Raw genomic sequence first — 53833 nt, 5'->3', positions numbered from 1 at the left:
ATGGTCAAGCGGGATCCGCTAGGGGACGATCGCCCCTTCCATTATATAATCATCCGATCACAATAAATCCACCCTGGCTCTCCAACTGAACGACGGGGTCAGTTATGCCATCGGGTAAGTTAGCCAGATAGTCGGCAATCAATTGCTGAACTGTGTTTTTTTCAAAAAAATAATCGCCATTATCAAAAGTAATACCAGCCACAAAAGCAAGTAAATGTTGCTTGTGGCAAAAATTCAAATTACGATAAACTTCATCCCGTTGAATGCCTCGGCTTTCATCCCATTTTCTGAGCATAATTTCCAGTCCTTCCTCATACAACTTGGCTCGGTTGGATGGAAAATCTGCTTTGGATTGGAATACTAAACAAGTCAGATTCAACAAGATAGGCGTTACTGCCAGTTCTCGGATTTGCTGATTTTTCTTCATTTTTAGCTGCTCACAAAATTGAGATGCTAAAGCTTTCCCGGTCTCCATATTCTGGGAAAAAGCCACAAACCAATTGCAAGCAAAGGCAGCGATTTGCTTGTTATTAAAATCGGCTACCTCAACACAGGTAAATCCTGCTTCGTGAAATCTGTACTTAGAAGCGGCAATTCGACAGGTAATAATAAACTGATTGTTGTAATACTTCTGGACAAACTGACGAATCTGTCTGACGACTGCATCGCTATCTGATTCTGGCACTTCATCTAAGCCGTCCAATAGAATCAAACCTCTGCCTTGACTGAGTGCGAATTCAGTTTGCGATCGCGCCTCAACTCCGCAACTGGCAAATTCATCGCTGATATATTCTAATAAGTCAAAATTAGTGATTTCAGCAAAGTTTTTCAGAGAGATAAAAATCGGTATTTTGTGTGCTTCAAATTTTGCGCGATCGCATTGAATGGCGATGTGTTTCAAAAAAGTAGTTTTACCGGAACCAGGTTTGCCGAGTACCATCAATTTAGAGTGAGATTTCACCGCATCCAATCCTGATACTCGTTTCTGGCGTACTTTACCTAAACCTAAGCGGTTAAAGTTATCCGCATCTGGATTGAAGTCTCTCAGTAAGTCGCTAATTTCTCCCGGCTGCCAACTGGTAATTTCCTCCAAAATGTTGACTTCAACGTAGAGGTTGCTGACATCAACGGGCTGTGCAATATCTAACAGTTGCATTTTGCTGTAAAGCTGTTGGATTTTGCTGTGGCATTTTTGCCGGATCTCTTCCACTACCGAATCAATGTCTAAATTCGATGGCTGCGTACTTTCTGGTGGAGGACGATCGACAATTTCTTCCCAATTCAACTGCAAAACCGTGCAGAAAGCCTTGAAAGCATTGGCTTTAATGGGTTCTTGTCCTCGTAAAAAACGCCTCCAAGTTGGCAGCGACAGACCATCGGCATAAGGGCCTGCCTCTGTCCAAGTTCGATCGGGTTCTAATTTTTGACTAGCTTCTACTAACCATTTGGGGTCTTCTATTGTCGAGCCCCTTTCTCTTCTAGCTTGCTTAATTTTTACTAATCCCTCCTCAGAGGCTTTGAGGGTCGTCATTATATAATTTACTTCTCTAATTGTCAATGTCAATTTTAGATCAGTTTAGCGATCGCAAACTGAGTTTGTCAAGACCCCAGCAACAAAGAGAAAATGATCCTGACAACAACTGCACGGCATACGGGAAAAGTCAGGCATAAATCAGGCCAAATTAACCCTTCAGAATGCCATTCTGTTGTGTCTCTAAAAATTACCTATTAAATAATGAGAAAGGATAGCAACATGAAAAATAGTATAAATGACATTCCCTCCCGGGGAATAGGCATAAAACTTATTAGCAAAATTGCCGATAAGCTAAGCTATACACGCACTTCTGACGAGCGAAACTGTCTATTAATTGTGAAATATTTTCATCCAGGTATAATACCACCCCAACCTCCGCCTCAATCTGGTTATTTAAAGCGGGTACTTGACTTGTGGAATGCCTTTATTTTGGGGTGGAAAAAGCAACGAAATTACCAACCTTGTCAAACTTATAACCAGCCAATTAAAACAATTCACCTTCAACTCAATAGTGACCTCAAGAGTGTTGTTCAAGTTTTATGGTGGGTCGAGCAGTTAGAGTATCTACCCATTCCCGAAGCAGTTTTGCAGCAGTGCAAACTTGCTACGATAGAAGGGTTTACAAATGCTGTTCGCCACGCTCATAAAAATCTGCCCTTGGCAACTCCGATCAACCTTGAAATAACCGTATTTAACGAACGCCTAGAATTCAAAATTTGGGATATGGGAGAGCCTTTTGACCTCCAAGCTAAGTTAATTGAAGAATTACCAGTTATTTGGAGCGAGCTGGGGTTTATCCTTGACTAAAGCTGTTCTGTAATTCCCAGCTTTAAATTGACAACAAAAAGAAACTTTTTTGTTATGACTACTGATACTACTCCCAAGATTCTCGTGGTGGATGATGACGCTTCCATCCGCACTCTAGTTCATCGTTTTTTAACTCAGAAATATCAAGTAGATTCGGCAGCAGATGGCGAGACCGCTTTAGAATTGTTTGAGAAATTAAAGCCACTGCTAGTAGTTCTCGATTGGAATTTGCCGGATACTACAGGCTATCACCTCTGCCAAGAAATGCAGCGCCGTACTAATGTTTTTGTGATCATGCTAAGCAGTCGCACAGACGAAGCTGATAAACTTAAAGTCCTGTCCGCCGATGCTGATGATTATATCTGTAAACCCTTTGGTTTGGCAGAGTTGGCAATTCGTATAGAAGTTGTGTTGATACGGATGAGACCTGTGACTCCATCACGTATTGTATTCGATCAATTCGCGATCGATTCAGCGCGCCGGGAAGCAACACTCCACGATCGCATTATCAAGTTAACAGCCTTGGAATTTAATATCCTGTATTTTTTGGCAAGTCATTCCCGTCAATCTTGGAGTCGCCAACAGCTAATTGAAAAAATTTGGGGGTGGAACTGCAACGACACAGGAGAAGAGAAAGTTGTTAGCGTACATATCGGTCAGATTCGCAAGAAAATGATTGAAGTTGATGCTACTGGATCGCAGTTTATTAAAACTATTCGGGGTTACGGTTACAGGTTCGAGCCGCCTTCGCCCACTGCAATGGCACTTTCCTAAGCTCATCGGCATTAACCACCTTATTTGGTGAAAAACCGATTTTCCCACCTGCCGTCGGGCAGCCAGATGCCTCCTAGGGAACGAACGCGATCGGGTAACATGAAGTAAGCCCAAGCCGTGCCTAAAGGTTTGAGGTGTGGATCGAAGATTTCGATTTCCTGTCGCTGATATTCGTTTTGTGTCGGTTCCCGCAGCGGATGATAGTCTTCCAATCGGTCTAAATCGTCCAAAATAGCCGAGTTTGCGAAACTGAGGAGAAAGCCGCAGACTGTACCATCTCCGGCCATCATCGCAGGATAGCCGATCGGCAGCGCAAAAAGTTGACCGCGGGCTATCGCGGGGCAAGCATCCACAACTTTTCCTTCGCAGTAGCGGAGGTAGTTGGACTCCCCCGGTTTGAGTGTGCCGTATACAAAGACTTTCATCGGGTAGGGCTTAACCGCTAGTTTTTGCTAACATAGATGGCTAAGCTAATAGTTTAAGTCTCGCGGGCGATCGCGACTGCAATCTTGATAAATTTCGTTGTTTACCCTTTCTTATAATTCATGACTCTAGCAGTTAGTTTTATTGCTTTTGGACTTCACCCTTTACACCTGAGTTCTTTCTTGCCATCCCTGCCCCTTGACAGCTTGTTTTCGACTCAAGGGATTATGGTAATGCTGCTGGCCGCCTATGCGGGGGCGATGTGGATGTTTCTCACCAGTGCTCCGAAGGTACACACGGTGATGGTATCCGATCTCGGGCAAGCGAGGGAGTTCTATGAAGGTATGCTAAACCTGCCCGTAGCAGAAGTGCCGCTGCACTACTACTACAATTACGAGCAAACTTTGGGGACCACTGGTATCGATCCGCTGTATTTGTCGCCGAATGTCGGGAGGGCAACGAGCTCTCAAACGATGGGGAGTCCGGATGGTTTGTGGTATCAGTTGATGAAAAATACCCAACTGCACATTATTAGCGGGGCCGGTGTAGGGGAAAAAAATCGCCCGCGTCACGTTTGTTTCGATCGCGAATGTTTGGATCAGCTATTGATGAGGGTACAAACTCGCGGCATTAGTTATAAAATTCGCCGGGAAAAGCCACTGAATTTTTTGGTCAAGGATTATGACGGCCGGGTAATTGAAATGGCTGAGGTTAGTAATTAGATAAGACTCGGCTGTTGAAACCGATCCTAAACAAAATTTAGTCTCCCCAGAGAGGGACAAAAGAATCAAAGGGGTATTACATCCCAAGTTAGAAACCCGGTTTATGTAAAAAACCGGGTTTCTTGTTCATTAATTAATCTTAGATTCAACGCTAGATTTTTCCGAAACCGCCGCTGCTTTAATCTCTGAAATCGCTTTCCGGCTGAAGATTTGGAAGTAGAGAGAAACAAAAAACTCTTTGACTGGAAAAACGATAAAAGTCAAAGGATTAATTGTCACGATGATGTTGCGCGCATCGGCTTTAGCTTGTTTGACAACTTGCTGCGCTACCCAATCTGGAGACAGAATGCCGATCGGGTTTAAGTTGCTTTTAAACGGCCCTAAAATCAGTTTGCGAACGATGCAGGGCGCGTCTAGCCGCCGCAGGGTGACTAAATCTCCCAGGGCGCGTTTGCTGAGTTCGTACAGGGGACTGACAGCGGGAATTATTTCTGCTTCGGAAGTGTTGATCCAGACTTCTTTGCAAGCGATGTTTTCGTTAGTGCGGACTGTTAAGAAAAAGAGTTCCATCAGCCGCCACGCCGAAAAAGTGTTAATTTCGTAGGAGTTTGCGATCGCCTCTCCTGTTCTTTCTCCGTGTACATTAATCCCGTGATTGATGACGAGAATATCAATTTTTTCTAAAAATAGGGCTAAGTCTGCCTCTTGGCCAGCTTGCCAAGTTATGGTTTTTATAGGTAAACTTTCGCCGTCTAAATTCAAAGTAATTTCCTCATTTCCAGAGGTGAGGGCGATGACTTTTGCACCAGCTTTGTGCAGGTGTTTGAGTAGCGAACGACCTAAAGTTCCCGATGCACCGGTGACGGCTACAGTTTTGCCTTTGAGAGAAAGTGCTGTACCCATAAGTTTATCTATTAAGGTGAAAGTACCGCAATAGTAAGCATTTTGATTGTCGAAGTGGTGCCGCCAGTGATAAGGTTTATTAACTAACCACTTGCCAGGGGGAGTCAGGAAGTCTCCCGGTTGGTGGGTGATGTCGGTTAATTCGTCTGCGCCTTTGATGCCGCACCCGCGGGCGATCGCGCTCAACAAAAAGCCTAAAGTATAAATACAGCCTGCTGCTGCGCCCCAGTGATATTCCGGCAGCCCAAAATAAGCTACACCCCACAGCAACAAGCCCAAAACCATCATCGCCGCAGCTTCGGGCACGTCGTGACGCCAGTGTGCTTGCTTGTAAATTGTCTCGCTGACGGGGGTCAAATTAGGGCGGAAAACGCGGTGATGCCAAGTGTGCAGCTTTTGCAGGGGTGTCCAATAATGGGACACGACGTGATAAAAGTCTCGTATTATTTCTGCCCAGCAGACAGAAGCTATTGCCACAGCGCCGACTATCGAGTAATTTACCATGCTCGCACCAGTTTGAAATTTGAGATATTAGATATTGTCTGCTTTGAAAGATAACTCAAAATGGCTTTTATTGCTAGTCGGGAAGTTGACTCAGGCGTTTTAAAATCTGCAAAACCCGGTACAATTCATTGCCGGGATTGGAAATAACAAATTCCGCCGATCGCGCATACTGGGGAGTTTCCCCTCTAACTAACTTGACAAAATTGAAGTTAGCGCCTGTGGTAATCATTCCAAAAGTAGGAGTTTCAGGATTGGGATCGGCCAGCATATATACCAGGAGTTGGGCAAGTGCTTTGTCAGTTGAAAACGAAAGTTGTTTGGATTCAATTACTGTCACCCACAAGTTTGCTTTCATATTTAGGATATCTATTGTGCCTTCGATGATTCTGCCTTCGTCTTCCTGTTGAATGGATATCGACTTTTCGGCTTTGACTGGAAAAGGGGACTCATACAGACCGGCAATAAATAAAATAGGGCTGATGATTGTTAGCTTGACTGCATTGTCCAATACAGGCGGGTTGTCTACCAAGTTGAAGTATATGTCTTGGACGCGATCGAGCAATTGTTTTTCTGAGTCTGTTACTTCGGGCAAGTTTTCTTGCCATTCTCGGAAAAATTCACTGTTACGAACTCGCTGCAAGCCGAAGTTATCGATTAGATAGCGGAGGTTGATATCTCTTGCTTGTAGTTTTTGTATTTTTATAATTAATAAAGGGTTTTATTGTTATTAATAAGTTTAGCCGATTAGGGATTTTTAACTGCCGATGAACGCTTCGGAACCCAGATGAAATTTCGAGTAAGTTAATTTTGGTGAGATGTCTGTTTATGGGGATTTGCGAGCACAATTCGCTGTAAATTATTCTATTTTGGGGCCAATATACCCAATGATTATCTTTCCGGGGCCTAATTCTGTGCAGAAATGGAGTCGCCAAGCTCCCGGTGTCATGCGGATGTGCAAGCTGAAAATACGCTTTTTCCCGTCAAGACACTGAATATTTAGTTGCTCTCTAAGCTGCTTAAGTCTTGACTCACTCTCTGGAGATGCCTTACTAGGAAGATTATCCAAATTTAGCGCTCCGTCTGTCCAGCTTTTAGATAATTCATCAAGCTCAAATAACTTTCTGACAACTTGTCGTAACATTTTCGGATCGACAAGGCTTTCTATCTGTTGGCTGACGCGATCGCAAAATTCCAGGCTGGAGAATAACTCAGCTCGACGTTTCCAAAGCTCCAAACCATCAACCACCGCTGTTTGCTGACGTTTCTTAATCCAATCACCGTGTTCGAGAACGTGGTTTTTCTGACTAGCATGAAGAACCTCTACACTTTCTTCTATCAGCTCCCCATTGTCGTCAATTTGTATTAGTTCTAAATTGAGGCGACTGCTATTCCACAATGACTCTGAATTCAGACTAATTGCCAATGTTTCAAGGTAATAAGAAACTTTAAATCCTTCTGCTTGAGTCCCCTGCAAACTAAACTCACAATCGGGAGCTTCTACTTTTATTTTAATACTTACATCAGAAATATCAACAGATAAAGGAGTTTTAGTTGCCAGCGTTTTTAGAAAAGTCCGCTCTTCTCTATTAACTTTATCATCATTACGCCAAAGAGAAAGAGGATAGCTTTCAGCAAGAATCATAGCATGAAAATCTGCTTGAATGCGAATTCCCTTCAGCCCACAGCGTTGAGCTGCAACCATCGTCCTAATCAATTCTGACATCCATTGTCGTGCTGTAGAAATATCAGGAGCAAGAGTTCGCGCCGACAGTTCATTAAACACCATCTCCAAATCCATCGCTTATTCTCCTTCCACCGCAGGTTCCAACAAAATCTCCAAGCTGTTGTCCCACTCATCAAAAAAACCCTTCGGCCAGCGATCAATTCGTCCGTTGCGATCGATTTTTGGCGATATTACCTCAGTCACAGCTTGTCTTTCCTTTTCTTTATTGTCACGGTGGAAGTAGTGCAACTGAACATCTTTCGGGTCAATTTTGCCCCCGTGAACCGCAAGGCGAATCCCATTTAAAACATGATCGCTGTGAGTTTCTATCACAACTTGAACGCCACCGCTAGCCGCCAAAGCTAATAATTGACCCATTTTAACTTGTCCTTTTGGATGGAGATGCGCTTCAGGATTTTCAATTAAAATGATTGTACCAGGTGTTGATGCAAGTGCCGCTACAATAATCGGTAAAGTGTAGCTAATTCCAAATCCCACATTAGTTGCACGGTAAGGATTGCTATCTCCATAGGAATATTGAAAACTCATCAAATCGACATCGGATTTGGCGTCTATTTTGAGGCGCGTACCCGGACTAATTTCTCCCATCCATGCTTCAACTTGGTCGATTAAATCCATTGATTTATTACGGGTTTGTTCCAGGTTTTGCCTTTTGAATTTTACCTCTAGATGGCTGAGGTTACTATTAGGGATAACCTCACGCCCATTAATAGCAAGAAAATGAGCAGCATATTCGCCTTTGATACCCAGTTGACCGAGCTGTCGTACTTGGTAATCTGACATTTCATTAAATGGGCGCGGTCCGAGCCGTTCTGCCTGAAGGTAATGAAAATTATTGCCAAAAAGATTCGATTTATACACTTCCGAAGTAACTGGTTTCGAGACAATGTTCAACACATCTACCTCTTGGTCATATTTGAAACGCCATAGCCCTTCGCTGTTGTTTTCCCAAACAATGTCAAAACCAATTAAGTCCTCTTTTGCTCCCTCAAAAAGTGCGTCTCTAGCAGTACCCACATTCACGAAATCGCCATTAAGCGCCAACCCTTTTTCTGGCAATAAACCCTGTTGATAAGATTGACGCAGGAGCAACAGAGATTGCATAACAGAAGATTTACCAGTGCTGTTTAAACCAGAAAATAGCGTGAGCTTTTTAAATTCCAATAACTGATTTGCAAAAGGTTTAAAATTGAGCAATTGCAGCGAAGTAATCATGCCAGAACCTCCTGAATTATTTTTTCAATTATCTTAAATCTGTACTCAATTTTTTCCGCTGCCTGAGAGATAGAAGTCAGAAACTCTCGATCGCTATCTACATATTTTCTAAATTTTTCAATCAATTGCTCCTTGTGCTGCTTCAATATATTAAGTTGCTCGTCGCTAAGTAAACTGAGATTAACAGACCAAACTTCAAACAATGCTTTATTTATTGGAAACATTTTTGTTTGGTGTTGGGAGATTTTACGAAAGGCATTTTTCCCAAAAATTTGCCATGCTGCAATCATAGCTTTTGTAAAATTATTTTCTATTACTTGTAAGTCCTGTTCAGACATATTATTAACCTTAGATAATGCTTTACTTAAAAATAAATTTCTCTTTTCAGATTGAGAATTTTTATAAGATGTAAGCGTAAAGGCTAAAAAACCGAGTATAAATTCCCGATCGTCCATCCGCATTTTACGCAACTTACTCAGCTTAGTAACTTGCTGGAATTCATTAGATGTAGCAAGTTTAGCTAAAAACTTTGTTGCCTTACCGGGGTTGAGAGCATGGCGAAGCTCTTGGGGAGTCATTGGCAATCCTCCTGTATTAATCCGTTTAAAAATGTTATATTTAACTTCAGGAGGTGTACCTTTTTCAATTAAATAAACTGTAACCTGAGTTTCCTCTATTCGACGCTGGTATCTGCGTTCAATTTCATCATAAGTTTTACCTTCTAAATTGGTTAAGTATTCTAGTCCGCATAACCTAAGTGTTTTATCGCTCATAAATTGCTTGAGAGCAGATAGCCGTTGCAATCCATCCACAACTAACCATTTATCTTCATCAGTTGCATCTATATAAAAAGCTGGTAATGGAATCCGAATTAGGAGCGACTCAATCAGTCTACTTTTAGCGTCATCTTTCCAGATGTTTGCATGGCGCTGAAAGTCCGGTGCTAAGTCAAGAGCTTCCTCATTGATTCTTCTTAGAAGTTGCTCGATGGTTGGTTCTCTGGTGAAAATATTAATTTCATCAGGATCGTATATCAATTTGTCTGTTTGATAAAGTTCAGCATCGTTATCTTCTTCCTCTTGCATAAAATTTAGTTCATCAAACGTCGTATCTTCGTTAGATACTTGGTTGTAGGCTTCAGGCTGAGCTACCATAAGGAATACTCCTTTGTATTAATATTTATTATGATTCGGTATTGTCCTATTAAAACTTGGATGTCGCTCCTAGCAGATAAGAACCTTTTCAAATATTATCGCACAAATTCTTTCTTGTAGAGACGCCACGAGCTGCATCTCTACAAATAATCTCCTTACAACCGGCAAGTTTGCCGTGCCCTTTCATCCTCCGGTTCTTGCCACCCAAAAGCAAAATGACTCACCGCATTAATTTGCGGCGTCGCCGAGCGAATTGCTGCCATTTGAATCTCCAAAGACGGCCGATTTTTCAGAGGTTTTCCCCAATCTCCAGCAATGGCAGGAATAATTTTTGCTCCCGCAGGCGCTAAACTTACTGTCCGCTGCACCTGTGGCACAATGCAGCTTACATCACCGCAATTTCCGTAAGACATGGCGTGGAATTCTACAGCAGCCGGAAAGCTGTCCCAAGGCTGCAATCTCGAATCATATCCCCCTTGATTTATCGCTTGATTTGCAGTGGGAAAAAACACTGCTCCTACAGGAATTCCCATCCTTTGAGCTGGTTGAATTGCTACCCCCAAAAAATCTAAAATCCCTTGGACTGCGTGAGCAACGCTTAGTTTCCACAAATCTTTTTGCAGAATGCCGGTATCGGGAAGCCGCGGTGTCGGTTTTGATGTGGCAGTTGCAGGGTTTGGCTTGTTAGTGGCGGGAGTTGTTGAGGCTGTTCTTGATGCGGCATTTTCCCTTCTAGAAGGTGGAGTTGCTACTGACATCACCTGCGGAATTCGGCCCTGCCAAAGAGGTTCTCGCTCAGTTGGATACTGTTTGACTACTGCTTGAACGTCATTAGTATTGATAAATCCTCTAGTCAAATATCGCTGAATTAAATCTCGCCCTTGCTGATTGCTAGCCCGCTGCAAAAGAACTTGCTGCGATGCTGGGCCGTAAATCCACAAGTCTTGAACTTTGGTAGCAACTGAAGCGGGTCCGATGCCCCGTAGATAGCGAATGTAGTCGAACAACATTCCTTGGGGCTTGCGCTTGACTATTTGATTTACTAACAAAGTATAGTCTTGCCGTGCTTGCGGGTTGTAGGGGTCAATAAAGGCTTGATTGCCCGGAACTTCTCCGAAGTCCTCGTTAATTGCTGCGTATTCACTTACTGTTAAACTTGTCTGATTTTTACCGTTGATAGCGAGGGTTTGCTGTCTGTCGGGACGCTGAGCATAGCTATAGCCAAAGTTCATGGCAAATAACCAGGCGTATACTTTTAAACCTCGCTGTTTGCCTTTGGCGATCGCCTTTTCTAACAAATCGTATTTCTCGTAACCGCGATTTCTCAAAACAGAAGGCCAAGCCGTAGGATTGTCTGCGACTGGGAGCAGCACTTGACCATCGTAAAACACTTCAACATAGACTTGGTTGTAGCCTTTATTCACAACTTTGTCCAATACTCGATCGAGTTCTCCGGGTCTGACATCGCAGGGATACAAACGCAGCCAAACTGCTTGGGTTTCCGGCCAAGTCTTTTGGCGACATTCTGCTATTTCCCGCGCGTGTTTGTTCAAAACAGCAAAATATGCTTGCTGAGATTCCCGTTTTCCCGACAGCGCGGCGCGGCGCAAGTCTTCTTTTTGATTGACCTGTTCTTGGGATAATTGACAATAGGCTGATGTTTGGGCAAAAGCTGGTTGATTTCCGATAAACGGCCAAACAAGCTGGCTGATGAAGCTACTGGTTAAAACAGCAGTTACCGCACTTAAAAAGCGTCGCTGGTGTTGAAAATTCGCGATGCGAGTTGGTGCAATTTTCATGGGAGAATCGAATGGGGTTTTCTGGTTTAAATTGGGTGGCGATCGCATTTTTGCGATCGCGCTCAACAAGCAGCTACAAATTTTCTACTTTTTTCGGTTGACTTAGTTATGGCACAAGTCGATCGCACAATGCAAATTCTATCTGGCGGCTATTTAAATTCAATAAGGGCGATCGGGCAAGATAGGACTCGGTGATTAAACCGCTGCTATGTTATACAAACTTTCCTCTGCCTAAGTGTTTGCACGCAGGCACGCGCCTTCGCGGACTCAAAAATAAAAGGGGTAAAAAGCCCAGATTTGATATCATATCCAGTTCGATTTCTCAGGACTTTTTCCCTAAATCGTGCATAAAAAAGCGCCTGGTACAGTGGGCGCTAAAAGCAGTTGATATTTCTACTAAAAATTGTTAACACTCAAATATCAAGGATGAAAGATGAATTATTAAAATTTATCCTTGCTCCTAAATTTTGAGATTAAGCTCCTCTGTTAAGAGCAGCTTCAATCTGCTGAAATTCTGACTCAAGACGCTTTTTCAATTTTTCAGGAACGGGACGGTTTGGATAGGAACTGTAATGTCCGGCCAAAGAGTTTAATGCCGTCCGCATTGTTGTGAAAGAGGCCAGCTTGGTAAGAGCGGGATCGCGGCGGTAGGCAGCAAAAAAATCGTTGATACTTGTGCGAGCCTCGGCTTGAGCGGCTGCTTTTTCCGGCGTGCCCTCTGGCAAAGTGAGCGCTGTTCTCAAGCTCTTCACTAATGCTAATGTGTCTTGGCCATAATCTCCACTCAGAGTGGCCGGAACATTGGTACAGCCCGCTACGCCGATGACAACAACTAATACCAGGGCTAACAGACGGGAAATGTAATGCTTCATAAGGTTTAGAAAAATGGAAGCGAAAGCGGTAATCAAAATTAACCTTTATCCTATCTCGAATTGAGCTAATAATGCCAATTTTTCAATTTTTTTCTAGCTTTACCATGAAACAGAAAATTTGTCAATCTAAAATCTAAAATCTAAAATCTAAAATCGATTGATTTGTCCAGCAACGACGGAGAGAATTTGGGTTTGTCGCAGCCACTGAGCATCAAAAGCGCCTAGGTGAGTTGTAGTAATCAGAGTTTGAAATCTTTCTTGAATTGTTTCTAAAAGTTGATTTTGGCGGCTCAGATCGAGTTCTGCAAGTACGTCGTCGAGCAACAGTAAAGGCGCTTCGCCGACGACTTCTTCAATAAGCTGCAATTCGGCTAATTTTAATGCTAATACCAGAGTTCGCTGCTGACCTTGGGATGCGTATTGACGAGCTGGGGTATTGTTAATGGTAAATGTAATGTCGTCGCGGTGGGGGCCGACTAAAGTTGTTCCTTGAAACTGTTCTGCGATCGCCCTTTTTTGAATTTTCTCTAAAAATGCTTGTCGCACTCCTTCGAGATTATCTTTAGCGATTAATTCCGAACTTACTTCAATATTAGCATCGTATTTCACATCTAAAACTTCTGCTGAACCGCTAATTGAACGGTGCCAATTTCGAGCTAAAGGCATCAAACGCTCCAAAATTCGATCGCGCCTGCGGATGACGCGAGCGCCCGCTGTCGCCAACTGCGCGTCCCACAAAGCTAATTCTGAACTGGGAATTGGGAATGGGGCATTGGGCATTGGGCATTGGGCATTGGGCATTGGGCATTCTGCAATATTTTGGTCTTCGGGAGTTTCAGATCCGATAAATTGCATCTTGTCAAAACTGTCGGAAAATTCCGCTTTCCTGATTTCTTTAGAACGTTTCAATAGAGCGTTTCGCTGGCGCAAAATTTGGTTATACTGCTGCAAAATGTGAGCGTAAATCGGTTCTAACTGGATGACGAGGCGATCGATCCAATTGCGCCTTCCTTCGGGCCCGCCGCGCACTAAGTCCAAATCCAAACAAGAAAATTGCACTACATTTAAGACGCTCAAAAAGTCTAAATGGCGGCGCAGCGGTTCACCATTGAGCTTCAGTGTTCGACGAGCCCCAGAGCGAAGAGTTAAAGCTAAGTCGATCGCTCCGGTTTGGCGTTCGAGTGTAGCATCAATTTGCCCGATCGGCTTTGAGTCGAGTATTAAATCACGATCGCGCCCTACCCGGTGGCTTTTTAATGTAGAAAGCAACTCTACCGCTTCTAACAAGTTAGATTTTCCTTGAGCGTTATTTCCTACTAAAATGGTTTTGGGAGCGTCAAACGCTACCTTTTGATCGAAGTAGTTCCGAAACTGCCGTAGGTGCAGCGTTTTCAAATACATAATATTAGTAATTGGTAATCGGTAATTGGTAATCGGTAATTGGTAATTCGTAATTCGTAATTGGTAATACACTCATCGTAGGGCGCACCTTACGGGTTGGTAGCCACGAGCCTTTACGATTGCGATTTTCGCCGACCGTTGCGCTCGCAATGACATTATAACGAACTAATAAATGCTTAATCGTGACACAATCTATTTAGTCTTCGTAGGAATGAGTTTCGCTGTGAGCCAGGGGTTTCAACCCTGGCGGATCTTTTTGAAAATAGTACCCTATCGAGCGCTCTAGCTAATAATCAAACTTAGCTCACTATCCGTCAGCCGTTAACACTATTTCCTAAATTTGTAAAAGCGCACAAACAGTTTTTCCATTTCAATCCAGACAAACATCAGGGCGCTGAAACCGAAGCAAACCATCAATTCAAAAGGCGACAAATAGTGAGTGCCGAAAAATGCTCTCAGTGGCGGAACGTAAATCAGCATTAATTGCAAAGCAGTAGTAACAATCACAGCTCCCCAAACAAAAACATTAGTCAAGGGATTTAACTCGATAGTTAGCTGAGTGTTAGACCGAATTGCGATCGCGTGACCCATTTGTGCCAAACAAAGAGTTGTAAACACCATTGTTTTCCAAGCATCTGGATTGCCGTGTCCGGGAGCGTGAGTATATCCATAAGCCCAGGACATCATCGCGATCGTCAAAATTGCAAAAATAATCCCGATGCGAATTATGTAAGAACCCAAACCCCGCGCAAAAATATTTTCTCGCGGACTAAAAGGAGGCTTTTTCATCACGTTCGGTTCCGCCGGTTCCACGGCCAAGGCCAAAGCGGGAACGCCGTCTGTTACTAAGTTCATCCACAAAATTTGGAGCGGCGTCAGCGGCACTCCTCCCAAACCGATTAAAGGTGCGGCGGCAATTGTCAAAACTTCGCCGATGTTGCTGCCCAAAATGTACTTAATAAAGCGGCGAATATTGCTATAAACCACTCGCCCTTCTTCAGCGGCGGCGACAATAGTTGCGAAGTTGTCGTCGAGGAGTACCATATCGCTAGCTTCTTTGCTGACATCGGTGCCGGTAATCCCCATTGCGATGCCGATATCGGCTTGTTTCAAGGCGGGGGCGTCGTTAACGCCGTCGCCGGTCATTGCGACAAATTTGCCCCAACTTTGCAAAGCTTGGACTATTCGCAATTTGTGTTCGGGGGAGACGCGGGCGTAAACGCTAACCTGTTCGACTTGCTGTTTGAGTTCTTCTTGGCTGAGCTTTTCTAATTCTTGACCGGTGAGAACTCGATCGCCCTCTGTTGCAATACCTAAATCGTAAGCGATCGCTTTTGCTGTCAACTGGTGGTCTCCTGTAATCATCACCACCCGGATGCCTGCATTGCGGCACTTCACCACTGCTTCCCGCACTTCCGGACGCGGGGCGTCCAGCATACTGACGAGTCCCAGCCAAATCATGTCTTGTTCGCTGGTTTCCTCAGAACCTTCGGGCGGTATGTTTTCCCAGAGTTTGTACGCAAACCCGAGAACTCGCAAACCGCCGCTTGCCATGTTGTTGTTTTCCACGAGGATGCGATCGCGCATTTCCTGGGTTAAAGGTTGTACTCGAGCGCCGACTATAATGCCTTTGCAGCGCTCCAAAGTCAACTCTGGAGAGCCTTTGGTCAGCATCAAATAATTCGGCTGCTGTCCTTTTTCTGCGGGAAATGCCGAATTTCCTGATCGGCCCGGCACTTCGCAAATCACGCTCATCCGCTTGCGTTCCGAAGAAAAAGGAAATTCCGCCGTCCGTGGCAGCAATTGAGACTGTTTTTCCTTATAAATGCCTGCTTTTCCCGCTACACAAAGCAGAGCTCCTTCTGTGGGGTCGCCTAAAATCTGCCATTGTTGCTGTTCTTGTTGCAATACTGCGTCGTTGCAAACTGCACAGGCAATTAATAAAGATTCGAGTTCTGGATATTCCTCTAAATTATTAATTTTTGTCGATGTCAGGCGATCGGTAAAATCTCCGATCGGGGCATAGCCAGATCCTGCGACGGCGACTGTGCAGTCGCCCGTAGACACTAGCTGAACTACCATTTTATTTTGAGTCAGAGTACCTGTTTTGTCAGAACAAATGGTAGTTACCGAACCCAAAGTTTCTACTGCAGGCAGTTTGCGAATCAGGGCGTTTCGCTTCACCATCCGCCTAGTTCCGAGTGCCAGAGTAACTGTCACGACTGCTGCGAGTCCTTCGGGAACCACAGCCACAGCCATGCTTAGAGAAACTTCTAACAAATCTTCAAACCTGCTAGTATCGAACCCGATGCCGCCGTTTTGGAAGGTAATCATGCCGCCGATGACGACAATTGCGACTAAGGTTAGGGCTCCGGAGACTAGAACATTTCCCAACTGGCTCATCCGCTGTTGCAGGGGAGTCGGTTCGGTTTCTACTGACTGAAGCATGGTGGCAATTTTGCCCAGTTCAGTTTTCATTCCGGTGTTGGTGACGATCGCCTTTGCTCGTCCCTGAACAACTTCTGTGCCCTGAAAAATCAGGTTGAGTCGATCGCCCAAGGAAGCATCTTCTGGAAGTTCGAGCTCGGCTTGCTTGGTTACTGCTAGAGCTTCCCCTGTCAAAGCAGATTCTCTGACTTGCAGATTTGATGTTTCGATCAAGCGTGCGTCTGCTGCTATTTTTACCCCAGCCTCCAACAGCATTACATCTCCGGGTACGAGTTCCTTGGCTGCTATTTCCGAAGTTTTGCCGTCCCGCAGGACTCTGACTAGGGGGGAAGCGAGGTTTTTGAGGGCTGCGAGGGCTTTTTCAGCACTTTGCTCTTGGAAATAGCCGAGAATGCCGTTGAGTATGACGATCGCAAAAATGGCGATCGCATCTTTGGGAAAAGTATTCGACCGAATGTCCAAAAAACCCGAAATCACGGCCACACCCATCAGCATCAACAACATGATGTTGGTGAACTGATCGACAAAAATCGACCACGGACTGCGGCCTCCTGTTTCTTCGAGTTCGTTGGGGCCGTATTGCTGCAAGCGTTCTGACACCTGTTGGCTGCTCAAGCCAGCGTCTTTGTTGCTGCTTAGCTGCTTGAGAGTTTGGTCAATTGCTACGGTGTGCCAAGAAGAGGGAGAAGTTGAAGACATAAATTACGATCGAGCATGGGGTATAAAGGTAGTTGCGGCCGGACAGCTACAGCCGATCCATCTGGCTGATTACAGTAAGAGAGTTTTAAGTTTTGAGTTCTGAATAAAAAACTGTTTAACTTGGACGGGTTTTGGACGGTTCGATGCCGGGGAAGCAAAAAGCTTTTAACTTCAATGCGTCTGGCGGCTCGATCGCGCCGTTTGTAGACCTACCGCTGATAGCACCTATCCACCTTACCAAAAATAATCGGTTTAAAGCCCCGTCCTTCTAGGACAAAAGCCCAAGCAGTGATTCTTGGAATCCCCGCGCGTTCACGCCCGGGAGGATGTCAATACTAAAAATTAGCAATTCTTTCGGCTATTACACACAAAAGAAGCTGAAAGCAAAAGTGACTTTAGTCCGGGGGTGCAAGCGTGCGCCGCAGGTTAAAACCTACCTTAAAAAAAACGTCATAAAACGCTCGTATCCGAACTCATCTATTCTCGTTGTTAAAAGAAAAATGGCGCTGCGGTAACAGGTGTCGATCGCCTCTGTTGGTTTTCTCACCCTCCACAATGCTCAGCTTGCCACACGCTTGCGTAGGACTAGCCTGTGGGAAGCCGAACATAGAACACATATATAGATGAAGAAAGTTTTTTGGCAACCGCTGCAGGGTACATAGTAGATGCTTGGTCTGGGGTCAAGTCCAAGGACTCCTCATGATACAAGAATCCCCGCGTTATGAAAGACCGGGCCCGGTCTTTCAACTTCCAACGGCTGAGTTTTGTCGCTAAATGCTGATTTTCCGGCAAAAGCTGAGACTGTGGCGAGCTGGTTCACAATCTTTGGGATTTTCCCCACACCGAATTCTGCAACCCTCCTGACATTGGGCAGAATTTTTGGTTTTTTCCCTATTCCCCCAGCCTTCTTTTACGAAAACTTTAATTTACTTAACACTTCTTAACAATTCCGTTTTTCCAGAGAAAGCCAACAAAGGCGATCGGTCCACGGGACGGTTCCGGGCGGTTCTACCCCCACTGCACGGCGATCGAAGCAAACTCTGCGTTTATTGTGGTCATCTCGCATCTACCCGAAGAAGGAGATTTGCCTGTACTTTCCCCCCCGATATTTACCTTCTTAGAGAGATAAGTTTCTGTAATAATTTGTAATAAACAAACGCAAGCGAGCATTGTATAAAGATTATCAGAGGGTTGAAACGACAGGCCAAAGTTAACAAAAACCCTGATTGACAAGGTTTGTCGCATCTCATAAAAGGTGTAAAATTTTCTAAGGTTTCTTAAACCTCCGTTGCAATGTAACAATAGTGCAGGTAGCGGAAAGGGAGAGATCGATGGGACCAGCAGATTAGCTGGCATCAAATTTCAACCCTTGCAGGCTCTCGTAGTCTGAACAAATTTAACTTAACGGTTTTATACCGCAACCAAACTCAATTAACTCAAATAGGAGAGTTCTTTCATGTTTGACGCATTTACAAAAGTGGTTTCCCAATCTGACGCTCGGGGCGAATTTCTAGCTCAGGGTCAACTAGATGCTCTCAGCAGCATGGTTTCCGACGCCAACAAGCGGATTGACGCAGTAAACCGCATCACCGGCAACGCATCCAGCATCGTAGCCAATGCAGCTCGCACCCTGTTCGCCGAACAGCCCCAACTGATCGCTCCTGGTGGCAATGCTTACACCAACCGCCGCATGGCAGCTTGCTTGCGCGATATGGAAATCATCTTGCGCTACGTCACCTATGCAACATTTGCAGGCGACGCCAGCGTTTTGGACGACCGCTGCTTGAACGGTCTGCGTGAAACATACCAAGCTCTGGGAGTTCCCGGTGGCTCAGTTGCAGCCGGCGTGCAAAAAATGAAGGAAGCAGCAATCGCGATCGCTAACGACCCCAACGGTGTTACCCGTGGTGATTGCAGCTCGCTGATGTCTGAAATCGGCAGCTACTTCGACCGCGCAGCCAATGCAGTCGGCTAAAAATAGCCAAGCGAACCTTTCTTGTAAAGAAGCGAGCATCGCATTTTTGCAAACAATCATTTTTGTACAAAAACAACACAACATTAGGGAGAAACCAGAACAATGAAAACCCCTTTGACTGAAGCAGTAACCGCAGCCGATTCTCAAGGCCGTTTCCTGAGCAGCACAGAACTACAAGTCGCCTTCGGCCGTTTCCGCCAAGCAGCAGCAGGTTTGGAAGCAGCTAAAGCTTTGACCGCCAACTCTCAGCGCTTGATCGACGGTGCAGCTCAAGCTGTGTACAACAAATTCCCGTACACCCAACAAATGCAAGGCCCGAACTACGCTTCTACCCCAACCGGTAAAGCCAAGTGCTCTCGCGACATCGGCTACTACCTGCGGATGGTAACCTACTGCTTAGTTGCAGGTGGCACCGGTCCTATGGACGAGTACCTGATTGCAGGTGTTGACGAAATCAACCGGACATTTGAATTGTCTCCTAGCTGGTACGTTGAAGCTCTCAAGTACATCAAAGGCAACCACGGTCTGAGTGGCGACGCTGCAACTGAAGCGAATTCCTACATCGACTACGCAATCAACGCTCTGAGCTAGATTTGCGTGATGCCCGGAATTGTAAGCTGCTGTTAGCTTAAGTGTTAGCGGTTGTTTAGAATTCCGGGCATCTGCGATCAAAGCCTAGTTTTGCAAATACTTTTTTTAAGCAGTTTTCAGTTTTTAAAGCAAAAAAGGGAGAAGCGAAGATGGCGGGATTAGGTGCAGCAGAACGGTTGGGAATAAAAGCATTTGAAGAAGCGGGACGAGTAGAACTCCGCCCCCACTGGACGCAAGACGATGCGAAAGCAGTAATTCGCGCTGCTTACAGCCAAGTTTTCGGCAACGAGTATTTAATGTCGAGCGAACGACTTACCAGTGCTGAATCTCTGCTACTGCAAGGGCAGATTTCAGTGAAAGATTTTGTGCGGTCAATTGCACATTCCGAAACCTATCGGAAAAAGTTTTTTTATCCGAACTCGCAAACGCGGTTAATTGAGCTTAATTACAAGCATTTGTTGGGCCGCGCTCCTTACGACGAGTCGGAAATTGCTTTCCACGTTGATTTGTACAATGCAGAAGGCTACGAAGCTGAAATCAATTCTTACATTGACTCAGTTGAGTATGAAGAAAATTTTGGCGACAGTATAGTGCCTTACTATCGCGGTTTCGCGACTCAAAGAGGTCAAAAAACCGTCGGTTTTAACCGGATGTTTCAATTGTACCGGGGTTTTGCTTCTAGCGATCGATCGCAAAACCAAACCCAAGCCCGGCTGACTTGGGAAGTAGCGAGAAATATGGCTTCGCCGATACACACAGCCTCCACCGGAAAAGCCCTTGGCGGTACTTCCGGCGGTTCTCGCGACCAACTCTACCGAGTCACCGCAATGCAAGGTGCGGCTAAGTTTTCGCCTCAAGTGCGGCGGACAACTACCGAATATCTCGTGCCTTACGAGCAACTTTCGAGCCGCTTGCAGCAAATCAACAAACGTGGCGGCAAAGTGGTAAGTATTACCACAGCTTAAAGTTTGTGTATTGACGTTTTTTTGAAACGTCTTTAGCAAATTAGGACTAAGGCTAAAAAATTCTTCAATTTTATGTGGATATGTAAGGTGTGCAGTGTACACCCTAATTTGAGGCATATTATCCTTAGTCCTAAAAATTTCAAGTGCAACCAAGCATTAAACTTTTGTCATTAATAATTTAGGAGAAAATCTGGTGGCGATTACAACAGCAGCGTCCAGACTAGGAACATCCGCATTGAGCGATGCGCCGAAGGTAGAACTGCGCCCAAACTACACCAAAGACGACGTTGAAACTGTGATTCGTGCGGTTTACCGTCAGGTGCTAGGCAACGACTATTTAATGAAATCCGAGCGACTTATAAGTTCCGAGTCTTTGCTGCGGGACGGCAGTTTGACGGTACGAGAATTTGTACGCGCTGTAGCTAAGTCAGAACTGTACAAAACCAAGTTTTTCTACAACAGCTTCCAAACTCGGACGATCGAACTAAACTACAAACACTTGCTCGGTCGCGCTCCCTACGACGAATCTGAAGTAGTTGAACACTTAGATTTGTACCAAACACAAGGCTACGACGCTGATATTGATTCTTACATCGATTCAGTAGAGTATCAAGAAAACTTTGGCGAAAGTATCGTGCCTTACTACCGCGGCTTTAACACGCAGCGCGGTCAAAAAACCGTCGGTTTTACCCGGATGTTCCGGTTGTATCGCGGCTATGCAAACAGCGATACATCTCAACTAGAAGGCAATAACTCTCGCTTAGCTGTCGAACTCGGCACTAACACCGCTACGCCTGTAGTCGGTCCCTCCGGCGGTAACGAAGGTTGGGCATATCGGCCTTCTGCCAGAAACGTAACTCCCAGCAGCACTTTCGGCGGCGCGGCAGCTTACGGCAAAGAAGGGCGACTGTTGCGCGTGGAAGTTTCGGGAATTCGCACGGGCGGCTATCCCAGCGTGCGCCGCAGCAGCAAGGCTTTCATCGTACCTGTTGAGGATTTGTCCTCGCAAATTCAGAAATTTCAACGCCTGGGCGGAAAAATCGCCAGCATTACTCCAATTTAGTCAGTTGGCAGTTGGCAGTTGGCAGTTGGCAGTTAGTAGCTTTTAGTCAACAGTCAACAGTCAACAGTCAACAGTCAACAGTCAACAGTCAGAATTACCAATTACCAAGAAGCTTATGTTGGGTCAAATTGTAGCTGGAAAAAGTGGCAATACAGCTTCGGCTGGTCGCTGCTTTCGGTATGAAGTTGTCGGCTTGCGCCAAAGCGATGAAACAGATAATGTGGATTATTCGATTCGATCGAGCGCGAGTACATTTATCACCGTGCCTTACAATCGGATGAATCAAGAAATGCAGCGGATTACTCGCATGGGCGGGAAAATTGTCAGCATTCATCCTTTAAACGCGGGTGCAGAATCATCCCATGAGTCATCCCATGAGTCATCCCATGAATCATCGGGCGATCACCAATAGTTTGGTGGGAGGGGCGATGAAAATCGCTTCTTGTCAAGCTAGAAGGGGCGATGAAAATCGCTCCTGCACAAGCTAGAAGGGGCGATGAAAATCGCTTCTTGTCAAACCAAGTCCGCCTGCGCGGAATAAGAGTTAATGCAACCCGCGCAGGCGGGTTTTGTCTGTTTAGCAGCCATTTCAATCGCCGAATAACTAATAACTAATAACTAATAACTAATGACTATGGATTATTACGAATCCGACTCACCGCCGGCAGGTTTAGCTGAGGGCGAGTCTTTAACTGTTGAACAGGCGATCGCAAATTTGCACTCCCAAGATTACAGTCTCCGGTATTATGCTGCTTGGTGGGTTGGCAGATTTCGAGTCAAGGAACCGGCAGCTATTGCAGCTTTAATTGCCGCATTGGAAGAAGAGTCAGAACAAACAAAAATCGGCGACTATTCCCTATTACGAAATGCGGCGCGGGCTCTGGGTAAATTGGGTGACAAACAAGCCTTACCGGCTCTGATTCGCTGTTTGGAATGCGCCGATTATTACGTGCGAGAAGCGGCGGCTCAAGCTCTAGAAATGCTGGGCGACCGCGATTCTATTGGGCAGCTAATGAAGCTATTGGATGGGGGCGTAGCTGTGGCTGTGCGAGTGCCAGGAAAATCGCACCTCGTGCAACCTTACGACTCGGTAATTGAAGCTTTGGGAACGCTGAAAGCCACAGAAGCAATACCCCTAATTTCACCTTTTTTGGAACATTCTGTGGAGCGGGTGCAGTACGCTGCGGCGCGGGCGATGTATCAGTTAACTGGAGAGCGGGTTTACGGAGATCGGTTGGTAAGTGCTTTGAATGGGGATAATTTGCAGTTGAGGCGATCGGCTTTGATGGACTTGGGGGCGATCGGCTATTTGCCGGGAGCGCAAGCTATTTCTGAAACTTTAGCAGAAAATAGCCTGAAATTGATTGCGCTCAAAGGAGTTTTGGAGCATCACCTCAATCAACAAGAATCTCTATCTTTGTCCGATGAAGCTATCCAAGTTATGAACTTAATGGATAGTTTACTGTAAACAATTAGTTCACCACTAAAATAGGATTGCTGTAGAGATTCTAAATTGTCTGCCCTATATTGAGGACACAGTATATGATGACACAGCAGTGCTGTTTCCCTACGGCATATCTGTATTTTAGGCAGGACACAGCAGTGCTGTTTCCCTACTCATTTTGATGAGAATGTTGGTGGGTGAGGTGGCAAAAAGTTCGATCGCGCGATCGACCCAACCTAGAATTACAATAGTCACGGTAAAGCTTACAAATAAATGGCATTAGAACTAATTCAGGCTGTCGAACAAGCAGATTCTTCCGAAGGCTTGTTAAACGCAGTCAAAGCACTGGCTGCAGCTTCCTCAAAACAAGCAATTCCTACCTTAATTACAGTGCTCGGTTACAACAACCCAGGCGCCGCTGTTGCCGCCGTTGATGGGCTAATTCAGCTCGGAGAACCTGCGGTGCAACCGCTTCTAGAACAGCTTGACGGCTACAATTACGGGGCGAGAGCTTGGGCTGTTCGGGCTTTGGCGGGAATTGGCGACCCCAGGGGTTTGGAGATTTTGCTCGATGCAGCGGCGAATGACTTTGCTTTGAGCGTGCGGCGGGCCGCGGCGAGGGGTTTGGGGACGATTTGTTGGGAACTGATGGCGGCAGAACAAATTGCAGATGCTCAACTTCGCGCTGTGAAAACGCTACTGCAAGCGTCCCGAGATCCAGAATGGGTGGTTCGCTACGCAGCAGCGGGGGGTTTGCAAGCTTTGGCGGGTGCTGCGACTGTTAAACCGGATTGGTTAGCGGAAGTTTCGGCCAGACTTGAGGAAATCACCCAAAGCGATGAAACTACTTCAGTTAGGGCTCGGGCTTTGCTTGCTAAGAAAATATTGTCACTTGGCTAGGGTTTGGGCGATCGTCTCTTCCAAGTCCCCTTGACTGAGAGTGGTTAATATAAAGACTTCTTGTACGGTTTTGCCCTGTCTGGCGATGATTTTAAATCCCCCGCGGATGGGTACTGACACTCTTAATGTCATGCGGGGGATGTGTCCTTTAACTTTGTTGATGACGCCCGGAGTGACAGTTTGAATTCCCATTTTTAGGGTGAGGCGCTCTAAAATTGGTATCAAACCGGGAAGGTGGGTAGAGTGATTCCAAACTAGGCGGCCTTTGGGTTGTGCGTGCATAAATATTTAACCAAATTCAACATACCCAGTCTAAGCCACCCCTGGCTGGAACCAATTTGAAATTCCCTCAACTTGTGTATCAATAACGTTACTGTGAGCGTCATTGCCAGCAAACCGAGGCAATCTCAAACCGAGATTTTTGATTCCTGGCGCGCAAGCTAAGATTTGATGGCGCAGAATTGTCCTGTACTTTTTGATATTTTGGGTTGGCAACTGTCGGTTTTTCTAGTTGAGCGGCGATCGCCGCGAGCATTTCTGCGAGGCTGCAAGGTTTCTTGAGATAGCCGTCTGCTTTGAGTTCCAAGACTTTTTCCATTTCGGAGGCTGTCATAAAAATAAACGGAATGCTGGCGGTTGCAGGCTGCGATCGCACGGCTGCGAATACTTCAAAACCGTCGAGTTCCGGCATCATGACATCAGATAAAATTAAATCGGGAATTTGGGCAGCTAACTGGATACCAACTTTTCCATTTTCAGCGCCGATAGCTTCAAAACCGCGCGATTGCAGAAGTTCTAATACAGTTTCTCGGATTAAGCGATCGTCTTCAATTACTAATATTTTTTTCATTGGTTTGAGGTGGCTCTTTACTTTGTTTGTATGTCTGTGTTATAATTGTTACAGGTAAGTTTTAAATAATTCAATAGGGTTATTGCAAAAAACCGCTTTTGACTGGTTACTTTTTACGGCTTTGTGTATGCTTGCAGTTACACACAAGACTTGAGTTATCAGCAGCTTTACCTTGTTTACTAGCGCTAGAAGTCGCTCCGGCGTACCTAGGATTGTAAACGTATAAAATCAGCCCTTCAATAGTTTATTTAATAAAGATTCCAGCCGCCTGACTCAAAAAGTTTCTATTTGAGTGGCGATCGCAGTTACGTGTAATTAATAAATCCGCCGATGAGCTAAGCGCGAAACTCCAACCTGTGAAGTTCACAAATTTCTGGCGATCGGGTAAAATATAACTTGGTGTATCGCTATTGAGTGAGGAAAAAAATATGTCAGAATTTCTAGACTTTCTCAGACATCAGTTTGCCTACGTTGCCATTGGCGAATTTAAACCAGGAAAATTTAAAGAAGCAGAAGAACTTTTTGAAAAAGCCGTTGCAACTTATACTACAGGTTTTAAGGGAGCGTATTTGCTGCAATTGCCCAATACAGACAAAGGTATTGCCATCATTTTTTGGGAAAGCGTAGAAGAGATGGCCGCCAATCAAAGCGAAGCTTATCAGGCAATATTAAAGCAGATGACGCCTTTGTTTGCGAAACTTCCCGACACTGATGTTTATGAAATCGTCAGTGAAATTCAGCCCAAAAGTGAATGATTAAAAATCCTGCAACCGGCGAGTCATTCCCATACCCATCGGCGTCTTTCGCCCGACTCCGCTGTAAAGCGCAAAATCTGCTAAAGTGTTAATTTGCTTGATAGTAGCAGGAGCTATATCTCCCATAATTCGGTAACTAATATCGCCGACGCAGCCAATAAATTTACTGCGAGAATCCGTACTAACTTCTGTTCGGATATCGAAGAAACTGGGGAAAATAGCTTCTGTGAAAGTAGGTTCGATCGCAATCTTGCTGTATTTGTTCCAGCGATTAGCTAAACTGCCGAAAATACTTTCTCTAGTTGGCATAGCACTATCGTATACCCCTTGCCGAAAATTAGTAGGAGTGCAAAAAGTAAAAGCAATTTGGCGCTCAGTTTCGGAAGCTCTATCGAACAATTCGGCGTAAGTACAAAAGTTTACCCAAGGCTGGTTTGATTGCGGTTGGCTCAAAATATTAGTAATGTATATATTTGTCGGCCCGAGATGCCAAGGGCTCTCGAAATTAAGTTGCTGCCAAAGTTGAGTTAGGCGATCGAACAAACCATCATCCAGCAGAGAAATTCGCCACCAAATCGGCGTATTTTCCTGAATAGCTTGCTTGTGTTCCCATTGTACAGCCTGTGAAATTGTGCGCGAAGCAGGAGGCAAAACTCTCTTTTGCGGCTGCGGCGTACTGCTTTTGTAAGGCTCTTTTCTCCTTACTTGGAAAGGGCTTAAAGTGAAAGCTTTTTCCTGAGACTGGTCGTGCAGGTACGCGCTCAAATCGGTGTCTACAGCACTCACAAGGTTCAAAAATAAAGCGTGGAGATGCCGTCCCGTTAAAAACTGGGATGGAATTGGCGCAACTGGTCGCAGGTTTAAAACAAGGCTGTAGGGCATTTTACAATTTATATACGGTGTTTGTATAGACGTTCAGCTAGTATTAATACTACAGCTAACTTGCAACTTAAATTAAGGAATTTAAATCACATAAGGTGCACAGTGTGCACCCTACGTTTACGACGATTTGTGGGTCGTGTCCACATACGTTTAGGTTGTAATATTGAGGCAAACCTCTGTCGGGTAAGTTTTTAGGCGATCGAGATTTCTGGCGACAAATAAACATCTTGAATGGCGTTGAACAATTTTACGCCTTCTTCAAAAGGACGCTGAAAAGTTTTGCGGCCGGAAATTAAGCCGCAGCCGCCAGCGCGCTTGTTGATTACCGCTGTGCGAATTGCTTCTGCAAAATCGCTTTTTCCGGAAGCACCGCCGGAGTTAATTAAACCCATCCTTCCCGCATAACAGTTGAGCACTTGATAGCGAGTTAGATCGATCGGGTGATCCGTTGTCAAATCCGAATAAACGCGCTTGTCTGTTTTGCCGTAACTCTGGCCGCTAGCTTTAGCCACAGCTTCATAACCGTTATTGCACTCGGGCAATTTCTGCTTGATAATGTCAGCTTGAATTGTTACTCCCAAGTGATTTGCTTGCCCCGTCAAATCTGCTGCAACATGATAATCTTTGTCTTGTTTAAAGATATCGTTGCGGAGATAGCACCACAAAATTGTCGCCATTCCGTATTCGTGAGCGTGGGCAAAAGCCTGACTGACTTCTTGGATTTGTCGCGTCGATTCCGGCGAACCGAAATAAATTGTTGCTCCCACTGCAACCGCTCCCAAATTCCAAGCTTGCTCGACGGTCGCAAACATTACTTGGTCGAATTGATTGGGATAAGTTAGCAACTCGTTGTGATTGAGCTTGACAATAAAAGGGATTTTATGCGCGTATTTGCGAGATACGCTTCCCAAAACTCCCAGCGTTGTCGCGACCGCATTGCAGCCAGCCGAAATTGCTAATTTAATGATGTTTTCGCTGTCAAAATAGATGGGATTTGGTGCAAAAGAAGCGGCGGCCGAGTGTTCGATTCCTTGGTCTACCGGCAGGATGGATAAATAGCCGGTATTTGCCAAGCGTCCGCTAGAATAGAGTTGCTGAAGCGATCGCAAAACTTGGGGAGATCGATCGGTTTGAGCAAAAATGCGATCGACCCAATCCGGGCCAGGCAGGTGCAACAAATCTTTAGAAACTTTCGCTTGATGGGTGAGCAAGTCTTCGGCTTCGTCGCCAAGCCAAGATTCGATCGAACTGGGAACTGATAGTGTAGCTGTCATACAGATTTCCCTCTCAATTTCAATTGCAGGCTGATGATTCCAGACATTAGCCTTGCTGATATTGTAGCGAAAAAATCATATTTTCCATCCCTTCAACGCTAGACCCAGTTTTTAACAAGTTAGCGACAACAGCAGCTAGGACGCGCTACTCTATAATAAGCTGGCAGTTCAGCCGGATCTGCGCTGCCAGCGATCGCCGATCGACTCACAACTTTGCCATCACAATGTCACACACTTACTTTGATTCTGAAAACAGTCACAAATCCTTCGAGATGCCCGGTGCTCGGCCGCATTACAATCCCGATCGCCCCGGTCAAGTAGAGCATATTTTCCTCGACTTAGTGCTGAATATTCCCAAACAAAGCTTTCGCGGCACTTGCAGCATCCGCATCAATCCAATCCGCAGCGGCATTGACAAATTAACCTTAGATGCAGTCAACCTGAATATTAAATCAGTAAAAGTCGGCGAAATTGAGCAAAATTTCGACAGCGATGGCGAAGTGCTGCAAATTCACCTACACGAACCAACCGAAGCTTACCAACCAATTACAATTGCGATCGAATACTCGGTCGAAAAACCCCAGCGCGGCCTCTATTTCGTCGGGCCGGACAAACACTATCCAGACAAACCAACACAAGTTTGGACTCAAGGCGAAGACGAAGATTCTCGCTTCTGGTTTCCCTGTTTCGACTATCCCGGACAACTCGCTACTTCAGAAATTCGAGTCCAAGTTCCGAGACAACTATTTGCTATTTCCAACGGCGAATTAATTAGTACAAAAAACGAAGGCGACGATAAAATTTATCACTGGTCCCAAACCCAGGTACACCCCACGTATTTAATGACCTTAGCAGTCGGAGATTTTGCCGAAATTAAAGACGAATGGAACGGCAAACCCGTTAATTATTACGTGGAAAGAAGCCGCGAGGCAGACGCTAGGCGCAGCATGGGCAAAACGCCTCAAATGATTGAATTCTTCTCTCAAGCATTTGGCTATCCTTACCCTTTTCCCAAGTACGCTCAAGTCTGCGTCGATGATTTCATCTTCGGCGGTATGGAAAATACTTCGACAACTTTGCTAACAGATAGGTGCTTGTTAGATGAACGTGCCACCCTCGACAATCGAGGTACTGAAAGCTTAGTCGCCCACGAATTAGCTCACCAGTGGTTTGGTGATTTAGTAGTAATTAAACATTGGTCTCATGCTTGGATAAAAGAAGGCATGGCTTCTTATTCCGAGGTGCTGTGGACTGACAAAGAATACGGCAAAGAAGACGCGGCTTACTATATGTTAAATGAAGCCCGCAATTATTTAGCTGAAGACAGTTCCCGCTACCGTCGGCCGATCGTTACTCACGTTTACCGCGAAGCCATTGAATTGTACGATCGCCATTTGTACGAAAAAGGCGCTTGCGTCTATCACATGATTCGCGCCGAGTTGGGCGACGAATTATTTTACAAGGCAATTCACACTTTTGTGCGGGATAACGCTCACAAAACTGTAGAAACGATCGATTTGCTCAGGGCGATAGAAAAGGCTACCGGTCGCAATCTCATGTTTTTGTTTGACCAGTACGTTTATCGCGGCGGTCATCCAGATTATAAAGTTTCTTATTCCTGGGATGGCGACAGCAAATTAGCAAAAGTTACTGTCACCCAAACTCAGGTAAAAGATAGCAAAAATGGCAACGGCAACAGCAAAGAGGTCTTTGACCTAAAAATTCCCATAGGCTTCGGTTACAAGCCGGAAAAAGAGGCAGAAGATAACAGTTATGCCCGTTCCATTGCTAACCTAAAAACTTTCACCGTCAGAATATACGAACGCGAGCAAAGCTTCTATTTCCCCCTAGAAGAGAAGCCGGCGTTTATCAGTTTCGATGTCGGCAATAGTTACTTAAAAACAGTCGTTTTAGAGTATGGAGTTGCCGAACTCAAAGCTCAGTTGCAGTTCGATCCAGACCCAGTTTCCCGGATTTACGCTGCCCACGCTTTGGCGAAAAAGGGAGGGCTGGAAGCGGTGAAAACGCTGTCAGAAGTTCTCAAGAAAGAGCCGTTCTGGGCAGTACGGGCGGAAGTGGCCGGTCAGTTAGCTGAAATTAAACTCGACCAAGTTTTTGAAGGTTTAGTAAGTGGCTTAAAAGATAAAGATGCTCGTGTTCGTCGCGCTGTGGTGAATGCGCTGGGTAAAATCCAAACTCACGAAACTTATAAAGCGCTGAGGTCGATCGTCGAAAAAGGCGACGACAGCTATTACGTAGAAGCAGCAGCAGCGAGTGCTATGGGCTCCATTGCAGGGGCTAACCCCGACGAAAAACCGACCGACGAACAGGTACTGAAAGACTTAAAATTGGTGCTGAAAGAGCGTCAGGGCTGGAATGAGGTAGTGCGATCGGGTGCGATCGCAGGTTTGGCGCACATGAAAACTTCTGAAGATGCGCTGAATCTAATTTTGAAATACACCGCCGCCGGTACTCCGCAAGCTTTGCGCTTGGCTGCAATTCGATCTTTGGGCACAATTTCGGCTGGTCAAACCAAGGTCAATTTAGAACGAATTTTGCAGCGATTGGCAGAATTATCTAAAGAGACGTTTTTCTTAACTCAAGTCTCTGTAGTAGTGGGATTAGGACAAATGCAAACTCGCAAAGCAATTCGCATTTTGCGTTCTTTAGCTGACCAAACCCCCGATGGCCGCGTTCGCCGCATGGCTGATGAAGCTGTGCAAAGAGTGCAGAAAAATGTTGGTTCTGATGCAGCGGTAAAGCAGTTGCGGGAGGAATTAGACCAGGTGAAAAAGGAGAATCAAGATTTGAGGAGTCGGATGGAAAATTTGGAGGCTAAGGCGAAGAAAGATTAGGTGTAAAACCCCAGACCGGCGCAGATAAAGGCAGATATTGGCGATCGGCTTTTATCTGCTTGTCGGTAGAGGATTGTGCGCGGTTATTATAATAATATTATTGTTCAGTGGGAGTGCATGGGAATTTCCTCTTTTCGACAAGCAGGAAAAGCCAAATATGTTTATTCTCCACTTTATTGCTGTCTTAACTTGGGAAGTGTCGAGACTCAGGATGCTGTTTTTATTTTTTAGTTGTAAACCGTTCATGAGGTTACAGCAGCTTTTGTAGCCACAAATATTGCCGAAATCATGAGTATAAAAATCGCTTTACTGGTTGATCAATCGGGGGTAATTCCCTATCGCATTCAAGACGGACAAATTGAAGTAATGCTGATTACTTCTTCGGCTAGCAAGCGCTGGGTGATTCCCAAAGGATTAATTGAACCTGACATGACTCCCCAAGATTCCGCTGCCAAGGAAGCTTGGGAAGAAGCAGGTTTGTTGGGTAAAGTGTTCCCGGATTTGCTGGGAACTTACGAGTATCAAAAGTCCGGCTACACTTGTCAGGTAGAAGTATTTTTAATGCAAGTGCAAGCTGTTCTAGAAATTTGGCCGGAAGCTAGCAGGAGAAAGCGACAGTGGGTAAGTATTCCTAAAGCAATTAAGCGGGTTAATGAACCGGAACTCAAACTCATTTTAGCGGATTTGCCGAATAGGTTCTGGTGATTCAGTCAGGGATGTAGCACCTAATTATCTAATGTGCGCCGAGGCGCATATTACCGCCATAATTCGCGCGTCAAACCACTTTTTGGTCTTAGTATAAACTTGTAGGGTGCGTCCGTAAGCTAAATTTTTGGAAAATCGAGCTATGATTACTGACGTACCCTACAAACTTATGATATCAGTGTAAAAAGTTTCCCCTTAAGCGTTAGCTGAGAGGAAAGGAATGCTTTCGGCTAAGTTATCCTTAACTTCAACTCCCTGTTTTCTCGCCCAAAACTGACTCAAAAAGTGAATTTGTCGCAAGCCGACAACTAAATTTAAACCGGGTACAAAAATCCACCAAACTGTTAGTGGCTCTTTGATTCCTTCTTGGCGGTACAATTCGTTAACTGTCTTGTAAAGTTTGAACTGCACGATGTAAATCCAAGCAATACCGAGGAAGGAAAACCAACCAAACCATCCGGGAACGTCAGGGTCGAATATCCGCAAAGCTTGGGGGACGGCTACTCCTAAAACAAAGGGAAGCAAGCAAAGGGTTCCCGACCAACCGCTGCCGTTATAGCGACGCAATTCTTCTTGAATAATCCATTTGTACCATCCGTAATATAGCAGCAAGCTGACTCCAGACAGCAAAATTACTTGCCACAAAGAGCGGGGTTTACCTAAAGGTTTGTCGGACATATTTAGCTGTAAGATATGAATTGCTATCTTGATTGTATTAACATTTGTTAATTATTGCAAAATCATTTCTCGAATCGATCGCGCGGTTGCAGGGGCCAGCAGAACACCGTTGCGATAGTGGCCGCTGGCGATCAAAACGCGATCGTTACCGGGAAGCGTCTCGATAATTGGGGCCGGCCGCCCTTCCGGCCGCGGGCGCAATCCTGACCATTTCCTGATTATTTCAGCTTCTGCTAAGGCGGGACAAAGTGATCTCGCCCTCGCCATCACTTGCCCCAACATATCAGCATTCGCCTGAATTTCCCCGTCATTTTCGGAAAACTCCACCGTCGCCCCCACCCAAAATTCCCGATCGCCCAAAGGCACAATGTGAACGTCATCGCAAGTAATTACCGGCCTAAAATCAGGGTTTCCTAAAGGCTTTGCCGATCGCAAATGCAGCGCTTGTCCCAACACCGGGCGAATGTCAACCAACTGATTTAACGATGCAGTCACAGCAGCAGAACCCAAACCAGCAGACACAATTAGTCGATCGAACTTTAAACTAGCAGCAATCTCCGCTGCTTCAACGCGCACGCCAAACTCAAAAATCACCCCATTTCGTTCAGCAGCATCAACCAAAGCCAAAGTTAGCGCCGTCGGATCGACTTGCCGGTCTTGAGGCGAATAAATCGCAGCAATAATCTTATCATTTAAATAGAGATGAGGGCAGCGATCGCGCACTCGTTCCACATCCCAAAGTTCCAATTGCCAACCTTGAGAACGGCGAGTTGCTATCAATTTTTCCCACTTACTTAAATCCTCTCCCTCCGAACAAAGCATTAAAATTCCTTCTTTGTTAAAAGGAATTTTTCGCCCCGTAACTGCTTCCAATTCAGGAATCAAAGTTTCGTAGCGCTGAAGGCTGGTTTCCCTCAACTGCCAATTTCTACCCTTAGTTTTGTGGCTGATAACTCCCATCAAAACACCGAGTGCAGCGCCAGTAGAACCTTGTGCCGGCGGCTGTTTGTCGAACACAGTAACTTTCAGTTGGGGCAATTGACTTAGTTCAAAGGCGATCGAAGCCCCAACAATACCGCAACCAATAATTGCAACGCGGACCATTCAATTTTAGATTTTAGATTTTATATTTTAGAGTTTATACTTTATAGAAGTTTCTCGTAGTTTTTCGTAGGGTGCATACGAAGCAGATTATCTTCTGGCATTGGTGTAAACTTAAGGTATAACCCATAGTCCGACAGGGGTTGAAACAAGAGCCTCAAAGCGAAAGTCCTAGCTATGAGGACTAATGAGTTCTTCAGTCCTCTTTGAGAGGACTTTAACTATGAGACAGGGAATTCATTCCCTGGCGGACTGCCGGGTAAGCGGGAGGACTGGCGGACTAAAAGCTTAAGTTGACACTAATAATCTTCTCGGTGCGCAGTACGCACGGAGCCAAGCCCAAAAGCTATGAAGCTTTAGGAATTAGCTGCAAGAAGGTATCGAAATCATTGACAGCTTTTTGATAGCTAGCGGTGACTTTTGCATAGTCAAGCTCTTTAGCAGCAAGATCAATGTTAACCAAATCGGTAAACAAACTCTTAGTTAAATCAACAGCTTGTTGTTGAGCACTAGGCAACAAACTCGCAGAGACGGTTTTCATGGTGTTCCGCAAGTCGCCTAGAGGCCCGTGAATGTAAGTTCTGGTATCAACCCAATTCCGTTTTTGAATTAGGGTGCCCAGTTTATCCATGCGCGAGCGGAACTCTGTCAGAGTAGGAACATAGCGCTGAATTTGCTGGGTCTGGGCTGCTGTGTAAGTCGTTGGAACTTTTGCTTCGACACTGCTGCAACTAACCAGAAATGCCATCAAAAACGCCATCATCAAGGCAAAAATTGAACGGGGACGAGTCATATCGATTTTAGATTTTAGATTTTAGATTTCTCGTTCTCAGGCTCTGCCTGGAAATGCAGCTCGGCGAGGAGCTGGTTCACTGACCTAGCACCGAGAGTTATGTACAAAATATTATTTTACCTCCTGGCGGCGCAGAAAAGTTATCACAGCATCGCCAACTTTTTCTGACCAATGTTCTTGAGGATAATGCCCCGCTTGTTCCAGTGTGACTAACTCTGCATTTTGCAGGGAACCGACTAGCTTTTTAGCAGGTTCAACACTCAGCCAAGGATCTGTCAAACCCCACACAAATAAAGTTGGTCGAGTCCATGCTTTCAAGCCGGATTCAATTTCGGCCATTGACTGGGGCAATTGAATATTGCGGACAGTATTCATCAGGGATCGACCTGCATCCGAACTCTTCAAAAACGGGCGGCGGTAAACATCTAAATCCTTGTCTGATATTGTCTGCCGGCTGCCGCCTTCGAGAGTTCTGTCAACCAAAAGCGGGTCTTGCGTCATCATGTCGCCAATAAAAGGCAGCCCCAACTGCTGCATTTTCCAAGGCAATTTGATATCTGGTGAAACTGGTGTATTTATGATGGTTAAACGCTCAATTTTATCGGGATTGCGTAAAGCGTATTGAATGCCGGCTGAAGCTAAAAATCCTTGGACAACGAGGGAAAAGCGCTCTAATTCTATAGCTTGAATAAAGCCAGCGAGGGCGTCAACAAAAGCATCGGGAGTGTAGGCAAAGTCGCGCTTGTCTGGTTTTGCCGATCGCCCGTAACCCACCCAATCGGGGGCGATCGATCTAAATCCCTGGGCCGCCAAATCCGGCATCATTACAGTCCAGGTAAAACTCTGGGACGGCAAACCGTGCAGCAGCAGTACGGGCGGTTTACCAGTTTCGTTAACCGGATTTGTTTCCCGATAAAACCATTGCAGCGGGCCTACTTCAACTATCTTCTCATCAATTAACATTATTTTACTTGTTATTTATCAAACAATAAGGCGGGGAATACCCGCCCTACTTACCTAATAGTTGGGTGTGTACAGAACACCTTACCCAACTAATTACAGCCGCGTTTAGAAATTCATTTCAGCAGCTTGAACTTTTTCGACCTGTTTCTTCTTGAGAACCAGCATGATTTGAGCCAGCATGGTTATAGCCACGAAAGCCATCAATCCTTTAACTCGACCTGCACTTTGCAGCACAATCTCCACGTCTTTTTGACCGAACCCGCCCACATTAGGATTGTTCGTCAAAAGTTCGCCTGCTGCAACTGTTTGTCCTTCGGAAACAATCAGTTCTGGGCCTGCAGGAATCGTATCAACAACCGCTGCACCTTCGGCAGGTTGAATTGTCACTTGATAACCGCCATCTTCAGGTTGAGCAATCTTAGAAATGGTGCCAGCTACCGAAGCATTATAAACACTATTATTGCTCTTTTCGCCAGTAGGATAAACCTGACCGCGGCCGCGGTTGCCTCCGACATAAATTTGGTATTTGCCGTAGTGAACCGACTTGTCTGTTTCCGGATTCGGCGACAAAACGGGGAATACCAATTCTTTGTATTGTTCTCCCGGCAGTGGGCCCACTAAAACAATATTTTCTTGGGTTTCGCTGTAAGGTTGGAAGTAAAGATCGCCGACTTTTTCCTTCATTTCTTCGGGAATTCTGTCAGCGGGAGCAATTTTGAAACCCTCGGGCAACATCACTACAGCGCCTACATTCAAGCCGGTTTTGCTGCCGTCGCCGCCAACTTGTTGAACGTTAGTATCGTAGGGAACTTTGACAATAGCTTCAAACACCGTATCTGGCAAAACAGATTGCGGTACTTCAACTTCAGTCGGTTTTGCACCGAGGTGACAGTTAGCGCAAACAATCCGGCCTGTTGCTTCGCGGGGAGTAGCGGGTGCTGTTTGCTGAGCCCAGAAAGGGTAAGCAAATGCTGCTTGGGGAAGTGCGATATCGCTGGTGAGGAAAAATCCTGCAGCTGCGATCGCAATTAAGGCTGTTTTCGCGATCGTCCTGGCACTGCGGCGAAATATCGCAGATAAATTAGTTTGTGGCATTAGAGTATTCAATCTCAAAGGTCAGACAATTTTGGATTTTGGATTTTGGATTTTGGATTTTGGATTTTGGATTTTGGATTATTAGACTGGTTTAGGGATGCACTTATCTGTGGTTTTCACCATTCACCCCCTATCTAAAATCTCAAATCTAAAATCCAAAATAGTTTAAGACCACCAAGGTGCTTCGCCGGTGCGGAAATCAGTTTCTGTCCAAGTTGTAAAAGCGATCTTGTCATCTGCGACAGTGGCGTGGGCCAGGGCCAGAGACAAAGGCGCGGGGCCGCGCACCACTTTGCCCTCATTGTTGTATTGAGAACCGTGGCAAGGACAGATAAACTTGTTTTCGCTAACATTCCAAGGCACGACGCAACCCAAGTGAGTGCAGACTGCATTGATGCCGTAGTCGGCGATAGATAAGTCTTCTTTCACCACAACATAGGTGGGGTCGCCTTTGAGACCTTGGGCTAAGCTGCGATCGCCTGCAGGGTGCGAAGCCAAATATTCGCTAACGATGATGTCGTTACCCAAAGCATCTTTAGCTGTCACTCCGCCCCCAACTGCCCCACTCGACGGAGGAACAAAATATTGGACAACGGGATAGAGTGCGCCCAGTGCCACACCTGTGACTGTACCGAACGTCAGCAAATTCATAAATTGGCGACGCCCCATATCGGGGACATCGGGATTTCCAGCAGAAGATTGAGCCATGACCTGCCTTTACGGTTTTAAGTTACGTTTGTTTGTTAGCTGTTAGCGAACCTGTACGTGCAGAGGAAGGAGGATAATTGCCGTTAATCTGCTCGCACAAATTTTAGGCCGCGAAAATTCCTTTTAAGAATGCGCCTTCCAGCCTTTATTAGAGTATTATTACATTTTTTGAACTTTGTCTTTTATTGTTTAATGGATTAACTCAGGAGCAACCATGACGGGCCAGGATTTACACCAGCTACTGCTAGAAAAATGGGGAAAGTCTTACGATATCAGATTGCGGCGAACGCGGGGCAAGATTTTTGTGCAAGTTATGTGGAAATATCTAGAACAGGCATCTTTTCCGATGACGGAGGCTGATTATTTCGAGCATTTGGATGCGGTGGCCAATTACCTCAACGGCTGGGGGAGCACAGAACAGGTGAGAGAATATATCGTAACTACTCGCGATCGCCCGCGCTTAGGTAAAGCTGTCAGCGTTCCCCTAGATTTGGGTGAAAGAGCCTCGGAGTGGTTGCTAGACGAGTTTTGAATCACTCAGTCGATTTTAGATTTTAGATTTTAGATTTTAGATTGACTCCACAGCCGGGATCTAGGGGAGTTCCCTAAAGTTTTGTGTCGCGCCGCGGCTGGATTAGTTGAGCCCAAAGTCCCGAAAATCGATCGGCGAGCTTGTCATACGACTTGCTGCTGGTGAGAAACTAAGCTGTGGCGCATCTAATTTGCACAGTTGTTTTGATTCAAAGTCTTGTGTGGCGGGCTTTGCTGCGCGCCCCCAACTGTGGGATTTAAATGCCGCAACAGTTTCTGGGGCTTTTTAGGGGCTTTTTTAATTTTGGGCGATCGGACTTCTAGCTTACCAAAATCATCAGAACCAATTTCTGTCAACAATTTCACATACAATGAAGGTCAGATATCTTGTGAAATTTAGGAGAATGTTGTAATGGGTGTTGCACTGGGAATGGTTGAAGTCTTAGGATTTCCCGCTGCAGTAGAAGTTGCGGACTCAATGGTGAAAGCAGCCCGTGTTACTTTAGTTCGCTATGAGAAAATAACCCGCGCCTACTGGACAATTATAGTGCGAGGAGATGTTTCTGAAGTGCAAGCAGCCGTTGCTGCTGGAATTGAATCAGTTAAAAAGGTCGATGGCGGAAAGTTGCTATCGTATCACATAATTGCTCGTCCTCACGAGAATCTGGATTACGTTTTGCCGATCGGTTACACTCCAGAAGTCGAACAGTTCCGAATGTAGTCAAAGTTTTGACAAAACTTTGGTGTGGAATTTTAACTTTTAGTAATTATAGAGGCGCGGGCGATCGCGTCTCTATATTTTTTTGCTGCGAGTCGATATATTTTTGTGCTGTGTTTATCTGCGGTATATTTTGCTGAAGCAGCAGGCAGAATAACTTGGAATTCTTAACCGCAGATAAGCGCCGATCAACGCAGATAATACAATCAGCCAGTAATCAAATCACTGGCGGTGATTGTGTGAACTCCCTTCAGAATTCCGATGATTTGGCCATTCTGAAAAATCCCGGTATCGATATCTAAACCATTACTCACAGACTTAGAAGTTATGTCTTTAAACGGAATTTGTTCAGACGGAGCGGGAGACGGAGCGGGAGACGGAGCGGTAGAACGTACCAAAAGTTTATCTTCACCTTGTTTGAAGTCAGCAATAGTATCTATTCCCGAACTCCTCCAAAGCCTAAACTTGTCAGCGCCCCTGCCACCAACCAGATAGTCATCACCGCTCAAGCCAAACAACAAGTCGTCGCCCCCCCCGCCAATCAACGTTTCGCTGCCGTATCCGCCAAGCAGAGTATCGTTAAACCTAGAACCGATCGCTACTTCGAGGCCGGAGAGCGAGTCTACGCCACCGAACCCGTCGGAAGCCCGACCTAACCCAGACTGGTCACCGACAGCCCCCAACTGGAGATAGACGCCAATTCCTGCATCGCTGTACGATACTGTGTCGATGCCATCTTCTCCATTGAGCAAGTCATTGCCAGCACGACCCGACAAAGAGTCATTACCGCGCCCGCCCAAGAGCGTTTCATTGCCGATCCCGCCAACTAAGGTGTCGTCGAAGTTAGAACCGATAACGACTTCAAGGCCAGATAGTGAGTCTACACCGTTCTCTATTACGATCGTGGACATCCCCGTGAATGCTATACCGCCGAATCCATCGAGAGCGCGACCTAACCCAGACCCGTCGCCAATAGGCGCCAACTGTAGATTGATACCACTTCTCGCACCTATGTACGATACTGTGTCGATGCCATCCCCTCCATTGAGCAAGTCATTGCCAACCCCGCCATCGAGATAGTCATTACCCCTGCCGCCGTTGAGAGTGTCGTTGCCGTTGTTTGCTGGGTTATCACGATAACCTAAGATACCACTGCCATCAGACAGAGTGTCATCGCCATCGTCGCCATTGAGCAAATCGTTCTCGAAGCCGCCTTCGAGTTGATCGTTGCCAACTCCGCCATATAGAATGTCACTACCACGGATACCGCTAAGAAAGTCATTTCCTTCTCCACCGTAGAGCGTGTCATCGTTACCACTTGGATCATTTGAATCGCCAGTGTAGTCACCAAGCACATAATCATTGCCTGCTCCGCCGTCGAGCCAGTCATAAGCTCGGCCTCCATAGAGACTGTCATTGCCAAGTCCACCAAGCAGAGTATTAAAATCGGTCGGATAATCTTCCCTTCCACCATAGAGTAGGTCATCTTCACTTCCACCATCGAGACTATCACTGCCAAGATAACCATCGAGAGTGTCATTGCCAGCCAGACCACAAAGAAAGTCGTTGCTAAAAGTCCAAGGATAAGGGCTGGATAAGTAGTCAGGACCAGTAGTGCCAGTTGTTGGTGCCATATATTTAATTTCCGATTTAGATTAAGAAACTGAAACCGTCAAAAAGGTAAAAATCTACAGTGTGGATTTTTCAAATGAACTTACTAAGAAATCCACCCAAAAAACCAACAAGTCTCCTATCTTAGGCAGCCAGGAAACTCAAAAGATATAGCTAGACTTCAGTGAGCCCGGTTAACTCTCTTGCTGAAGTATTACATTCTTGTTCAGTAATTTCACTGTGTGGGTATGTTATCTCTAAATCGAATACTAAGGATCAGCTCGTGTCAAATCTTCATGTAAACCTTAAAAATTAAATTATTAAAATAACTTATGATTGCCAGCCCGATCGCCTAAAGAATAGTGTGAATTAAGCCTCAAAACCTTGACCCCAGACACCTAACACTAAACTTTGCTAATGTGAATTTTATATTTTATTTTAAATACTTATCCAACAGATACTAAATCAGCAAAGATTATCATATAAAACAATCAACTTACTCAAATAGCTGAGAAGCTTAGCTTTACACAATATTTATCAGCTTACTTAAGTAAATAGGGAATTCGCCCTCAAAATAGCTAAAGCAATGTTTTTAAGATAAGTTGACAACAATCCCAATCTCGGCTAAAAATAGCAGACAAATTTAAAATTCAGATGTTCGGTAACTTTTACATTGTCTGCTATTCTTAATTCTCATCGTCCTAAAAGCTTCACCAAACCAACCCCGCCAAAATACAAGCTCAGTACCGCACCTCCTAAAAGACTTTGCGTTAAAGGGTCAGTAGAAGGCGTTAACACCGCTCCCAAAACTGCCGCTCCCAAGACTACATACCGCCAGCCGGAGAGCATTTGGTTGGAAGAAACTATGCCCAAAACACCGAGCAATACTTGGACGATCGGGATTTGAAAAGCTAAGCCAGTGCTGAACATTAACAGCAGCACAAATTTAAAGTATTTGTCGATCGACCACAACTGCTCTACCACATCCGCCCCATAGCTAACAAAGAAGTTGAGCGCCGCCGGAATCAGAGCCATGTAAGCAAATACTAAACCGCCCAAAAATAGGAAACTCGAACCGAAAAACACCGGTCCGAGCAACCTGCGTTCTTTGCGAGTCAAGCCGGGGAGAACAAACAGCGCTATCTGGTAAAAAATAAACGGAGTGGCAAGGAGCAAACCGCTGTATCCGGCTACTTCGATAGAAACAAAGAAATACTCGCCGGGAGCTAGTTGCAGAAACTTGACGGGTCCCGCCGGTACTTCTAGCAGTTGCACGATGGGCTTAACTGTGAGAAAACAACCGATTACAGCGATTACTACTGCAATTAGCGAGTAGAAAATTCGCAGACGCAATTCTTCTAAATGCTCGAACAAAGACATCTCAACTTCGTCGGGAAGTTCGTCGAGAAATTCGTTTTCTAAGTTGCGGGAACCCATCGCACCGCCTGCGATTGGTGCAATGCTGTTTTCGGAGCTAATTGCTTCGAGATTGTTGTCGGAACCTTGTTCGGATGTCTCCAAGTTTGAGGGCGCAGTCATAGGGAATGGGTAATTGGTAATGGGTAATTGGAAATTGGTAATTAATTGGAAATTGAAAATTGAGAATAGTTATTTCATATTGGCTCCGACTTCCTTCTTCATTCTTTATTCTGACTTCAGCAGCAGAAGGAACGATCGATAATTAATCCCTGTAGCGGTGTCAAAACCCGTGTCGTGCCTTCATTATTCAATCACGATCGCAATTTTGCCGATCGCGCGGCCCGTTTCGCTGTAAGCGTGGGCTGCTGCTACTTCTGCTAAGCTGTAAGTGCGATCGACAATCGGCTCAACTTTATCGGATTCTATTAACTCCCGCAAAGCCTCTAAATCGCTGGGATTGGCATTGGCTAGAATGAATTTAGCTTTTTTACCCGATATAAACCAGCTCGTTAACATCGGTGCGAGGTTCTCGAAACTTGGCAAAGTCGATATATAAATTCCCTCTGGTTGCAGCACTTTTTCGCATTCAGCAAATGTTCTTGTCCCGACAGCATCTAAAATTATATCATATTTATCGGTTTGTTGAGTAAAGTCAATTTCTTCGTAATCCAGGACAAAATCGGCTCCCAAACTCTTGACCAATTCTCTATTTTTAGCACTGCAAACTCCCGTTACTTCCGCATTCATTGCTTTCGCAACTTGCACGGAAAAAGTGCCGACCCCGCCGGAAGCGCCGTTAATCAATACTTTATTTCCTGCTTGAATTTGACCCAAATCCCTGAGCGATTGCAAAGCAGTTAAACCTGCTATCGGTACTGCTGCTGCTTCTGCATGAGTGATGTTTTTCGGTTTAATTGCCGCATCCGATTCTGGCACTGCCGCGTATTCGGCACAAGCACCCCCACTGATGGGATTTAAGAAAGTATAAACTTCGTCTCCGGGTTGAAATTTAGTGACTTCCCGGCCGACTTCCACCACAACTCCCGATATGTCAGAACCGACGATTCGAGGAAAGTTAAATCCTGTTAATAGTTGCAGGTGTCCTTTCCGGATTTTCCAGTCTACGGGATTGACGCTGCTAGCGCGAACTCGTACTAACAATTCGTTGGATTTGGCGATCGGCTTTTCCAACTCTCGGTACTGCAATTCCTCGGCTGAACCGTAGCGATCGAACGCAACTGCTTTCATGGCAAATTTTCCGGTTTATTTCCAATAGAACATTCAATCCTTTACAATTACAGCACATTCGATCTAAATGTGACACAGCAAATTGAGCTAGCCTGGTAGCAGCGGGCGATCGACTCTTGGAGGCCTCCAGACAAGGGGCAGGTGTGAGGCAATGGGTTCGCTGGCCCAGTGCGATCGCTAGCGATTAAAATTAATAGGGACGGGGCGGGCTATCCCATAACCCTGAGCGTAATCTACTCCAATCTCCCGCAATTTTTCTAAGATAGTCTCGTCTTCGACAAACTCAGCTATAGTTTCAAGATTCATCGCATGGGCAATACGATTAAAGCCTTCCACCAGCGCTTGAGAAATCAAATTATGACTAATATTCTTGACAAAAGCACCATCAATTTTTAGATAATCAACTGGTAAATTTATCAGATACGCAAAGGAACTCAACCCACTGCCAAAATCATCTAAAGCAAAGCAACAGCCAATCTTTTTGAGTTCGCTCATGAAATATCTGGCTTGCTCAAAGTTTGCGATCGCTGCGGTTTCGGTGATTTCAAAACCAATGCTTTTTGGGGGTACTTGGTAGCGAGAAAATTGTGCGATTAAAAATCTCAGGAACTGATTGTTACTAATGCTAGCCCCAGAAAGATTTATCGTATACAAGCCTTTGCTAAGAACATCTTTTTCCGGCAATTTGTGATAATTAGAGAAGAAAGTTTCGATGACCCAACAATCGATCTCAGTTATCAAGCCGTAACGCTCGGCGGCGGGAATAAACTCATTGGGAGATACTATTTTTCCATTTTCGTCCAGCATTCTGAGCAAAATCTCATAATGCTCTACTAATGGTTTAGAGGTAATAGAGACAATCTTTTGGTAGTAGAGACAGAAACGATTGGTTTCCAGCGCTCGGCTGATTTTGGAAATCAACTGCCTCTCACCACGTTGTTTAATTAGTTCGCTATCATCTAGACTATAAATATGAACACAGTTGCGGCCTCTGGCTTTGGCGGCATAACAAGCTGCATCAGCCGCTCCCAGAAGCTCCCTCAAATCTTGGCTGGTTTTGTCAATAGCAACAACTCCAATGCTGACTCCGATGATAAAGGTTTGGGCATTCCAAATAAACCGAAACTGATGCACTAGGTCTTTGAGGTTTTCCGCAATCTGAGTTGCTTGAGAGAGCGAACATTGAGTGAGCAAAATACCAAATTCATCACCTCCCAAGCGAGCCAGCATATCATGAGCACGGACTCCCTGTTGAATAAGTGCGGTGATTTGGCGCAGTAGCTCATCGCCAGCAATATGACCTACGGTATCATTAACGACTTTGAACTGATCTAAATCTAAATAACAGAGAGCGTGCTGCTCATTGCTATCTTTAACAGAGGCGATCGCCTCAACTAGCTGCTGCTCAAATCTTCGACGGTTGATTAACCCCGTTAGGGCATCGTGACTGGCTTCCCAAGAGAGTTTATGGGTGAGATAGCGCGATTCAGTAACATCATGAAAGACGATTACTGCCCCGATAATTTTACCTTGGCGGTCTCGAATAGGTGCTGCCGAGTCAGCAATGGGATACTCGGTTCCATCATCGGCAATCAGAATAGTATTGTTAGCTAAGGTGACAATTCGCTGCTCTAATAGAGCCTTGTTTATAGGATTCTCTACTGGCTCTCGCGTTACTTGATCAACAATTAGGAAGACTGTAGAGAAAGGAACTCCTTGAACCTCCTGAGTTTTCCAGCCTGTCAGTCGCTCAGCTATAGGATTGAAATATTTCACCCTACCTTCGGCATCAGTAGTAATGACCGCATCGCCAATGGATTGCAGTGTCACTTGAGCCAATTCCTTTTCGGCAAAGAGAGACTCTTCGAGACGTTGCCGTTCTTCAATTTCTATCAAGAGACGTAAATTCTGCTTTTGGAGTCTTTGTTGCAGCCTTCGGATCGTTAAGTGGGTTTCGACACGAGCTAATACTTCTTCCACTTGAAATGGCTTAGCAATATAATCTACCCCTCCAGCAGCCAGCCCTTGCACCTTATTAAAAGTTTCATTTAGCGCACTCAAAAAAATTATTGGAATGTCTGCGGTGCTCTCGTCAGATTTTAATTGTCGGCAAACTTCATAACCATCAATATCAGGCAATTTAATGTCTAGTAAGATTAACTCTGTCGATGGCGATTGGGCGGCTCTGATCGCCATTGACCCTGTTATAGCACTGCGAACTTTATAACCCTCTTCCCTCAAAGTATCCCTGAGTAGACGCAGGTTATCAGGCAGATCGTCAACAATTAAAATATTGCCTCGGTAGTTTGTAGCTCGATCGCTAACCCTATCGCTAGTTCTATCGATAATCATACTGATTTCCCTAGTTTCTTGCTAGACGACTATAAATATATGCACAAATAGTATAGTTGAAATATTAGCCTATCAAGCTCACTTTACGCAGAAAGAAGTCCTGCGATCCCCGATAGATTGGGGTGGCAAGGGGGCGCAGCCCTACAAAATCTGAATAGTTCGGTTAGGGGCAGTCCCCCCGTGGTTGCCCTTCTTCGCTTCGCCTAACATCAGAAGAAGAGTATTTCAACCCCAGCAGCCGATTTATGAACAAGCGGATTTCTCAAATGGCAAGTCTACTCGTCATGGCGATCGGGTGTCTCGTGCTACTGGGTTGGCAATTTGACATCTCGCTACTCAAAAGCGGTTTTCCCGGTATGGCTTCGACCATGAAAGCAAACACGGCAATTTGCTTTTTGCTGGCTGGAGTGTCTTTGACATTGTTGCAGTACCAAAGAACCCGACTGCAAAATCGCATCGCTCAAGGGATGGCAGGATTGATAATCATCATGGGTCTGCTGACGCTGAGCCAGTATATTTTTGGTTGGAAGCTGGGTATTGATCAGTGGCTTTTCCGAGATTTTGTGTCTTCAGCGACTCCTTATCCGGGAAGAATGGGACTAAATACCGCCCTAAATTTTGTGCTGATGGGACTAGCACTGTTACTATTAGGGCAAAATTCCCAACGCGATACTTGGTTTGCTCAGATTTTTAGTAGTGTTGCAACTTTAATTTCTTTACTAGCTTTATTTGCGCACTTATTCCATGTCGATATTCTTGAACGTTTGGCCACAATTACGACGACTCAACCCGTAAACACGATCGCCACCTTTTTCATCCTCTATGGAGGAATTTTATGGCTCCGCCCCAAACAAGGATTAATGCAAGTAGTAAACAGTCCTCTGGTGGGCGGAGTAATGGTTCGGTGGTTGCTGCCTTGGGGGACAATCTTTCCAGTGACACTGAACTGGTTGACTCTTCAGGGACAAAATTTAGGCTGGTATAACGTTAATTTTGGCTATACATTGCGTTCAACTGTTATGGTTGTCACGTTCTCAATTCTCATCTTGGGGACGGCTCGCTCTTTAAACCAGATAGATTACAGGCGCCAAAAAGCGGAAAAACAAATTAAAAAACTTAACGAAACTTTAGAAATTCTTGTGGCTGAACGAACAGATGCTTTACAAAAATCGCAGGCTCGTTTTGCGGGAATTCTAGAAATCGCCAATGATGCAATTATTTCAGTCGATCGCACTCAACGCATTACCCTGTTTAATCAAGGGGCCGAAAAGATGTTTGGCTATAAAATTGAGGATATTTTAGGGAAGCCACTGAATTTACTGCTGCCAGAACAGTTTAGAGATGCACATCCGCAGCATATCAAACAATTTGCACAGTCTTCTACCAGAGCGCGAAGGATGGGAGAACGAGGCGAGATTTTGGGTCGTCGTCAAGATGGAACGCAGTTTTCGGCTGAAGCCTCTATTTCTAAGCTGGAAATGGGAGACGAAACGGTATTTACTGTTATTATGCGCGATATTAGCGATCGCAAACAAATTGAAATGGCTTTACGAAACAGTGAAGAGCAGTTTCGCCATGCGTTTGAAGATGCCTCTATCGGGATGGCGATCGTTTCACTTGATGGGCACTGGATTAAAGTCAATCCTGCCTTATGTCAGATTCTTGGCTACTCCTCAGAAGAGTTGTTAGGGTTAACTTTCCAAGACATCACCCATCCTGACGATTTAGACGCGGATCTTAGTTATGCACATCACCTATTAGCAGGAACAATTTCAACTTACCAACTGGAAAAACGGTATTTCCATAAACAAGGACATATAATTTGGATTCTTCTTGATGGCTCGCTAGTACAAGATGGACAGGGAAATCCACTGCATTTTATTGCTCAAATCCAAGACATTACCGCTCGAAAAGAAGCTCAAAAAACGCTAGAACTTCAAAGCGTTATCATGAATAACATGGCAGGAGGAGTGTGTTTAATAAAAGCTTCAAACCTCATGATAGTCTACACCAATCCTACCTTTGACGCTATGTTTGGCTACACAGAGGACGAACTCGCAGGTCAAGCCCTTGGTGTCTTGAATTATGTCGATACAAATTTTACACCAGATGTAACCGTTCTAGATATCGTCACTCAAATTGAACAGACTGGCGAAGCGAAATATGAAGTCCACAATAGAAAGAAAGATGGAACTCTCTTTTGGTGCAGAGTTCATACATCCAGGTTTGAGCATCCTGAATACGGAACTGTATATGTTGCCGTTCAGGAGGACGCAACAGAGCTAAAACTTGCTGAGCAAGCCTTGCAAGCTACCACAAATCGCCTCAATTTTCTTCTAAACTACAGCCCCGTGGTCATTTCTAGCAGTAAACCTGCTGGCGATTATGGAGCCACGTTCATCAGCGAAAATATCAAAGATATATTGGGCTACGAAAGCAGCGAGTTTTTAGAAGATTCTAAATTTTGGGTGAATCACTTACACCCAGATGATGTAGAACCCGTACTTAATGACTTACCAAATGTGTTGGTTAATGATTTTTATTTACACGAATACCGTTTTCGTCGCTCCGATGGGGTTTATCGCTGGATGCTCAGTCAGCTTAGGCTAATTCGAGATAATTCAGGTACACCAGTAGAAATCTTGGGATATTTAATTGACATTAGCGATCGCAAACAAGCTGAGTTGGAATTTCATCAGGCAAATGAAGCAAACCAAGCCAAGACTGTCTTCCTCGCCAATATGAGCCACGAGCTCCGCACCCCCCTCAACTCAATTTTGGGCTTCACGCAATTGATGAGCTATGAGAGAAATCTGGCTCCTTCTATTCAAGAACGTTTACAAATTGTCAATCGTAGCGGTAGACATTTATTGGACTTGATTAACGATATTTTAGATTTATCCAAAATAGAGAGCGGACGGATGACACTCAATCTTTCTGACTTTGGTTTGACAAATTTGCTGGCTTCTATTGAAGAAATGTTCCAAGTTAAAGTCCAATCTAAAGAATTGCAACTAATTTTCGATCTAGCTCCCGACATTCCTAGATTTGTGCATAGCGACAATAAAAAACTCTACCAAGTCTTAGTCAATCTGCTCGGTAATGCGATTAAGTTTACCAACAAAGGAAGCGTCACCCTACGGGTAAGAGCAACACAAAGAGACACAACATCCTGTCACCTATGTTTTGAAGTTGAAGATACAGGCGTGGGAATTGCCCCCACAGAAATGGATAGCCTATTTAAGGTATTTGTGCAAGCCCAAGCTGGGAATAATTTGAGTCAAGGGAGTGGGCTTGGTTTAGCCATCAGTCAAAAACTCGTCAAACTCATGGGCGGTCAAATTCGCGTTAAAAGCACTTTGCACCGAGGTAGCACTTTTTCGTTTGAGATTCCTGTACAGTTACCTCAAGCAGACTCCTTACCCCCAGAATCAAATAATCAAAGAGTAATTGGTTTAGCTCCCGGACAACCGACTTACCGCATTCTTATTGTTGAAGATTTAGAAGAAAATCGTCGCTTGTTAGTCGAGTTCCTTACCTCGGTTGGTTTTGAGGTGAGAGAAGCAAAACAGGGAGTGGAGGCACTCTCGCTGTGGGAGAGTTGGCGGCCGCACCTGATTCTAATGGATTTGCGAATGCCGATCGTGGATGGCTACACAGCTAGTAAATATATTAGAGAACGCCCTCAGAGCAAAGAAACTGTCATTATTGCTTTAACTGCCTGTATTTTTGAAGAAGAGCGAGAGAAAGTTGTTATGGCTGGCTTTAACGACTTTATAAGCAAGCCATTTCAGCAGAGAGACATCTTTGACAAAATCGCTAAATATTTGCCAGTGCAATATATCTACGAAGTCGTAGAACAAACTCCACAAAAACAATTAGTTGAAACGGTGTCTGGAGAAGATCTATCCATGATGTCCCCTCAGTGGTTAGAACAAATGTATCAAGCCGCTTACTATCTCGATACCGAAGTTATGAATGAATTAATTGGACAAATTCCAGAATCCAAAGCAAGTTTGGCTCAAGCACTAACCGATTATATCAATAATTTTAATTCTGACCGAATTATGGAGTTAATTCGACCTCTGCTGCCGAATCCACTGTAGTTATAGCGGTTCTCAAGTAAATGAGGTACGTAGTTGGGCTTTAGCCCTCTTCTTTAGTCGTTATATAAGTTGTCAGTCATACCTCATCTACCTGAGAAGAGCTATATCTAGTTTAAGGACAAAAAAGCTATAGTGCTTTTAGCAGTGGCTATATTTCCAATAGAAATCCACATGGAAAAGGATTTGGAAGTTTTTGGAGAGGTCTATTGCAGATATCCATCAGCTTGAGGAAATGGCATACACATTGGATGGAATGTGCTGTATCATATAGCAATTCTATTTCGTATGTGAAGGAGATTTATTCTTTTTATTAAATGCAGAGGGTGCTGAGGGTGCAGAGAAAGAGAAAAGAGATAGAGAAATGATTGATTTAACCGGAAAGGTAATTTTAGTAACTGGTGGCTCGAAAGGGATTGGTGCAGTGACGGTGCGGACTCTGGTTAATGCTGGGGCCGAGGTGATTTTGCATTACTTTCGCAGTCAGAAAGAAGCTGAAGCGATCGCAGGAAGTGTTGGGCGCGATCGCTGTTATTTATTGGCAGCGGATTTGAGGGTGGAAAACGCGGCCTCGACTTTGTGGCGAGATGCTTTAAAATGGCGCGGTCATATTGATATTTTAGTTAATAATGCGGGGATTATGCAGTCAGCGGGTATAGAGGACGAGTTCGATATTTGGTCTTCAGCTTGGCAGCAAACTCTACAAGTAAATTTAGTTGCCGTTGCCGATTTGTGCCGCGAATCTATCCTGCATTTTCAAACTCGCAGAGTCGGCACAATTATTAATATAGCAAGTCGCGCTGCTTTTCGCGGCGATGACCCGAATTATCTGCACTACGCCGCTTCTAAAGGTGCTATTGTTGCTTTAACTCGCAGCATTGCTAGAGGGTTTGCGGCTGATAATATTTTGGCATTTACAGTTGCACCGGGATTTGTCAGTACAGAAATGTCTAATCAGTTTATTCAGGAGTTCGGTGAAGCTGATATTATTCGCGATATCCCGATCGGCAAAATCGCTCCTCCTCAAGATGTTGCCAATGTTATCGCGTTTTTAGCGTCGGGTTTAGCTGCACACGCTACCGGGACTACGATCGACATTAATGGAGCTTCTTACGTGCATTGAGACAATTACAGTAAAATACCTCTCAAGGCCCACCCTGACACCTTTTAAAACTAACTCATTTATCACTTTAGCAAGACGCTAAAAACTCCATCAATCACTTAGCGTTAGATAAAAAGATAGTCTGAGGAAAGTTGATTATGACAACAGATAACGGCACCAACACCAAACGAGTTGCCATACTCATCGAAAATGGAGTAGAAGATTCGGAATTTCTAGTTCCTTACAACGCCTTAAAACAAGCAGGATTTGAAGTAGTTGTCCTCGGTTCGCGGACAAACGAAAAGTATGCAGGGAAACAAGGAAAAGTTGCCCAGCAGGCTGACGGAACTACCACTGAAGCAGTACCCGCAGAATTCGATGCAGTGATAATTCCCGGCGGTATGGCTCCCGATATGATGCGGACTAATCCCAATACAGTACGTTTTGTACGAGAAGCATTTGAGCAAGGAAAAATCGTCGCTGCTGTTTGCCACGGCCCGCAAGTTTTGATTGAAGCCGACTTGCTGAAAGGCAAAAATGCCACTGGTTTCTTGGCAATTAAAACAGACATGATTAATGCCGGAGCTAACTACATTAACGAAGCTTTAGTAGTTGACGGCAACTTGATAACTTCCCGCCAACCGGGAGATTTAGCAATATTTACCACGGCAATTCTGGCTCGCCTCGGTTACGGCGGGAAAGCAGTCGGTTTGCCAGAAGAAACTGACACAAATGCAGAATGGTGGAAATTAGCTAATGGTTGGGGAGGCTCTACACAAGGCGACATCGTAAAAGGTTTGAATACCGCCCTCGCAGGGGAACGCTATGCTTGCGAAGCGTTTCAAAATTATGCGGAAAAAACCCAAGACAGCGATTTGCGATCGCTCTTGAGAGAAATGATTCAAAACAAACAGAACCACATCCTCGCTCTCGAAAAACGCCTCAACGATTTCGGTGAAAAACCCTCAATTCCTGCCCAAATTGCTGACAAATACGCTAAATTAAAAGCTTCGATGCAAGGAACGGATGAAACGTTTTTGCTGCGGAGCACTCTAGGTGAGTTGCAAACCGGTGTTGTCGATGTCAACAACCTGCGGGTGAAGTTCACAGATCCCGTGTCAACTGCCATTTTGACAGAGATAGAATCGGATTTGTCCAAGTGCGAGCAAGTCGTTGCTAAACTCTACCGCGCCCGTGCAGCTTCCCAGGAAATTAAGTCGCCTAAACCTTCGACTAGCCCCGCTGTAAAAATGTAATCAGCAAGGGGATAAATAAGTTTGTAGTTTTGTTGAGAGGTGAAACCCCGCACCAATATCGCAAATACAAACTTGCTCTGCAATCCTACCATATACGCCTTTGCGGTCAAATAAAACCCAACACTAAAAAGCAGATATTCAACTAACTGCAAGGTGGAGGGTTTTCTTAAATGGGTTTTATTTTTGTTTCAGCGGAATACGGCGGATTTGAAGGAAGCTTGCGGCACCCAGGGGCGTTACCAGCCCCCGGGTTCATTCGTGCAGAAAAAAAAATCTAGTATCCGATAACCAGCCCCCGGATACATCCGTCAAGTCGCTTTCTTCAATTCTAAAATCTAAAATCTAAAATCTAAAATCGATTGCCTTCTTCCCTCTTCCTTTAGACAGGAGACACCTAGGCTATAAATGCGCTACTGTGTTGCCAATATTTGGATGAGGAAAAAAAGGCTGTGGTTCCCTTACGCGATGACAATCCCATTACTATCACTCCCTACGTCACCTATGGGCTGATTGCCGCAAACATATTAGTATTTTTGTACGAACTCAGTTTGGGCGATCGACAATTAACCCAATTCTTCTACTCTTGGGCCGTAATTCCTTGCCAGTTAAGCAATATGTGTCGGGTTGCTCTGCCAGTTTCGCCATTTCCCGAATGGACAACACTAATTAGCTCCCAATTCCTACACGCAGGCTTTCTCCACATTGCCGGAAATATGTTATTTTTGTGGATTTTTGGCAACAACGTAGAAGACCGTTTAGGACACGTCAAATTTATAATATTTTACCTTACTTGCGGCGTTTTAGCATCACTAACTCAGTGGTTTTTTTCCTCAGCATCTGCCATTCCGTCCCTAGGTGCTAGCGGTGCGATCGCAGGCGTCATGGGAGCTTACATTCTCAGATATCCCCAAGCCAAAGTTCTGACACTGCTTCCATTGGGAATTTTTATTACCACTGTCAGAGTCCCCGCTTTCTTCTTTCTAGGATTTTGGTTTGCACAGCAAGCATTGAGTGGCTTGGCTTCTTTAAATGCCCCGGCAAGTGTCGGCATGGAATCCGGGGGAGTTGCCTACTGGGCCCACGCTGGCGGCTTTGTTTTCGGCGCTATTCTCGGCCCTTTGTTGGGGCTTTTTTCTGAAGATAATCGGATTTAATTTTTCACCGCAGATGAACGCAAATTAACGCAGATAAACTGTTTAGGAAATCGGCGTTTATCTGCGTTCATCTGCGGTTTCAAACCTCTAATTTTTCTAAAAGTTTGGTGCTATGCTTGGCTCTTTGTTGGGATTGTTTTCTGAAGATAATGAGATTGAATTTTTCACCGCCGGTGAACAAAAATTAACGCAGATAAACTGCCAACAAAATCGGCGTTTATCTGCGTTAATCTGCGGTTTCAAACCTCTTATCTTCCTAGATAAACGTCAAATCAAATTCCGAAAGAGAAGAAACCCCAGTTACACCATTTAACTTTGCCAAAATGCGAGAATCGCTGCCGGTGAGGTTATTGCCATTGCCGTCATAAATGATGTAAGTATTGCCACCGGAATCGTAGGCAAACAAGAAAGCACTTCCTCCCAGAATATTTGCAGAAACCGTTGTCTGCACATTCAGCAGAACTTGGGTGTTACCGCTGAGATTCGCAAATCCGGGGGCAAAATTAAACTGATCGGCGATCGGCACACCGAGACCGCTAAAATCAGTAATCACATCGTATCCGCCCGCCGCGATCGCAGCCTCGATCGCCGCCGAAGAAGCCGCATCAAAGGCAGGGCCACCTTGTGCAGGGCTGGTATAGCGGAATTGATTGTTGCCGCCACCCCCTGTCATGGTATCTGCGCCGAGGCCCCCTACGAGCACGTCGTTATCCACACCGCCGTTAATCGTATCGTTGCCACCTTGACCATCAATAGTATCGCTGCCCGCCAAACCGTCCAAATTGTCCGGCAAAGAACCCCCAACTAAATTGTTAGGCCCGCTATCTGCAGGCAAGATTTGAACGGTGACAGTACCTACGCCCGGAATTGTCCCGAATCCGTCGCTGACGCTGTAGGTGAAAGCAGTTGTACCCGCTACGTTGCCGGGGATGAATTGCACTTGAGAGACAAGATTTACAGCTGCCCCCAGTTGTGGTGTGCTGACATTGATAATGCTAAGCGTCCCTTTTTGCGGGCTGGAATCGTTCGCCAGTACGTCGATGAAAGTGGGCAGCAAATTATTCGTATTGGTAAATACGATGCCGTCATCCACAGCAATCGGCGGCAGGAGAGTTGGAACAGTTACGGAGGTATCAAAAGAATTGATGTTAATTGCGACTGACGCTGCTGCCGTGCCGCCTTGGTCGTCAGCTACGCTGTAGCTGAAAGAACCGGCTTGCCCGATCACGTTTGTTCCAGGTTGAAATTTCAGCCCGAGTAAATCCTGAACGGTTAGCTTTTGGTTCACGGTGACGGGGTTCGTACCCGTAATTACCTGACCAAAAGTAGGATTGGGAAGTCCGACTACCGCGATCGACAGTGGCTGGCCCTCCGGGTCGCTGGGCGCCGAAATGCTCAGAGACAGAGGCAAATTCTGCAAACCAGTCACCGTCTTGCCCGCTTCCACGAGCGGCGGCTGGTTAGGAGTCGGAGATGTAAAACTCGGCGGAGTCGGCCCGCCACCCAAAGGCGGAGGAGTTGGGGGCACCGCAGTTGGAAGCGGGACAATCGAAGGACTCGGACTCGGAGTTGTCCCGCCCGCAGTCGGAGTCGGACTCGGACTCGGACTCGTACCCGGAACCTGTACCGGCAATGGCTCCGTTGTTGTCCCGCCGCTATTAGTACCTGTCCCGCCGCTATTAGTACCTGTCCCGCCGCTATTAGTACCTGTCCCGCCGCTATTAGTACCTGTCCCGCCGCTAT

At 45.3% G+C, this 53833-nt stretch carries 45 protein-coding genes; 19 read left to right on the top strand and 26 right to left on the bottom strand.

What is annotated here, in order from left to right; genetic code table 11:
• Positions 1–49: 49 nt before the first annotated feature.
• A complete protein-coding gene (locus tag QUA57_RS15355) occupies positions 50–1531 on the bottom strand; it encodes an NACHT domain-containing protein (RefSeq protein ID WP_333062005.1) in 1482 nt (493 codons plus the stop codon).
• A gap of 222 nt (positions 1532–1753) precedes the next feature.
• Here QUA57_RS15355 and QUA57_RS15350 point away from each other — a divergent pair, with 222 nt between their 5' ends.
• Together QUA57_RS15350 and QUA57_RS15345 are read left to right on the top strand one after the other, a co-directional pair.
• Entirely contained in the window at positions 1754–2341 is a 588-nt protein-coding gene (locus tag QUA57_RS15350; protein ID WP_333062006.1) for an ATP-binding protein, read from the top strand.
• 54 nt (positions 2342–2395) lie between these two features.
• Positions 2396–3115 (top strand): response regulator transcription factor, encoded by a 720-nt coding sequence (locus tag QUA57_RS15345; RefSeq protein WP_333062008.1) that lies wholly within the window; start codon positions 2396–2398, stop codon positions 3113–3115.
• Between the two features lie 20 nt (positions 3116–3135).
• Here QUA57_RS15345 and QUA57_RS15340 read toward each other — a convergent pair whose 3' ends face one another.
• A complete protein-coding gene (locus tag QUA57_RS15340) occupies positions 3136–3540 on the bottom strand; it encodes a gamma-glutamylcyclotransferase (RefSeq protein ID WP_333062010.1) in 405 nt (134 codons plus the stop codon).
• Between the two features lie 120 nt (positions 3541–3660).
• Between QUA57_RS15340 and QUA57_RS15335 the strand changes: the two genes are divergently transcribed.
• Positions 3661–4260, top strand: coding sequence for a glyoxalase-like domain protein (locus QUA57_RS15335; RefSeq protein ID WP_333062012.1), 600 nt, complete (start codon positions 3661–3663; stop codon positions 4258–4260).
• A 129-nt stretch (positions 4261–4389) separates the two neighbouring features.
• On the opposite strand, the gene QUA57_RS15330 is transcribed toward QUA57_RS15335, so the two are convergent.
• The 9 genes from QUA57_RS15330 to QUA57_RS15290 form a co-directional block, all read right to left on the bottom strand.
• Positions 4390–5667: a bifunctional sterol desaturase/short chain dehydrogenase gene (locus QUA57_RS15330; protein ID WP_333062014.1), complete on the bottom strand. Its 1278-nt coding sequence runs from the start codon at positions 5665–5667 to the stop codon at positions 4390–4392.
• A gap of 73 nt (positions 5668–5740) precedes the next feature.
• Complete coding sequence (locus QUA57_RS15325) at positions 5741–6307, bottom strand: restriction endonuclease subunit R (protein WP_445304481.1); 567 nt, start codon at positions 6305–6307, stop codon at positions 5741–5743.
• A 216-nt stretch (positions 6308–6523) separates the two neighbouring features.
• Positions 6524–7465 (bottom strand): hypothetical protein, encoded by a 942-nt coding sequence (locus QUA57_RS15320; RefSeq protein WP_333062016.1) that lies wholly within the window; start codon positions 7463–7465, stop codon positions 6524–6526.
• Between the two features lie 3 nt (positions 7466–7468).
• Positions 7469–8626, bottom strand: a complete 1158-nt coding sequence (locus tag QUA57_RS15315; RefSeq protein WP_333062019.1) for a DUF3696 domain-containing protein — start codon at positions 8624–8626, stop codon at positions 7469–7471.
• Positions 8623–9780: a DUF262 domain-containing protein gene (locus QUA57_RS15310; RefSeq protein WP_333062021.1), complete on the bottom strand. Its 1158-nt coding sequence runs from the start codon at positions 9778–9780 to the stop codon at positions 8623–8625. The genes QUA57_RS15315 and QUA57_RS15310 overlap by 4 nt, the downstream gene beginning before the upstream one ends.
• 155 nt (positions 9781–9935) lie before the next feature.
• Positions 9936–11579, bottom strand: coding sequence for a family 10 glycosylhydrolase (locus tag QUA57_RS15305; RefSeq protein WP_333062023.1), 1644 nt, complete (start codon positions 11577–11579; stop codon positions 9936–9938).
• A 473-nt stretch (positions 11580–12052) separates the two neighbouring features.
• On the bottom strand, positions 12053–12451 hold the full coding sequence (psb27, locus tag QUA57_RS15300) for a photosystem II protein Psb27 (RefSeq protein WP_242717360.1): 399 nt from the start codon (positions 12449–12451) through the stop codon (positions 12053–12055).
• A gap of 147 nt (positions 12452–12598) precedes the next feature.
• The gene (locus QUA57_RS15295) at positions 12599–13852 is read right to left on the bottom strand and encodes a DNA replication/repair protein RecF (RefSeq protein WP_333062026.1); all 1254 of its coding nucleotides are present in this window, start codon (positions 13850–13852) and stop codon (positions 12599–12601) included.
• 327 nt (positions 13853–14179) lie between these two features.
• Positions 14180–16999, bottom strand: a complete 2820-nt coding sequence (locus tag QUA57_RS15290; protein WP_333062028.1) for a cation-translocating P-type ATPase — start codon at positions 16997–16999, stop codon at positions 14180–14182.
• A gap of 1456 nt (positions 17000–18455) precedes the next feature.
• Here QUA57_RS15290 and QUA57_RS15285 point away from each other — a divergent pair.
• The 7 genes from QUA57_RS15285 (at position 18456) to QUA57_RS15255 (ending at position 23937) form a co-directional block, all read left to right on the top strand.
• Entirely contained in the window at positions 18456–18974 is a 519-nt protein-coding gene (locus QUA57_RS15285) for a phycocyanin subunit beta (protein WP_333037001.1), read from the top strand.
• Between the two features lie 102 nt (positions 18975–19076).
• Positions 19077–19565, top strand: a complete 489-nt coding sequence (gene cpcA, locus QUA57_RS15280; RefSeq protein ID WP_006631256.1) for a phycocyanin subunit alpha — start codon at positions 19077–19079, stop codon at positions 19563–19565.
• A 149-nt stretch (positions 19566–19714) separates the two neighbouring features.
• Positions 19715–20530: a phycobilisome linker polypeptide gene (locus QUA57_RS15275; protein WP_333062030.1), complete on the top strand. Its 816-nt coding sequence runs from the start codon at positions 19715–19717 to the stop codon at positions 20528–20530.
• A 193-nt stretch (positions 20531–20723) separates the two neighbouring features.
• Entirely contained in the window at positions 20724–21593 is an 870-nt protein-coding gene (locus tag QUA57_RS15270; RefSeq protein WP_333062032.1) for a phycobilisome linker polypeptide, read from the top strand.
• Between the two features lie 115 nt (positions 21594–21708).
• On the top strand, positions 21709–22005 hold the full coding sequence (locus QUA57_RS15265; RefSeq protein WP_333062033.1) for a phycobilisome linker polypeptide: 297 nt from the start codon (positions 21709–21711) through the stop codon (positions 22003–22005).
• Between the two features lie 216 nt (positions 22006–22221).
• Entirely contained in the window at positions 22222–23061 is an 840-nt protein-coding gene (locus tag QUA57_RS15260) for a HEAT repeat domain-containing protein (RefSeq protein WP_333062034.1), read from the top strand.
• A gap of 249 nt (positions 23062–23310) precedes the next feature.
• A complete protein-coding gene (locus QUA57_RS15255) occupies positions 23311–23937 on the top strand; it encodes a HEAT repeat domain-containing protein (RefSeq protein WP_333062036.1) in 627 nt (208 codons plus the stop codon).
• Here QUA57_RS15255 and QUA57_RS15250 read toward each other — a convergent pair.
• Positions 23926–24219 carry a DUF2103 domain-containing protein gene (locus QUA57_RS15250; RefSeq protein WP_190661665.1) on the bottom strand — a complete coding sequence of 98 codons (294 nt, stop codon included), beginning with the start codon at positions 24217–24219 and terminating at the stop codon, positions 23926–23928. The two genes, QUA57_RS15255 and QUA57_RS15250, sit on opposite strands and share 12 nt — an antisense overlap.
• Positions 24220–24319: 100 nt before the next feature.
• A complete protein-coding gene (locus tag QUA57_RS15245) occupies positions 24320–24787 on the bottom strand; it encodes a response regulator transcription factor (protein ID WP_333062038.1) in 468 nt (155 codons plus the stop codon).
• Positions 24788–25215: 428 nt separating this feature from the next.
• Between QUA57_RS15245 and QUA57_RS15240 the strand changes: the two genes are divergently transcribed.
• Positions 25216–25542 (top strand): antibiotic biosynthesis monooxygenase, encoded by a 327-nt coding sequence (locus tag QUA57_RS15240; RefSeq protein ID WP_333062040.1) that lies wholly within the window; start codon positions 25216–25218, stop codon positions 25540–25542.
• Here QUA57_RS15240 and cas6 read toward each other — a convergent pair whose 3' ends face one another.
• Both cas6 and QUA57_RS15230 read right to left on the bottom strand, forming a co-directional pair.
• Positions 25543–26424, bottom strand: a complete 882-nt coding sequence (cas6, locus tag QUA57_RS15235; RefSeq protein WP_333062042.1) for a CRISPR-associated endoribonuclease Cas6 — start codon at positions 26422–26424, stop codon at positions 25543–25545. It abuts the gene before it with no gap.
• Between the two features lie 191 nt (positions 26425–26615).
• Positions 26616–27698 (bottom strand): class I fructose-bisphosphate aldolase, encoded by a 1083-nt coding sequence (locus QUA57_RS15230; RefSeq protein ID WP_333062044.1) that lies wholly within the window; start codon positions 27696–27698, stop codon positions 26616–26618.
• A 224-nt stretch (positions 27699–27922) separates the two neighbouring features.
• Between QUA57_RS15230 and QUA57_RS15225 the strand changes: the two genes are divergently transcribed.
• The gene (locus QUA57_RS15225) at positions 27923–30553 is read left to right on the top strand and encodes a M1 family metallopeptidase (protein WP_333062047.1); all 2631 of its coding nucleotides are present in this window, start codon (positions 27923–27925) and stop codon (positions 30551–30553) included.
• A 288-nt stretch (positions 30554–30841) separates the two neighbouring features.
• Positions 30842–31258, top strand: a complete 417-nt coding sequence (locus QUA57_RS15220) for an NUDIX hydrolase (RefSeq protein WP_333036989.1) — start codon at positions 30842–30844, stop codon at positions 31256–31258.
• Between the two features lie 195 nt (positions 31259–31453).
• Here QUA57_RS15220 and QUA57_RS15215 read toward each other — a convergent pair whose 3' ends face one another.
• The 6 genes from QUA57_RS15215 to petC form a co-directional block, all read right to left on the bottom strand.
• Entirely contained in the window at positions 31454–31936 is a 483-nt protein-coding gene (locus QUA57_RS15215; protein ID WP_333062049.1) for a hypothetical protein, read from the bottom strand.
• A 51-nt stretch (positions 31937–31987) separates the two neighbouring features.
• Positions 31988–33040 carry an FAD-dependent oxidoreductase gene (locus QUA57_RS15210; protein WP_333062051.1) on the bottom strand — a complete coding sequence of 351 codons (1053 nt, stop codon included), beginning with the start codon at positions 33038–33040 and terminating at the stop codon, positions 31988–31990.
• A 343-nt stretch (positions 33041–33383) separates the two neighbouring features.
• The gene (psbQ, locus tag QUA57_RS15205) at positions 33384–33830 is read right to left on the bottom strand and encodes a photosystem II protein PsbQ (protein WP_333036986.1); all 447 of its coding nucleotides are present in this window, start codon (positions 33828–33830) and stop codon (positions 33384–33386) included.
• A gap of 111 nt (positions 33831–33941) precedes the next feature.
• Positions 33942–34793, bottom strand: a complete 852-nt coding sequence (locus QUA57_RS15200; protein WP_333062054.1) for an alpha/beta fold hydrolase — start codon at positions 34791–34793, stop codon at positions 33942–33944.
• A 105-nt stretch (positions 34794–34898) separates the two neighbouring features.
• Positions 34899–35888, bottom strand: coding sequence for a cytochrome f (petA, locus tag QUA57_RS15195; protein WP_333062056.1), 990 nt, complete (start codon positions 35886–35888; stop codon positions 34899–34901).
• A gap of 165 nt (positions 35889–36053) precedes the next feature.
• Positions 36054–36596, bottom strand: coding sequence for a cytochrome b6-f complex iron-sulfur subunit (petC, locus tag QUA57_RS15190; RefSeq protein WP_333062057.1), 543 nt, complete (start codon positions 36594–36596; stop codon positions 36054–36056).
• Positions 36597–36810: 214 nt separating this feature from the next.
• On the opposite strand from petC, the gene QUA57_RS15185 reads away from it, so the two are divergent.
• Positions 36811–37128 carry a DUF3067 family protein gene (locus QUA57_RS15185; protein ID WP_333036983.1) on the top strand — a complete coding sequence of 106 codons (318 nt, stop codon included), beginning with the start codon at positions 36811–36813 and terminating at the stop codon, positions 37126–37128.
• Positions 37129–37539: 411 nt separating this feature from the next.
• Complete coding sequence (locus QUA57_RS15180; protein ID WP_006631236.1) at positions 37540–37848, top strand: carbon dioxide-concentrating mechanism protein CcmK; 309 nt, start codon at positions 37540–37542, stop codon at positions 37846–37848.
• A gap of 203 nt (positions 37849–38051) precedes the next feature.
• Here the strand turns inward: QUA57_RS15180 and QUA57_RS15175 are convergent, their stop codons facing one another.
• The 4 genes from QUA57_RS15175 to QUA57_RS15160 form a co-directional block, all read right to left on the bottom strand.
• Positions 38052–39479: a calcium-binding protein gene (locus QUA57_RS15175; RefSeq protein ID WP_333062059.1), complete on the bottom strand. Its 1428-nt coding sequence runs from the start codon at positions 39477–39479 to the stop codon at positions 38052–38054.
• Positions 39480–40149: 670 nt separating this feature from the next.
• The gene (gene tatC / locus QUA57_RS15170) at positions 40150–40995 is read right to left on the bottom strand and encodes a twin-arginine translocase subunit TatC (RefSeq protein WP_333062060.1); all 846 of its coding nucleotides are present in this window, start codon (positions 40993–40995) and stop codon (positions 40150–40152) included.
• Positions 40996–41178: 183 nt separating this feature from the next.
• Positions 41179–42123 carry an NAD(P)-dependent alcohol dehydrogenase gene (locus tag QUA57_RS15165; RefSeq protein WP_333062062.1) on the bottom strand — a complete coding sequence of 315 codons (945 nt, stop codon included), beginning with the start codon at positions 42121–42123 and terminating at the stop codon, positions 41179–41181.
• Positions 42124–42300: 177 nt separating this feature from the next.
• Positions 42301–44475 carry an EAL domain-containing protein gene (locus tag QUA57_RS15160; protein ID WP_333062063.1) on the bottom strand — a complete coding sequence of 725 codons (2175 nt, stop codon included), beginning with the start codon at positions 44473–44475 and terminating at the stop codon, positions 42301–42303.
• Between the two features lie 245 nt (positions 44476–44720).
• Here QUA57_RS15160 and QUA57_RS15155 point away from each other — a divergent pair, with 245 nt between their 5' ends.
• The 4 genes from QUA57_RS15155 to QUA57_RS15140 all read left to right on the top strand — a co-directional run bounded on the left by QUA57_RS15155 (position 44721) and on the right by QUA57_RS15140 (position 52090).
• Positions 44721–48581: a PAS domain S-box protein gene (locus tag QUA57_RS15155; RefSeq protein ID WP_333062065.1), complete on the top strand. Its 3861-nt coding sequence runs from the start codon at positions 44721–44723 to the stop codon at positions 48579–48581.
• A gap of 361 nt (positions 48582–48942) precedes the next feature.
• Positions 48943–49701, top strand: a complete 759-nt coding sequence (locus tag QUA57_RS15150; protein ID WP_333062067.1) for an SDR family oxidoreductase — start codon at positions 48943–48945, stop codon at positions 49699–49701.
• A gap of 137 nt (positions 49702–49838) precedes the next feature.
• Entirely contained in the window at positions 49839–50936 is a 1098-nt protein-coding gene (locus tag QUA57_RS15145; protein ID WP_333062069.1) for a DJ-1/PfpI/YhbO family deglycase/protease, read from the top strand.
• Positions 50937–51385: 449 nt separating this feature from the next.
• On the top strand, positions 51386–52090 hold the full coding sequence (locus tag QUA57_RS15140; RefSeq protein ID WP_333062071.1) for a rhomboid family intramembrane serine protease: 705 nt from the start codon (positions 51386–51388) through the stop codon (positions 52088–52090).
• Between the two features lie 256 nt (positions 52091–52346).
• Here the strand turns inward: QUA57_RS15140 and QUA57_RS15135 are convergent.
• Positions 52347–53833: calcium-binding protein (locus QUA57_RS15135; protein WP_445304480.1), on the bottom strand; the 1487-nt coding region annotated here is incomplete at its 5' end.

This window comes from Microcoleus sp. Pol7_B2, assembly GCF_036701035.1.
Lineage (GTDB): Bacteria > Cyanobacteriota > Cyanobacteriia > Cyanobacteriales > Microcoleaceae > Microcoleus.
The sequence above is the reverse complement of the archived record's forward strand: the minus strand, read 5'-3'. Positions and strand labels throughout refer to the sequence as shown.

Excerpts from the sequence above, each read along its gene's own strand:
- QUA57_RS15355 (WP_333062005.1), bottom strand. The coding sequence starts at position 1,531 with ATGACGACCCTCAAAGCCTCTGAGGAGGGATTAGTAAAAATTAAGCAA.
- QUA57_RS15350 (WP_333062006.1), top strand. The coding sequence starts at position 1,754 with ATGAAAAATAGTATAAATGACATTCCCTCCCGGGGAATAGGCATAAAA.
- QUA57_RS15345 (WP_333062008.1), top strand. The coding sequence starts at position 2,396 with ATGACTACTGATACTACTCCCAAGATTCTCGTGGTGGATGATGACGCT.
- QUA57_RS15340 (WP_333062010.1), bottom strand. The coding sequence starts at position 3,540 with ATGAAAGTCTTTGTATACGGCACACTCAAACCGGGGGAGTCCAACTAC.
- QUA57_RS15335 (WP_333062012.1), top strand. The coding sequence starts at position 3,661 with ATGACTCTAGCAGTTAGTTTTATTGCTTTTGGACTTCACCCTTTACAC.
- QUA57_RS15330 (WP_333062014.1), bottom strand. The coding sequence starts at position 5,667 with ATGGTAAATTACTCGATAGTCGGCGCTGTGGCAATAGCTTCTGTCTGC.
- QUA57_RS15320 (WP_333062016.1), bottom strand. The coding sequence starts at position 7,465 with ATGGATTTGGAGATGGTGTTTAATGAACTGTCGGCGCGAACTCTTGCT.
- QUA57_RS15315 (WP_333062019.1), bottom strand. The coding sequence starts at position 8,626 with ATGATTACTTCGCTGCAATTGCTCAATTTTAAACCTTTTGCAAATCAG.
- QUA57_RS15310 (WP_333062021.1), bottom strand. The coding sequence starts at position 9,780 with ATGGTAGCTCAGCCTGAAGCCTACAACCAAGTATCTAACGAAGATACG.
- QUA57_RS15305 (WP_333062023.1), bottom strand. The coding sequence starts at position 11,579 with ATGAAAATTGCACCAACTCGCATCGCGAATTTTCAACACCAGCGACGC.
- psb27 (WP_242717360.1), bottom strand. The coding sequence starts at position 12,451 with ATGAAGCATTACATTTCCCGTCTGTTAGCCCTGGTATTAGTTGTTGTC.
- QUA57_RS15295 (WP_333062026.1), bottom strand. The coding sequence starts at position 13,852 with ATGTATTTGAAAACGCTGCACCTACGGCAGTTTCGGAACTACTTCGAT.
- QUA57_RS15290 (WP_333062028.1), bottom strand. The coding sequence starts at position 16,999 with ATGTCTTCAACTTCTCCCTCTTCTTGGCACACCGTAGCAATTGACCAA.
- QUA57_RS15285 (WP_333037001.1), top strand. The coding sequence starts at position 18,456 with ATGTTTGACGCATTTACAAAAGTGGTTTCCCAATCTGACGCTCGGGGC.
- cpcA (WP_006631256.1), top strand. The coding sequence starts at position 19,077 with ATGAAAACCCCTTTGACTGAAGCAGTAACCGCAGCCGATTCTCAAGGC.
- QUA57_RS15275 (WP_333062030.1), top strand. The coding sequence starts at position 19,715 with ATGGCGGGATTAGGTGCAGCAGAACGGTTGGGAATAAAAGCATTTGAA.
- QUA57_RS15265 (WP_333062033.1), top strand. The coding sequence starts at position 21,709 with ATGTTGGGTCAAATTGTAGCTGGAAAAAGTGGCAATACAGCTTCGGCT.
- QUA57_RS15260 (WP_333062034.1), top strand. The coding sequence starts at position 22,222 with ATGACTATGGATTATTACGAATCCGACTCACCGCCGGCAGGTTTAGCT.
- QUA57_RS15255 (WP_333062036.1), top strand. The coding sequence starts at position 23,311 with ATGGCATTAGAACTAATTCAGGCTGTCGAACAAGCAGATTCTTCCGAA.
- QUA57_RS15250 (WP_190661665.1), bottom strand. The coding sequence starts at position 24,219 with ATGCACGCACAACCCAAAGGCCGCCTAGTTTGGAATCACTCTACCCAC.
- QUA57_RS15245 (WP_333062038.1), bottom strand. The coding sequence starts at position 24,787 with ATGAAAAAAATATTAGTAATTGAAGACGATCGCTTAATCCGAGAAACT.
- QUA57_RS15240 (WP_333062040.1), top strand. The coding sequence starts at position 25,216 with ATGTCAGAATTTCTAGACTTTCTCAGACATCAGTTTGCCTACGTTGCC.
- cas6 (WP_333062042.1), bottom strand. The coding sequence starts at position 26,424 with ATGCCCTACAGCCTTGTTTTAAACCTGCGACCAGTTGCGCCAATTCCA.
- QUA57_RS15230 (WP_333062044.1), bottom strand. The coding sequence starts at position 27,698 with ATGACAGCTACACTATCAGTTCCCAGTTCGATCGAATCTTGGCTTGGC.
- QUA57_RS15225 (WP_333062047.1), top strand. The coding sequence starts at position 27,923 with ATGTCACACACTTACTTTGATTCTGAAAACAGTCACAAATCCTTCGAG.
- QUA57_RS15220 (WP_333036989.1), top strand. The coding sequence starts at position 30,842 with ATGAGTATAAAAATCGCTTTACTGGTTGATCAATCGGGGGTAATTCCC.
- QUA57_RS15215 (WP_333062049.1), bottom strand. The coding sequence starts at position 31,936 with ATGTCCGACAAACCTTTAGGTAAACCCCGCTCTTTGTGGCAAGTAATT.
- QUA57_RS15210 (WP_333062051.1), bottom strand. The coding sequence starts at position 33,040 with ATGGTCCGCGTTGCAATTATTGGTTGCGGTATTGTTGGGGCTTCGATC.
- psbQ (WP_333036986.1), bottom strand. The coding sequence starts at position 33,830 with ATGACTCGTCCCCGTTCAATTTTTGCCTTGATGATGGCGTTTTTGATG.
- QUA57_RS15200 (WP_333062054.1), bottom strand. The coding sequence starts at position 34,793 with ATGTTAATTGATGAGAAGATAGTTGAAGTAGGCCCGCTGCAATGGTTT.
- petA (WP_333062056.1), bottom strand. The coding sequence starts at position 35,888 with ATGCCACAAACTAATTTATCTGCGATATTTCGCCGCAGTGCCAGGACG.
- petC (WP_333062057.1), bottom strand. The coding sequence starts at position 36,596 with ATGGCTCAATCTTCTGCTGGAAATCCCGATGTCCCCGATATGGGGCGT.
- QUA57_RS15185 (WP_333036983.1), top strand. The coding sequence starts at position 36,811 with ATGACGGGCCAGGATTTACACCAGCTACTGCTAGAAAAATGGGGAAAG.
- QUA57_RS15180 (WP_006631236.1), top strand. The coding sequence starts at position 37,540 with ATGGGTGTTGCACTGGGAATGGTTGAAGTCTTAGGATTTCCCGCTGCA.
- QUA57_RS15175 (WP_333062059.1), bottom strand. The coding sequence starts at position 39,479 with ATGGCACCAACAACTGGCACTACTGGTCCTGACTACTTATCCAGCCCT.
- tatC (WP_333062060.1), bottom strand. The coding sequence starts at position 40,995 with ATGACTGCGCCCTCAAACTTGGAGACATCCGAACAAGGTTCCGACAAC.
- QUA57_RS15165 (WP_333062062.1), bottom strand. The coding sequence starts at position 42,123 with ATGAAAGCAGTTGCGTTCGATCGCTACGGTTCAGCCGAGGAATTGCAG.
- QUA57_RS15160 (WP_333062063.1), bottom strand. The coding sequence starts at position 44,475 with ATGATTATCGATAGAACTAGCGATAGGGTTAGCGATCGAGCTACAAAC.
- QUA57_RS15155 (WP_333062065.1), top strand. The coding sequence starts at position 44,721 with ATGAACAAGCGGATTTCTCAAATGGCAAGTCTACTCGTCATGGCGATC.
- QUA57_RS15150 (WP_333062067.1), top strand. The coding sequence starts at position 48,943 with ATGATTGATTTAACCGGAAAGGTAATTTTAGTAACTGGTGGCTCGAAA.
- QUA57_RS15145 (WP_333062069.1), top strand. The coding sequence starts at position 49,839 with ATGACAACAGATAACGGCACCAACACCAAACGAGTTGCCATACTCATC.